Below are 56405 nucleotides of genomic sequence, written 5' to 3'. Positions count from 1 at the left end.
CCGGCTCACGCCCTCGACGAGGTCCTCGTCGCCCAGCGCGTACGACAGCCGCAGATAGCCCGGCGTGCCGAAGGCCTCACCCGGGACGACCGCGACCTCGGCCTCCTCCAGGATCAGCTCGGCCAGCTCCACGCTGCTCTGCGGGCGCTTGCCGCGGATCTCCTTGCCGAGCAGCGCCTTCACCGACGGGTACGCGTAGAACGCGCCCTCGGGCTCCGGGCACAGGACGCCGTCGATCTCGTTGAGCATCCGCACGATGGTCTTGCGGCGCCGGTCGAAGGCCTCCTTCATCTTCGCCACCGCCGACAGGTCACCGGAGACGGCGGCGATGGCGGCGACCTGCGCCACGTTCGAGACGTTCGAGGTGGCGTGCGACTGCAGGTTCGTCGCGGCCTTGACGACGTCCTTCGGGCCGATGATCCACCCGACCCGCCAGCCGGTCATCGCGTACGTCTTGGCGACCCCGTTGACGACGACGCACTTGTCGCGCAGCTCGGGCAGGATCGCCGGCAGCGAGGTGAAGGTCGCGTCGCCGTAGACCAGGTGCTCGTAGATCTCGTCCGTCAGCACCCACAGGCCGTGCTCGACGGCCCAGCGGCCGATCGCCTCGGCCTCGGCGGCGCTGTAGACCGCGCCGGTCGGGTTGGACGGCGAGACGAAGAGCACGACCTTCGTCTTCTCCGTGCGCGCCGCCTCCAGCTGCTCCACGGAGACCCGGTAGCCGGTCGTCTCGTCGGCCACGACCTCCACCGGGACACCGCCGGCGAGACGGATCGACTCCGGGTACGTCGTCCAGTACGGCGCAGGGACGATGACCTCGTCGCCCGGGTCGAGGATCGCGGCGAAGGCGTTGTAGATCGCCTGCTTGCCGCCGTTGGTGACCAGGATCTGCGAGGCGTCGACCTCGTAGCCGGAGTCGCGCAGGGTCTTCGCGGCGATCGCGGCCTTCAGCTCGGGCAGACCACCCGCCGGCGTGTACCGGTGGTACTTGGGGTTCTTGCAGGCCTCTACGGCCGCCTCGACGATGTAGTCCGGGGTCGGGAAGTCGGGTTCACCGGCGCCGAAGCCGATCACCGGACGCCCGGCGGCCTTCAGGGCCTTGGCCTTGGCGTCCACGGCGAGGGTGGCGGACTCGGAGATCGCGCCGACTCGGGCGGAGACCCGGCGCTCGGTGGGAGGGGTTGCAGCGCTCATACGACCCATGGTTTCAGACCGGAAACCGGCCGGGCACACGGGTTTCACGGACTGGGCACCGGACGGGTCAGCCGACAGAACATCAGACTGAATCCGCTCAAGAGCACTTTCCGTTCGACGGCACGCTCAGGACCACGTACACTCATCCGTCGTTGGCCTTCAACAGCCGTGCCCCACCCGGTGCACACACCGAGCACTCGGGCGGATGCGGTACGTTGGGGACACACAAAGGGTCGTAGCTCAATTGGTAGAGCACTGGTCTCCAAAACCAGCGGTTGGGGGTTCAAGTCCCTCCGGCCCTGCTACACACACCTTCGCCAGGATGTGTGCGCATGTACGTACAGCAATGCACCGCCGTGCGGCTCAGACCGGGCGCGGCACGGCCACGACCCGGGAACAGGTGAGGACGAATGGCGGATGCCGTGGGCTCCATCGACACGCCTGATGCCCAGGACGAGCTGCCTGAGGCGAAGAAGAAGGCCCGCAAGGGCGGCAAGAGGGCCAAGAAGGGCCCGCTGAAGCGCCTCGCGCTCTTCTACCGCCAGATCATCGCGGAGCTCCGCAAGGTCGTCTGGCCCACGCGAAGCCAGCTGACGACGTACACGACCGTAGTGATCGTCTTCGTCGTCCTCATGATCGGCCTTGTGACCGTGATTGACTATGGACTCAGCCACGCCGCCAAGTACGTCTTCGGCTGATCCGAGAGCGAAGGGCGCCGAGGTATCCGGCGCCCCTTTCGCATGTTCCACCCCTATGTATCCAGGAAGAAGCAGCCACCGTGTCTGACCAGAACCTGAACGACGCCATCGAGCCCGACGAGGTCGACGACGAGCTCGACATCGTCGAGGGCGCGGACGAGGTGGACGAGTTCGAGGCTGCCGACGCCGAGGCGGGCGAGGCCGCGGAGGAAGCCGCGCTCCACGTCGAGGACGAGGACGAGGCCGTCTCCGCGGAGGCCGAGGACGAAGGCGAGGCCGAGGAGGAAGAGCCGGCCGAGCCCGTCGACCCCGTCGCCGCCCTGCGTGAGGAACTGCGCACCCTCCCCGGCGAGTGGTACGTGATCCACACCTACGCCGGTTACGAGAACCGCGTGAAGACCAACCTGGAGCAGCGCGCCGTCTCGCTGAACGTCGAGGACTACATCTTCCAGGCCGAGGTGCCGCAGGAAGAGGTCGTCCAGATCAAGAACGGCGACCGCAAGACGATCCGCCAGAACAAGCTTCCCGGCTACGTCCTCGTCCGTATGGACCTGACGAACGAGTCCTGGGGCGTCGTCCGCAACACCCCCGGCGTCACCGGCTTCGTGGGCAACGCCTACGACCCGTACCCGCTGACCCTGGACGAGATCGTCAAGATGCTCGCCCCGGAGGCCGAGGAGAAGGCCGCCCGCGAGGCCGCCGAGGCCGAGGGCAAGCCCGCTCCGCAGCGCAAGGTCGAGGTCCAGGTGCTGGACTTCGAGGTCGGCGACTCGGTCACCGTCACCGACGGTCCGTTCGCCACGCTGCAGGCCACGATCAACGAGATCAACGCCGACTCGAAGAAGGTCAAGGGTCTCGTCGAGATCTTCGGCCGCGAGACGCCGGTCGAGCTGAGCTTCGACCAGATCACCAAGAACTAGGTCTCACTGCTTCCGACCAGGTCAGGCGGGCTGTCAAAGCCTGTCTGACCTGCTCGGTTTTTGGCCGCGCATGGATACCCGTTATCGTTGTGCGGTATGCCTCCATCCGGATCATCCGGACCGGACGGCTGAAAAAACTCTCACTAGGACCCGGAGAGAGCAATGCCTCCCAAGAAGAAGAAGGTCACGGGGCTCATCAAGCTCCAGATCAACGCCGGTGCGGCGAACCCGGCTCCGCCGGTCGGCCCCGCGCTGGGCCAGCACGGCGTCAACATCATGGAGTTCTGCAAGGCCTACAACGCCGCGACCGAGTCGCAGCGTGGCTGGGTCATCCCGGTGGAGATCACGGTCTACGAGGACCGCTCGTTCACCTTCGTCACCAAGACCCCGCCGGCCGCCAAGATGATCCTCAAGGCCGCGGGTGTCGAGAAGGGCTCCGGCGAGCCGCACAAGACCAAGGTCGCCAAGATCACCGAGGCGCAGGTCCGCGAGATCGCCCAGACCAAGCTGCCCGACCTCAACGCCAACGACCTGGACGCCGCGTCGAAGATCATCGCCGGCACCGCCCGTTCCATGGGCATCACGGTCGAGGGCTGACCTCCACCCCCGTACCACAGCAGAAGTGTGGAAGGGCCTGCTCGGCCCGTACCACGACTCCTCAGAATCACCAGGAGCAGTAGTGAGCAAGCGCAGCAAGTCCCTCCGCGCTGCGGACGCCAAGGTCGACCGGGAGAAGCTCTACGCCCCGCTCGAGGCCGTCCGTCTCGCCAAGGAGACCTCCACCAGCAAGTTCGACGGCACCGTCGAGGTCGCCTTCCGCCTGGGTGTCGACCCGCGCAAGGCCGACCAGATGGTCCGTGGCACCGTGAACCTGCCGCACGGCACCGGCAAGACCGCCCGGGTCCTGGTCTTCGCGACCGGTGACCGTGCTGCGGCCGCAGAGGCCGCGGGCGCCGACATCGTCGGCTCCGACGAACTGATCGACGAGGTCGCGAAGGGCCGTCTGGACTTCGACGCCGTCGTCGCCACCCCGGACCTCATGGGCAAGGTCGGCCGCCTCGGCCGCGTGCTCGGTCCCCGTGGTCTGATGCCGAACCCGAAGACCGGCACCGTCACCCCCGACGTGGCCAAGGCCGTCACCGACATCAAGGGCGGCAAGATCGAGTTCCGCGTCGACAAGCACGCGAACCTGCACTTCATCATCGGCAAGACGTCCTTCGACGACTCCAAGCTGGTGGAGAACTACGGCGCGGCCCTGGAGGAGATCCTCCGTCTGAAGCCGTCCGCCGCCAAGGGTCGCTACATCAAGAAGGCCGCGATCAGCACCACGATCGGCCCCGGCATCCTGGTCGACCCGAACCGCACCCGGAACCTCCTCGTCGAGGAGGACCCGGCCGCGGTCTGAACCTGACGGTTCCCTTTCGGTCGGCGACGAGCCCCGCAACCTTTCGAGGTGCGGGGCTCGTCCCTTTGGTCGTACGCCATTAATCCCGTACGGCTGTCAGTGTCGTGCGTTAGCGTGCATTCACAGGATTCTCATGGGGGTGGGGCGAAATGAAGCGCACGTTCGTGCGGACGGCGGGCCTTTCCATCGCGGCGATGAGCCTGCTGGCGGGGGTCACGGCCTGCAGCTCGGGAAGCTCCGGCGGGTCAGGCGGCTCCGGTGGCTCCGGCGGGGACTCGAGCCCCCGGTTCGACCCCATCGCCGCCCTGCGCAGCGCGGAGAAGTCCACGGACGGCGCCGATTCCGCGAAGGTCGAGTCCACCACCACCATGGGCTCGGTGATGTCGATGACCGCCGACGGCGCCCTCGCCTGGGGCGACGGTCTCACCGGCAACCTCACCATCACGTACACCGGCGGCACCATGGCCGACACCATGCGCCAGATGGGCAGCGCGTCGATGGAGGCCCGCTATCTGCCGGACGCCTACTACGCCCGGATGGGCGACACCTTCGCCGAGCAGTCCGGCGGCAAGCACTGGATCAAGTACGCGTACGACGACCTGGAGACCCTCGGGGGCAGCAGCGGGGCGTATCTGAAGGACCAGATGCAGAACACCACCCCGAACCAGTCGGTGAAGCTCCTGCTGGCCTCAGGGGACGTGCGCAAGGTCGGCGAGGAGAAGGTGCGGGGACAGCGGACCACGCACTACTCGGGGACGGTCGAGGTGGCCGACCTCGCGGAGAAGAACTCCAGCCTCAGCCAGAGCCAGCTCGACGACCTGAAGAAGCAGCTGGAGCAGGCCGGCGTCACCACCGAGACCGTCGACATCTGGGTCGACGACCAGGACCTGCTGGTCAAGAAGGTCGAGAAGGGCGACACGACGGCGGGCGCGTACAGCCAGACGGCGTACTACAGCGACTACGGCACCGAGGTCGCGGTCGAGGAGCCTCCCGCGAGCGACACGGCCGACTTCACCGAGCTGATGCAGCAGCAGTCGGCGGGCTGACCTTCCGACATCCACGGGGTCCGGGGGGACCCCTGTCCAAGGGGGACACATGAACAGACGTCGCAAGACCGCCGCGGCCGCCGCCACGGGGCTGCTGCTCACGGGCGCCGCGGCGTGCGGGAGCCAGGGCAGGGGCGCGTCGGACGGCGTGCGGCGGTCCGCCGCCCAGGTGCTCACGGCCGCCTACGAGAAGACGGCCGAGGCCAGGTCCGCCCGGGTCACCATGACGATGTCCGCACCCGCCGCCCTGGAGGACGGCGGGGACATGAAGATGTCCGGGATCATGGGCTGGGACCCCACCGTCATGGACGTCACGATGGAGGGCTCGGCCCTCGCGTCGGACGCCGACGCCCCCGAGCGCGTCCGGATGATCGTCCGCGACAACGTGATGTACACGGACATGGGCGCCGAGGCGTCGGCCGAGATGGACGGCAAGCGCTGGATGAAGCTGGACATGGCCGCCATGGCGAAGGCCGCCGGCGACGAGGCCCTGCGCAAGCAGATGACCTCCGGCCTGGAGAACATGAACCAGGACCCGGCCGAGCAGCTGGCCATGCTGCTCGACTCGCCCAACCTGAAGCAGGTGGGCAGCGAGAAGATCGGCGGCGTCGAGGCCCGGCACTACAAGGGCACGCTGACCGTGAAGGAGATGCTGGACTCGGGCGACTCGCTGGACGTCCTCGAGGCCGACGAGCGGGCCGAGGTCCTGAAGGAGATCGAGAAGGCCGGCGTCGAGGGCTACGACACCGACGTCTGGGTCAACGACGACGATCTGCCGGTGCGCATGGACGTCGCCATGGCGACCCCCGAGGGTGACGTCGAGATCAGCATGAGCTTCTCCGACTACGGCACCGAGGCCGAGGTCGAGGTGCCGCCGGCCGACGAGACCTTCGACATGGCCGAGATGTTCAAGGAGCTCCAGGACGGCGGCTTCGCCGAGGACGGCACCGGCGACCCGGCGCCGGCCGAGGAGCTCGCCGACCTGGGCGATCTCGACCTGGAGGGGCTGGAGACCGCCCCCGCCCTCTGAGGGGCCGGGCGGCCCCTACGGGCGGATTTGCCTGACGGCGCCGGGGTCCCGTACTCTCCTACCGAAGCCAAAGACCGCTGGTCGTTGCTGTGCGCTCGCGAGAGGGTGCGGCGGCCGAAGGATCCGCTTGATGAGCGGACGACCCGCGCAGGTGACAGTGGAAGTGCTCCCGGACCGGAATCCGCCCACGGAATTCGTTCGGTCGAGCTACGCCCCGTGCGCCTGCGCCGGGGCGTTTCGTTTGTCCCGCCCCTTCCGAGCGGTCCTCTATCACCCGGAAAGGAGGCCGACGCTCTATGGCAAGGCCCGACAAGGCTGCCGCGGTGGCCGAGCTCACGGAGCAGTTCCGTAGCTCGAACGCCGCCGTGCTGACCGAGTACCGGGGTCTCACCGTGGCGCAGCTCAAGACGCTGCGTCGTTCGCTCGGTGAGAACGCCCAGTACGCCGTGGTGAAGAACACGCTGACCAAGATTGCGGCCAACGAGGCCGGGATCTCCTCGCTCGACGACCTGTTCAACGGTCCGACGGCGGTCGCCTTCGTCACCGGTGACCCGGTGGAGTCGGCGAAGGGTCTTCGTGACTTCGCCAAGGACAACCCGAACCTCGTCATCAAGGGCGGTGTCCTTGACGGCAAGGCGATGTCCGCCGACGAGATCAAGAAGCTTGCGGACCTCGAGTCCCGCGAGGTTCTGCTCGCCAAGCTGGCGGGCGCCTTCAAGGGCAAGCAGACTCAGGCTGCTCAGGTCTTCCAGGCGCTCCCGTCGAAGCTCGTCCGCACCGTGGACGCGCTTCGCGCCAAGCAGGACGAGCAGGGCGGTGCCGAGTAACTCGGCTCGCGAAATGACCGCAGCCTGAGGCAGTCCGCCTGAGGCGAGGTCGTAGCGGGCCGAACGTACGCCCGCCAGACATGTACATCCGGCACCAGCCGAATTAGTGGAAGGATCGCCCACCATGGCGAAGCTCAGCCAGGAAGACCTGCTCGCGCAGTTCGAGGAGATGACCCTCATCGAGCTCTCCGAGTTCGTGAAGGCGTTCGAGGAGAAGTTCGACGTCACCGCCGCCGCGGCCGTCGCCGTCGCCGGTCCGGCCGTCCCGGGCGCCCCGGTCGACGCTGTCGAGGAGAAGGACGAGTTCGACGTCATCCTCACCGGCGCCGGCGACAAGAAGATCCAGGTCATCAAGGTCGTGCGTGAGCTGACCTCCCTGGGTCTGAAGGAGGCCAAGGACCTCGTGGACGGCGCCCCGAAGCCCGTTCTCGAGAAGGTCGCCAAGGACGCCGCCGAGAAGGCCGCCGAGTCCCTCAAGGGCGCCGGCGCCTCCGTCGAGGTCAAGTAACACCTTCGCGGCCGCCCACGGCCGCAGCGTTGGCTGAAACAGTTCCCTCGGGGCTGTAACGCCCGCGCACCGAAGAGCGATCATCCATCCGGGTGGTCGCTCTTCGTCGTTCTCGGGGGTGCGGCCGCGGTTGCCTTGCACCTGCGCAAGCGGGGGGTATGGTGATCTTCGTCGTGTCTCCGGGCTCCGAGTTCGGGCATGGGGGGCCTTGACGAACCGCACGCAGCGCGCAATTCTCAGGACGCGTCGTCACAACGATCCGAGTTCCGAGGCATGGATCGACGACGAAGAGGGCAGTATCACCGTGCGTTGAGGGCTAGCAGACCGAGGGCGTTGAGAACAACGAGGGTCGCGAAAAACCCGCACTGGACATCAGTGTGCCAAGTGGCTACACTGACCCTTTGCGCTGCCTGTTAGCTGTCCCCTGCCCGTCACCAGGGGCATGCCCTCGCCCTAGCATCGACGACAGAACCTCCCCACCTGGGATTTCTGTCTCCGTGCGTGGAAGAGGGGCCGGTACGCGCGTAGTGAGTCCGAGCCCTCGGAAGGACCCCCTCTTGGCCGCCTCGCGCAACGCCTCGACCGCGAATACGAACAACGGCGCCAGCACCGCCCCGCTGCGCATCTCCTTTGCAAAGATCAAGGAGCCTCTCGAGGTTCCGAACCTGCTCGCGCTGCAGACCGAGAGCTTTGACTGGCTGCTCGGCAACACCGCCTGGCAGAGTCGGGTCGAGGAGGCTCTGGAGAACGGTCAGGACGTCCCCACCAAGTCCGGCCTCGAGGAGATCTTCGAGGAGATCTCCCCGATCGAGGACTTCTCCGGGTCGATGTCGCTGACTTTCCGCGACCACCGTTTCGAGCCGCCCAAGAACAGCATCGACGAGTGCAAGGAACGCGACTTCACGTACGCGGCTCCGCTGTTCGTGACGGCCGAGTTCACCAACAACGAGACCGGCGAGATCAAGTCCCAGACCGTCTTCATGGGTGACTTCCCGCTCATGACGAACAAGGGCACCTTCGTCATCAACGGCACCGAGCGTGTCGTGGTGTCGCAGCTGGTCCGTTCGCCGGGTGTGTACTTCGACTCCTCGATCGACAAGACGTCCGACAAGGACATCTTCTCCGCCAAGATCATCCCGTCCCGGGGTGCCTGGCTGGAGATGGAGATCGACAAGCGCGACATGGTCGGTGTCCGCATCGACCGCAAGCGCAAGCAGTCGGTGACCGTCCTCCTGAAGGCGCTCGGCTGGACGACCGAGCAGATCCTCGAGGAGTTCGGCGAGTACGAGTCCATGCGCGCCACCCTGGAGAAGGACCACACCCAGGGCCAGGACGACGCGCTGCTCGACATCTACCGCAAGCTCCGTCCGGGCGAGCCCCCGACGCGTGAGGCCGCGCAGACGCTGCTCGAGAACCTCTACTTCAACCCCAAGCGCTACGACCTCGCCAAGGTCGGCCGCTACAAGGTCAACAAGAAGCTGGCCGCGGACGCGCCGCTGGACGCAGGCATCCTGACCGTCGAGGACATCATCGCGACGATCAAGTACCTGGTGAAGCTGCACGCCGGCGAGACCGAGACGGTCGGCGACAGCGGTGACACGATCGTCGTCGAGACCGACGACATCGACCACTTCGGCAACCGTCGTCTGCGCAGCGTCGGCGAGCTCATCCAGAACCAGGTCCGCACCGGTCTGGCTCGTATGGAGCGCGTCGTGCGTGAGCGCATGACGACCCAGGACGTCGAGGCGATCACGCCGCAGACCCTGATCAACATCCGGCCGGTCGTCGCCTCCATCAAGGAGTTCTTCGGCACCAGCCAGCTGTCGCAGTTCATGGACCAGAACAACCCGCTGTCGGGTCTCACCCACAAGCGCCGTCTGTCGGCTCTTGGCCCGGGTGGTCTCTCCCGTGAGCGGGCCGGCTTCGAGGTCCGTGACGTGCACCCCTCGCACTACGGCCGCATGTGCCCGATCGAGACGCCCGAAGGCCCGAACATCGGTCTGATCGGCTCGCTCGCCTCCTACGGCCGCGTCAACGCGTTCGGTTTCGTGGAGACGCCGTACCGCAAGGTCGTCGACGGCGTCGTCACCGACGAGGTCGACTACCTGACGGCCGACGAAGAGGACCGCTTCGTCATCGCGCAGGCCAACGCCACGCTCGACGACGAACTGCGCTTCACCGAGAACCGCGTCCTGGTCCGCCGCCGTGGCGGCGAGGTCGACTACGTCCCCGGTGACGACGTGGACTACATGGACGTCTCGCCGCGCCAGATGGTGTCGGTCGCGACCGCCATGATCCCGTTCCTCGAGCACGACGACGCCAACCGTGCCCTCATGGGCGCGAACATGATGCGCCAGGCCGTGCCGCTCATCAAGAGCGAGTCCCCGCTCGTCGGCACCGGCATGGAGTACCGCTCCGCCGTCGACGCCGGCGACGTGGTCAAGGCCGAGAAGGCGGGTGTGGTCCAGGAGGTCTCCGCGGACTACATCACCACGGCCAACGACGACGGCACCTACATCACCTACCGGCTGGCCAAGTTCGCCCGCTCCAACCAGGGCACCTCGGTCAACCAGAAGGTCATCGTCAACGAGGGCGACCGGATCATCGAGGGCCAGGTCCTCGCCGACGGTCCGGCCACCCAGAACGGCGAGATGGCCCTCGGCAAGAACCTGCTCGTGGCGTTCATGCCGTGGGAGGGTCACAACTACGAGGACGCGATCATCCTGTCGCAGCGCCTCGTGCAGGACGACGTCCTCTCCTCGATCCACATCGAGGAGCACGAGGTCGACGCCCGTGACACCAAGCTCGGCCCCGAGGAGATCACCCGGGACATCCCGAACGTCTCCGAGGAGGTCCTCGCCGACCTCGACGAGCGCGGCATCATCCGCATCGGTGCCGAGGTCATCGCCGGTGACATCCTCGTCGGCAAGGTCACCCCGAAGGGTGAGACCGAGCTGACGCCGGAGGAGCGCCTGCTGCGCGCGATCTTCGGTGAGAAGGCCCGTGAGGTCCGTGACACCTCGCTGAAGGTGCCGCACGGCGAGACCGGCAAGGTCATCGGTGTGCGCGTCTTCGACCGCGAGGAGGGCGACGAGCTGCCGCCCGGCGTCAACCAGCTGGTCCGTGTGTATGTTGCGCAGAAGCGCAAGATCACCGACGGTGACAAGCTCGCCGGCCGCCACGGCAACAAGGGTGTCATCTCCAAGATCCTGCCCATCGAGGACATGCCGTTCCTCGAGGACGGGACCCCGGTCGACATCATCCTCAACCCGCTCGGTGTGCCGTCCCGGATGAACCCGGGACAGGTCCTGGAGATCCACCTCGGCTGGCTCGCCAGCCGCGGCTGGGACGTCTCCGGCCTCGCCGACGAGTGGGCGCAGCGCCTCCAGGCCATCGGTGCCGACCAGGTCGCCCCGGGCACCAACGTCGCCACCCCGGTCTTCGACGGCGCCCGTGAGGACGAGCTCGCGGGTCTGCTGCAGCACACCATCCCGAACCGCGACGGCGAGCGCATGGTGCTCCCGTCCGGCAAGGCGCGGCTGTTCGACGGCCGTAGCGGTGAGCCGTTCCCGGACCCGATCTCGGTCGGCTACATGTACATCCTGAAGCTGCACCACCTGGTCGACGACAAGCTGCACGCCCGCTCGACCGGCCCGTACTCGATGATCACCCAGCAGCCGCTGGGTGGTAAGGCCCAGTTCGGTGGCCAGCGGTTCGGTGAGATGGAGGTGTGGGCCCTCGAGGCCTACGGCGCCGCGTACGCCCTCCAGGAGCTGCTGACCATCAAGTCCGACGACGTCACCGGCCGCGTGAAGGTCTACGAGGCCATCGTCAAGGGCGAGAACATCCCCGAGCCCGGCATCCCCGAGTCCTTCAAGGTGCTCATCAAGGAGATGCAGTCGCTCTGCCTGAACGTGGAGGTGCTGTCCAGCGACGGTATGTCCATCGAGATGCGTGACACCGACGAGGACGTCTTCCGCGCTGCGGAGGAGCTCGGCATCGACCTGTCCCGGCGCGAGCCGAGCAGCGTCGAAGAGGTCTGACGGGAGTCCGGCGGACCTTGACCCACCAAGGTCCGCCGGCCCCGGGACCCCCGTTTCAGACCCCAAGACTTACAACCCTGAGAGGGATTGACGCATAGTGCTCGACGTCAACTTCTTCGACGAGCTCCGGATCGGTCTGGCCACCGCTGACGACATCCGTCAGTGGAGCCACGGCGAGGTCAAGAAGCCCGAGACCATCAACTACCGCACCCTCAAGCCCGAGAAGGACGGACTCTTCTGCGAGAAGATCTTCGGTCCGACCCGGGACTGGGAGTGCTACTGCGGCAAGTACAAGCGCGTCCGCTTCAAGGGCATCATCTGCGAGCGCTGCGGCGTCGAGGTCACCCGTGCCAAGGTGCGCCGTGAGCGGATGGGCCACATCGAGCTCGCCGCGCCCGTCACGCACATCTGGTACTTCAAGGGTGTCCCGAGCCGGCTGGGCTACCTGCTGGACCTGGCTCCCAAGGACCTCGAGAAGGTCATCTACTTCGCGGCGTACATGATCACGTACGTCGACGAGGAGCGCCGTACGCGTGACCTGCCCTCCCTGGAGGCGCATGTCTCCGTCGAGCGGCAGCAGATCGAGAACCGCCGGGACGCCGACCTGGAGGCCCGCGCCAAGAAGCTCGAGGCCGACCTGGCCGAGCTCGAGGCCGAGGGCGCCAAGGCCGATGTGCGCCGCAAGGTGCGCGAAGGCGCCGAGCGCGAGATGAAGCAGCTGCGCGACCGCTCCCAGCGCGAGATCGACCGTCTCGACGAGGTGTGGACCCGCTTCAAGAACCTCAAGGTCCAGGACCTCGAGGGCGACGAACTGCTCTACCGCGAGCTGCGCGACCGCTTCGGCACGTACTTCGACGGTTCGATGGGTGCCGCGGCGCTGCAGAAGCGCCTGGAGTCCTTCGACCTCGACGAGGAGGCCGAGAAGCTCCGCGAGATCATCCGTACCGGCAAGGGCCAGAAGAAGACCCGTGCGCTCAAGCGCCTGAAGGTCGTCTCCGCGTTCCTGCAGACCAGCAACAGCCCCAAGGGCATGGTGCTCGACTGCGTGCCGGTCATCCCGCCGGACCTGCGTCCGATGGTGCAGCTGGACGGTGGCCGCTTCGCGACCTCCGACCTGAACGACCTGTACCGCCGTGTGATCAACCGCAACAACCGTCTGAAGAGGCTCCTCGACCTCGGCGCGCCCGAGATCATCGTCAACAACGAGAAGCGCATGCTTCAGGAGGCCGTTGACGCCCTCTTCGACAACGGTCGTCGCGGCCGCCCGGTGACGGGCCCCGGCAACCGTCCGCTGAAGTCCCTCAGCGACATGCTGAAGGGCAAGCAGGGCCGTTTCCGTCAGAACCTGCTCGGCAAGCGTGTCGACTACTCGGCGCGTTCCGTGATCGTCGTCGGTCCGCAGCTGAAGCTGCACCAGTGCGGTCTGCCGAAGGCGATGGCGCTGGAGCTCTTCAAGCCGTTCGTGATGAAGCGCCTGGTCGACCTGAACCACGCGCAGAACATCAAGAGCGCCAAGCGCATGGTCGAGCGCGGCCGCACCGTGGTGTACGACGTCCTCGAAGAGGTCATCGCCGAGCACCCGGTGCTGCTGAACCGTGCGCCCACCCTGCACCGCCTCGGCATCCAGGCCTTCGAGCCGCAGCTGGTCGAGGGCAAGGCCATCCAGATCCACCCGCTCGTCTGCACCGCGTTCAACGCGGACTTCGACGGTGACCAGATGGCCGTGCACCTGCCGCTCTCCGCGGAGGCGCAGGCCGAGGCCCGCATCCTGATGCTGTCCTCGAACAACATCCTCAAGCCCGCCGACGGCCGTCCGGTGACGATGCCGACCCAGGACATGGTCCTCGGTCTGTTCTTCCTCACCACCGACGGCGAGCTGCGCGACACCAAGGGCGAGGGCCGTTCCTTCGGCTCCACGGCCGAGGCGATCATGGCGTTCGACGCCGGCGAGCTGGCGCTGCAGTCGACGATCGACATCCGCTTCCCGGTGGGCACCATCCCGCCGCGCGGCTGGACCCCGCCGGCGCAGGAGGAGGGCGAGCCCGAGTGGCAGCAGGGGGACACGTTCCGCCTGCGCACCACTCTGGGCCGTGCGCTCTTCAACGAGCTGCTGCCCGAGGACTACCCGTTCGTCGACTACTCGGTGGGCAAGAAGCAGCTCTCCGAGATCGTCAACGACCTGGCCGAGCGCTACCCCAAGGTCATCGTGGCGGCGACGCTCGACAACCTGAAGGCGGCCGGCTTCTACTGGGCGACCCGTTCCGGTGTCACCGTGGCCATCTCCGACGTCGTCGTTCCCGAGGCGAAGAAGGAGATCGTCCGCGGCTACGAGGCGCAGGACGAGAAGGTCCAGAAGCAGTACGAGCGCGGTCTGATCACCAAGGAAGAGCGCACGCAGGAGCTCATCGCGATCTGGACCAAGGCGACCAACGAGGTCGCCGAGGCGATGAACGAGAACTTCCCCAAGACGAACCCCATCTTCATGATGGTTGACTCGGGTGCCCGAGGAAACATGATGCAGATGCGGCAGATCGCCGGTATGCGTGGTCTGGTGTCGAACGCGAAGAACGAGACCATCCCGCGTCCGATCAAGGCGTCCTTCCGTGAGGGCCTCTCCGTGCTGGAGTACTTCATCTCCACGCACGGTGCCCGTAAGGGTCTGGCGGACACCGCCCTGCGTACCGCCGACTCGGGTTACCTGACCCGTCGTCTGGTGGACGTCTCGCAGGACGTCATCATCCGCGAGGAGGACTGCGGCACCGAGCGCGGCCTCAAGCTGGCGATCGCCGAGCGCGGCGACGACGGCGTGCTGCGCAAGACGGGCAACGTCGAGACGTCCGTGTACGCGCGCTGCCTCGCCGAGGACATCGTGGTCGACGGCAAGGTGCTGGCCCCGGCCGGTACCGACCTCGGCGACGTGCTCATCGACGAGCTCGTCAAGCACGGCGTCGAGACGGTCAAGACCCGCTCGGTCCTGACCTGCGAGTCCGCCGTCGGCACCTGCGCCATGTGCTACGGCCGCTCGCTGGCCACCGGCAAGCTGGTCGACATCGGTGAGGCGGTCGGCATCATCGCCGCCCAGTCCATCGGTGAGCCCGGTACCCAGCTGACGATGCGTACCTTCCACACCGGTGGTGTGGCCGGTGACGACATCACCCAGGGTCTGCCGCGTGTCGTCGAGCTCTTCGAGGCCCGTACCCCGAAGGGTGTCGCCCCGATCTCCGAGGCCTCCGGCCGCGTGCGGATCGAGGAGACCGAGAAGACCAAGAAGATCGTCATCACGCCGGACGACGGCAGCGACGAGACGGCGTACCCGATCTCGAAGCGTGCCCGGCTCCTGGTCAGCGAGGGCGAGCACGTCGAGGTGGGCCAGAAGCTCACCGTGGGTGCCACCAACCCGCACGACGTGCTGCGCATCCTGGGCCAGCGTGCCGTCCAGGTCCACCTGGTCGGCGAGGTCCAGAAGGTCTACAACTCGCAGGGTGTGTCGATCCACGACAAGCACATCGAGATCATCATCCGGCAGATGCTGCGCCGTGTGACGATCATCGAGTCCGGCGACGCCGAGCTGCTGCCCGGCGAGCTGGTCGAGCGCTCGAAGTTCGAGACCGAGAACCGTCGTGTGGTCCAGGAGGGCGGTCACCCGGCCTCCGGTCGTCCGCAGCTCATGGGTATCACCAAGGCCTCGCTGGCCACGGAGTCCTGGCTGTCGGCGGCGTCCTTCCAGGAGACGACCAGGGTCCTCACGGACGCGGCGATCAACGCCAAGTCCGACTCCCTGATCGGCCTCAAGGAGAACGTCATCATCGGTAAGCTCATCCCGGCCGGTACGGGTCTGTCCCGCTACCGCAACATCCGGGTCGAGCCGACCGAGGAGGCGAAGGCCGCGATGTACTCGGCTGTCGGCTACGACGACATCGACTACTCGCCGTTCGGCACGGGCTCCGGCCAGGCCGTCCCGCTGGAGGACTACGACTACGGTCCGTACAACCAGTAACCGACCGAAAGGGCGGTCACCCCGTTGCACACGGGGTGACCGCCTTTCGGCATGCCCGGCGGGCGTCCGCCCGTCTGACCGATGACCTCATGTCCGGCTGAGAACCGTGACCCGCGCCGGCCGGGGAACCGTGGGCAGCCACGGCGCGTTGATGGATGATGGAGACATTCAGCCGTCCGGGGGGAGGTGCCCGTGTCCTATCCGTCACCATGGCAGCCGCAGGGGCAGGTGCCGAGCGGAGCCTCGATGCTCGCGTCCCATGCCGACCGCGAGCGCGCCGTGGACGTGCTCAGGGCCGGCTTCAGTGAGGGACGCCTGCAGCAGGACGAGTTCACCAAGCGCGTCGAGCGCGCGTACCAGGCCCGTACGGTCGGCGAGCTGCAACTCGTCGTGTCCGATCTGCCGCAGGGGCCCATGGCCGTCCAGCCGGCCCTCGGCCCGCCCCCGGGTTTCGGCCCGCCCGTCCCGCGTACGTTCCTGCCCGCCCCGCCGCCGCCCACGAACGGCAAGGCGGTCGGCTCCATGGTCTGCGGGGTGCTCACCACGATGACCGCCGGGCTCACCGGCCTGCCCGCCGTGATCCTCGGCCACAAGGCCCGCGCCGAGATCCGCCGCACCGGCGAGGGTGGCGACGGGTTCGCCATCGCGGGCCTCGTCCTGGGCTGGCTCTCCGTGGCGGGCTGGGCGTTCTTCGTGATGGTCCTCGTCCTGGCGGGGATCTCCTCCTCCGGCTGACCGCCCCGCACCCGCCGCCGGGCCGCGCGCCGCCCCGCACCCGCCGCCGGGCCGCGCGCCGCCCCGCACCCGCCGCCGGGCCGCGCGCCGCCCCGCACCCGCCGCCCGGCCGCGCGATGCCCGGCCGTGCGATGCCCCGCACCCGCCGCCCGGCACCCGCCGCCCGGCCGCGCGCCGCCCCGCACCCGCCGCCCCGCTGCGCGATGCCCGGCCGCGCGATGCCCGGCACCCGCCGCCCGGCCGTGCGATGCCCGGCACCCGCCGCCCGGCCGCGCGTCGCCCGGCTGCGCGCCGCCCGGCCGCGCGTCGCCCGGCCGCGCGATGCCCGGCCGGGCCGCGCTACGGAATGCCCAGTTCGAAGATCACGTAGTGCGCGTACCAGCCGGACGCGATCGACGCCGTGGCGAAGAACACGGCCAGGCTCGGCCACTTCAGCCGGCTCATCGCCGCCGCGGGGGCCAGCAGGAGCGGGAACACGGGAAGCAGGTACCGCCCCGTGTTGCCGAACATCTGCTGCGTCCCCAGCACGGTGACGATCGACGCCAGCGCGTACGCGACCAGCACCAGCGGCGGCTTCCTGCGCAGCATCAGCGCCACCAGGAAGGGCAGTGCCAGCACGATCTGGACGCCCAGCAGATCGGGCACGGCGAAGGCGAACAGGTACTGGTTGTGGCCGACCGCCGTGTTGCCGAGGACGTCCAGCGTGTACGCGCCGAAGTCGAAGTAGTGCGCCCACCCCTCGCGCTGGAGCGTGAAGTAGGCGGTGAGGTCGCCCATGCTCAGCCCCACCCAGGCGATGTAGGTGAGCAGCCCCAGCGGTGCGGCGAGCATCGCGTACACCGGGCCTGCGACGCCGTGCTCACGCCTGCTCTCCCGCCGCGCCAGCGTCACGATCGCGGCGAGCCCCACGGCCCCTATGAGCGCGGCGGACGTCGGCCGGTTCAGTCCCGCCAGGAAGGCGAGCATCCCGGCCGCCACCCACCGCCGCCTCATCACGCAGTAGCAGCACCAGGAAGCGATCGCGACGAACACCGACTCCGAGTAGACCGCCCACTCCACGCCGGCGCCCGGCACCACGGCCCACAGCCCGGCCGCGATCGTGCCCGCCCGCACCCCCGCGAGCGTCGAGATCACGGCGTAGATCCCGGCCGCCGCCACGAAGGAGGCCAGGACGGACACCAGGATCGCGGACCCGTACAGGCCGAGGCCGGTGACCTCGGACACTCCCCTGATCAGCCCGGGGTAGAGGGGGAAGAACGCCACCGAGTTCTGCTTGACGGTGAAGAGACCGCCGGGCGCGAGCCGCTCCAGCGGCCGGGGGTCGTACCCCTTCTCCGCGACCTGGAGGTACCACCAGCCGTCCCAGGTGGCGAGGACGTCCCACCAGTGGGTGCCGCCGCCGAAGCGGGGGTTCTTCTTCTGGTAGTCGTCGGCCCACTCCAGCAGCCAGGCGAAGACGGTCAGACCGACCAGCTTCGTCACGCCGTACAGGAGCAGCGGAGAGAGGTACGGTCGTAGACCGTCCGGCAGAGCGAGCCGGCGGCCCTGCTGCGGCCGGTCCCGGTCTTCGGGTATGGCGGAGTCCGTCGCCGCGTCGCTGCGGGCCGTGCTCATGACTGGGGTCCCCCCTGGGTCGATCGCCGGACCCCGGGCGCAGCCGCTGTCCGGTTGATCGTGAAGCGTGGTCATAAGATCGCACCAGCGTCGCACATGTGCGCCACAGGTGAGGGGAGGGCGCGTGACGGAGACGTCGAACACCGTGGCCGGGGCGGCCGTCCTGTCGGTCGTCATACCCATGTACAACGAGGAAGAGGTCCTTCCGGCGCTGGTCAGCAGACTGCGCCCGGTCCTCGCCGGTCTCGGCGCGGCGTACGAGGTCGTCGCCGTCGACGACGGGTCCACCGACCGCACCGCCGAGCTGCTCGCCGCCTTCCGTCTGGGCTGGCCGGAACTGCGGATCATCGGCCTGCGCCGCAACTCCGGCCACCAGGCCGCCCTCACCGCCGGCCTGGACCGCGCCCGCGGCGCCTACGTCGTCAGCATCGACGCCGACCTCCAGGACCCGCCCGAGAAGATCCCCGAGATGCTGGAGCTGGCCCGCGCCGAGCACCTCGACATCGTCTACGGCATCCGCGCCGACCGCGCCAGCGACACCGGCTTCAAGCGGTGGACGGCGGGGCTGTACTACCGGCTCGTGCGGCGGCTGGCCGGACCGTCCGTGCCCGCCCAGGCCGGCGACTTCCGGTTGCTCAGCAGGGCCGCCGTGGACGCCCTCAAGGCGCTTCCCGACCAGCAGCGCGTCTACCGGCTCCTGGTGCCCTGGCTCGGCTTCCCCAGCGGGCAGGTGAGGTACGAGCGCGCCCCGCGTCCGGCCGGGCAGAGCAAGTACCCGCTGGGCCGCATGATCCGCCTGGCCGTCGACAGCGTCACAGGATTCTCCGCCGCCCCGCTGCGCATCGCCACCTGGCTCGGCGGTTTCGCCTTCCTGGTCTGTCTGGCGCTGATGGCGTACACCCTGAGCGCCCACGCCTTCGACCACACGGTCCCGGGCTGGACCTCGCTCTTCACCGGCGTGCTGTTCATCGGCGCGGTCCAGCTGATCTGCGTGGGCCTGCTCGGCGAATACGTCGGCCGTATCTACACGGCCGTGCAGAACCGTCCGACGTACTTCGTCGGCCACGACACCGCGGCCGGGCATCAGGAGGCGGCGGCGGGGGACCCGGGAACCCCGGAGGCGAAGGGCGCGGAAACCCCCGTACCACACCAGCGGTCGGGTTCGCGAACGTAACCGCCGCATGTCGGACGTACTGCTTCTGTTTTGACCGGAGTGATTGCGCTGGGTACGCTCAGACCTTGTGCCTGGGGTGTGCCCTGGCCCTCGTGCGTGCCATCACACCGCACCGGGGCAAAGAGCGGCCACCGTGATCCGTGCTTTCTTTCTGCCTCGCGGCGGAAGTCCGCGGGATCCGACACACCCGACCGCGTGGGTCGGCGATGTTCCAGGTTAGCTGTACCCATCGGCACACAGAAACCGGAGAAGTAGTGCCTACGATCCAGCAGCTGGTCCGTAAGGGCCGGCAGGACAAGGTCGAGAAGAACAAGACGCCCGCACTCGAGGGTTCCCCTCAGCGTCGTGGCGTCTGCACGCGTGTGTTCACGACCACCCCGAAGAAGCCGAACTCGGCCCTGCGTAAGGTCGCGCGTGTGCGTCTGACCAGCGGGATCGAGGTCACCGCTTACATTCCGGGTGAGGGACACAACCTGCAGGAGCACTCCATCGTGCTCGTGCGCGGCGGCCGTGTGAAGGACCTGCCGGGTGTTCGCTACAAGATCATCCGCGGTTCGCTCGACACCCAGGGTGTCAAGAACCGCAAGCAGGCTCGCAGCCGTTACGGCGCCAAGAAGGAGAAGTAAGAATGCCTCGTAAGGGCCCCGCCCCGAAGCGCCCGGTCATCATCGACCCGGTTTACGGCTCCCCTCTGGTGACCTCCCTGATCAACAAGGTGCTGCTGAACGGCAAGCGCTCGACTGCCGAGCGGATCGTTTACGGCGCCATGGAGGGCCTGCGCGACAAGACCGGCAACGACCCGGTCATCACGCTGAAGCGCGCTCTCGAGAACATCAAGCCGACCATCGAGGTCAAGTCCCGCCGTGTCGGTGGCGCCACCTACCAGGTCCCGGTCGAGGTCAAGCCCGGCCGTGCCAACACCCTGGCGCTGCGCTGGCTCGTCGGTTACTCCCGCGCCCGTCGCGAGAAGACCATGACCGAGCGTCTGCTGAACGAGCTCCTCGACGCGTCCAACGGCCTCGGTGCCGCTGTGAAGAAGCGCGAGGACACGCACAAGATGGCCGAGTCCAACAAGGCCTTCGCGCACTACCGCTGGTAGTCGCAGTCCACATCGAGACCGAGAGAAGACTGAAGCCTTATGGCTACCACTTCGCTTGACCTGGCCAAGGTGCGCAACATCGGCATCATGGCCCACATCGACGCGGGCAAGACGACCACCACCGAGCGGATCCTGTTCTACACCGGCGTTTCGTACAAGATCGGTGAGGTCCACGACGGCGCTGCCACCATGGACTGGATGGAGCAGGAGCAGGAGCGTGGCATCACGATCACCTCTGCTGCCACCACCTGTCACTGGCCGCTGGAAGACGTCGACCACACCATCAACATCATCGACACGCCGGGCCACGTCGACTTCACCGTCGAGGTGGAGCGGTCGCTGCGCGTGCTCGACGGTGCCGTGACGGTGTTCGACGGCGTCGCCGGCGTCGAGCCCCAGTCCGAGACGGTGTGGCGTCAGGCGGACCGCTACGGCGTTCCGCGCATCTGCTTCGTCAACAAGCTCGACCGCACCGGTGCCGAGTTCCACCGCTGCGTCGACATGATCGTCGACCGCCTGGGCGCGCAGCCGATCGTGATGCAGCTCCCCATCGGTGCCGAGGCCGACTTCCAGGGTGTCGTGGACCTGGTCCGCATGAAGGCCCTGGTCTGGTCCGCCGAGGCGACCAAGGGCGAGATGTACGACGTCGTCGACATCCCGGCCACCCACACCGAGGCGGCCGAGGAGTGGCGCGGCAAGCTGCTCGAGGCCGTCGCGGAGAACGACGAGGAGCTCATGGAGCTGTACCTCGAGGGCACCGAGCCCACCGAGGAGCAGCTCTACGCGGCGATCCGTCGGATCACCATCGCGTCCGGCAAGGGCGGCGGCACCACCGTCACCCCCGTGTTCTGCGGTACCGCGTTCAAGAACAAGGGCGTTCAGCCCCTGCTCGACGCGGTCGTGCGCTACCTGCCGTCGCCGGTCGACATCGAGGCCATCGAGGGCCACGACGTCAAGGACCCGGAGACGGTCGTCAAGCGCAAGCCGTCCGACGACGAGCCGCTGTCGGCGCTGGCGTTCAAGATCATGAGCGACCCGCACCTCGGCAAGCTCACCTTCGTGCGCGTGTACTCCGGCCGCCTCGAGTCCGGCACCGCCGTGCTCAACTCGGTCAAGGGCCGCAAGGAGCGCATCGGCAAGATCTACCGTATGCACGCCAACAAGCGTGAGGAGATCGAGTCGGTGGGCGCCGGCGACATCGTCGCCGTCATGGGCCTGAAGCAGACCACCACCGGTGAGACGCTCTGCGACGACAAGAACCCGGTGATCCTGGAGTCCATGGACTTCCCGGCCCCGGTCATCCAGGTCGCCATCGAGCCCAAGTCGAAGGGCGACCAGGAGAAGCTGGGCATCGCGATCCAGCGCCTGGCCGAGGAGGACCCGTCCTTCCAGGTCCACTCGGACGAGGAGACCGGCCAGACCATCATCGGCGGCATGGGCGAGCTGCACCTCGAGGTGCTGGTCGACCGTATGCGCCGTGAGTTCAAGGTCGAGGCCAACGTCGGCAAGCCGCAGGTCGCGTACCGCGAGACGATCCGCAAGGCCGTCGAGAAGGTCGAGTACACCCACAAGAAGCAGACGGGTGGTACCGGCCAGTTCGCGCGCGTCATCATCGGCATCGAGCCGATCGAGGGCGGCGACACGTCGTACGAGTTCGTCAACAAGGTCACTGGTGGCCGTGTGCCGAAGGAGTACATCCCCTCGGTCGACGCCGGTGCGCAGGAGGCCATGCAGTTCGGCATCCTCGCCGGTTACGAGATGACCGGTGTGCGTGTGACGCTGATCGACGGCGCCTACCACGAGGTCGACTCCTCCGAGCTCGCCTTCAAGATCGCCGGCTCGCAGGCCTTCAAGGAGGCCGCGCGCAAGGCCAGCCCCGTGCTGCTCGAGCCGATGATGGCCGTCGAGGTCACCACGCCCGAGGACTACATGGGCGAGGTCATCGGCGACATCAACTCCCGCCGTGGCCAGATCCAGGCCATGGAGGAGCGGGCCGGTGCCCGCGTCGTCAAGGGTCTTGTGCCCCTGTCGGAGATGTTCGGCTACGTCGGAGACCTCCGCAGCAAGACCTCGGGTCGCGCAAGCTACTCGATGCAGTTCGACTCCTACGCCGAGGTTCCGCGGAACGTCGCCGAGGAGATCATCGCGAAGGCCAAGGGCGAGTAACACACTCCGTTCACACGCCGTAGGCTTGACTCCGGAGCCTCCAGGGGCATTCATCCGCGTTCGTTCTCGTTCGCGGGGTTTGCCCCGGGGCCCGGGACTTAACAGCAAAGATCACCTGGCGCCGATGAAGTAAGGCGTACAGAACCACTCCACAGGAGGACCCCAGTGGCGAAGGCGAAGTTCGAGCGGACTAAGCCGCACGTCAACATCGGCACCATCGGTCACATCGACCACGGTAAGACGACCCTCACGGCCGCCATTACCAAGGTGCTGCACGACGCGTACCCGGACCTGAACGAGGCCACCCCGTTCGACAACATCGACAAGGCGCCCGAGGAGCGTCAGCGCGGTATCACCATCTCCATCGCGCACGTCGAGTACCAGACCGAGGCGCGTCACTACGCCCACGTCGACTGCCCGGGTCACGCGGACTACATCAAGAACATGATCACCGGTGCCGCGCAGATGGACGGCGCGATCCTGGTGGTCGCCGCCACCGACGGCCCGATGCCGCAGACCAAGGAGCACGTGCTCCTGGCCCGCCAGGTCGGCGTTCCGTACATCGTCGTCGCCCTGAACAAGGCCGACATGGTGGACGACGAGGAGATCCTGGAGCTCGTCGAGCTCGAGGTCCGTGAGCTCCTCTCCGAGTACGAGTTCCCGGGCGACGACCTGCCGGTCGTGCGCGTCTCGGCGCTGAAGGCGCTCGAGGGCGACGCCCAGTGGACCCAGTCGGTCCTGGACCTCATGAACGCTGTCGACACCTCCATCCCGGAGCCCGAGCGTGACGTCGACAAGCCGTTCCTGATGCCGATCGAGGACGTCTTCACCATCACCGGTCGCGGTACGGTCGTCACCGGCCGTATCGAGCGTGGTGTCCTCAAGGTCAACGAGACCGTCGACATCATCGGCATCAAGACCGAGAAGACCACCACCACGGTCACCGGCATCGAGATGTTCCGCAAGCTGCTCGACGAGGGCCAGGCCGGTGAGAACGTCGGTCTGCTGCTCCGCGGCATCAAGCGCGAGGACGTCGAGCGCGGCCAGGTCATCATCAAGCCGGGCTCGGTCACCCCGCACACCGAGTTCGAGGCCCAGGCCTACATCCTGTCGAAGGACGAGGGTGGTCGCCACACCCCGTTCTTCAACAACTACCGTCCGCAGTTCTACTTCCGTACGACGGACGTGACCGGCGTCGTGACCCTCCCCGAGGGCACCGAGATGGTCATGCCGGGTGACAACACCGAGATGAAGGTGGAGCTCATCCAGCCCGTCGCCATGGAAGAGGGCCTGAAGTTCGCCATCCGTGAGGGTGGCCGGACGGTCGGCGCCGGCCAGGTCACCAAGATCACGAAGTGATCCTGCGCCTGACTGGTGGCACAGCCTGAGCTGAGCACCTGAGAGAGGGCCCGTACGACTCCGGTCGTACGGGCCCTCTCGCCTGTCCGGGTCGCACGGATGTGCGGCGGGTGAACCCTTGACGAACGTTGCCCCGCGTTCCCCGTGAGGCAGCTGTGACCCGCCTAGCCTGGCCGGAATGTCTGGCCTGCCTCTCATACGCACCGCACAGCCGCTGCGCGCACCGCTCACGGTGCCCCCGCCGCCGGCCCGCCGCGAGCGGCGCCCCCGCCTGTACGCCCTCGACGGCATCCGGCTCCTCGCCGCCCTCATGGTCGCGGTCCACCACTACGCCGGCACCCGCCGAGTGAACCGGCCGGGCAACCCGGTCTGGGACCGCCCGACGTCGGACATCATGCCGACGGTCTTCCACGTCGCCGCCTACGGCTGGATCGGCGTCGAGATCTTCTTCGTGATCAGCGGGTTCGTGATCTGCATGTCGTGCTGGGGGCGGACACCGCGCCAGTTCTTCGTCTCGCGGGTCATCAGGCTCTACCCCGCCTACTGGTTCGCGGTGCTGTTCACGACGGGCGTGCTGGTGGCGCTGCCGGGGGTCTGGGAGCGGCTGCGGCCGCGGGACGTTCTGCTGAACCTGACGATGCTGCAGTCGGGTTCGGGCGTGCGGAACGTGGACGGCGTCTACTGGACCCTGTGGTCCGAACTGCGCTTCTACCTGCTGTTCCTGGTCGTGGTGTGGATGGGCCTGACCTACCGCCGGGTGGTGCTGTTCTGCTGCGTCTGGGGCACGGCGGCCATGCTCGCGCCGGTCGCGCGGCTGCCCCTGCTGGAACTGGTCGCCGACCCGGAGGCCGCCTGGTACTTCATCGCCGGCCTCGCCCTGTACCTGATGCACCGCTTCGGTCAGGACCTGCTCCTGTGGGGCATCCTCGCGATGGCCTGGCTCATGGGCCAGAGGGAACTGGGCCAGCGGATCGACGAGGTCGAGCACGTGGGCAGCTGGCGGGGCGCGCTGGCCGTCTTCACGGTGTTCCTGCTGGTCATGCTCGCCGTGGCGCTCGGCCTCACGGACCGCGTCCGCCGGCGCTGGCTGGTGACGGCGGGAAGCCTGACGTACCCCCTCTATCTGATGCACTACGCGGCGGGCACAGCCGTCATCAGCCGCCTGCGCGACACCATGGACGCCCGGCTCCTCCTGGCCTCGCTCCTGGCCGGCTTCCTGGTCCTGAGCTGGGCGGTACACCGCTTCGTGGAGCGCCCGGCGGCCGGAGCGGTGAAGCGGGGGCTGGAGAGGTCGTTCGCCCGGGTGCGGGGTGCGTGACAGGCGGTGGCCCGGGAGGCGCGGCGGCCCTGCCCGGGCCGGCTGTGAAGCGACGACGAGGTCTGACGTCCGAACGTCCGGACGCGGAATGCGGGGGGTGTCACCCAGGGGCGTTTGACCTACGTCACGCTGCGGGTATTCTCTCCGGCTCGATTGGCGGAGGTGCTGCCCCGTATGGCAGACTAGCGGGGTTGCTCGGTCGAGTGTTGATGCTGCGCGCCTCCCGTCGGGAGGACCGGAAGCGAGTCCCACAGTACTCGTCGCCCTAACTGCCGCGAGGCAGCGCTGGGGCGGACGTACGGGAATCTTTCGGGAAGTGCGGTGCTGCACCGGCCAGGCACCCGGTGGACCTTCGTCCCCGGCTTGCGGTTCCGGAAGGGCCGTGTGCATTCCCTGCAGGGATGTTCGAACAAGGGGCATCTGTGTCAGCGGGAGCGCGACACGCCCGACCGCGTGGGTCGGAGAAACGAGACAGGAACACCGGGTTCCAGAGCGTTACGAGAGACAGGACTACTGAGTAGCCATGGCGGGACAGAAGATCCGCATCCGGCTCAAGGCCTACGACCACGAGGTCATCGACTCCTCGGCGAAGAAGATCGTCGAGACGGTGACCCGCACTGGTGCGTCGGTCGCGGGCCCGGTGCCGCTGCCCACTGAGAAGAACGTGTACTGCGTCATCAAGTCGCCGCACAAGTACAAGGACTCGCGCGAGCACTTCGAGATGCGCACGCACAAGCGCCTGATCGACATCCTCGACCCGACGCCCAAGACCGTTGACTCTCTGATGCGACTCGACCTCCCGGCCGGTGTCGACATCGAGATCAAGCTCTGAGGGTCGGTGATCTGAGAATGGCTAAGCAGATCAAGGGCATCCTGGGCGAGAAGCTCGGCATGACGCAGGTGTGGGACGAGAACAACCGCGTTGTTCCGGTCACCGTCGTCAAGGCCGGCCCCAACGTCGTGACCCAGGTCCGTACGAACGACGTCGACGGCTACGAGTCCGTCCAGATCGCGTTCGGCGAGATCGACCCGCGCAAGGTGAACAAGCCCCTCAAGGGCCACTTCGCCAAGGCCGACGTCACTCCCCGCCGCCACCTCGTCGAGATCCGTACCGCTGACGCCAGCGAGTACACCCTCGGCCAGGAGATCACCGCCGAGGTGTTCGAGGCCGGCATCAAGGTCGACGTGACCGGCAAGAGCAAGGGCAAGGGCTTCGCCGGTGTCATGAAGCGTCACAACTTCAAGGGCCTCGGCGCCGGTCACGGCACCCAGCGCAAGCACCGCTCGCCCGGTTCCATCGGTGGCTGCGCCACCCCGGGCCGCGTGTTCAAGGGCCTCCGCATGGCGGGTCGCATGGGCAACGAGCGTGTCACCACCCAGAACCTGACCGTCCACGCCGTTGACGCGGAGAAGGGTCTGCTGCTCATCAAGGGCGCGGTTCCCGGTCCGAACGGCGGCCTCGTCCTGGTCCGCACCGCGGCCAAGGGGGCCTGAGGTAACCGATGAGCACTGTTGACATCCTTTCGCCTGCCGGCGAGAAGACCGGTAGCGTCGAGCTCCCCGCGGAGATCTTCGGCGTGGAGAAGGTCAGCATCCCGCTGATCCACCAGGTCGTCGTCGCGCAGAACGCGGCTGCCCGTCAGGGCACGCACAAGACCAAGACCCGTGGCGAGGTCCGTGGTGGTGGCAAGAAGCCTTACCGCCAGAAGGGCACCGGCCGCGCCCGTCAGGGCTCGACCCGCGCGCCGCAGTTCGCCGGTGGTGGCGTCGTGCACGGTCCCGTGCCGCGCGACTACTCGCAGCGGACCCCGAAGAAGATGAAGGCTGCCGCCCTGCGTCACGCCCTCACCGACCGGGCCCGCCACAACCGCATCCACGTCGTCACCGGCGTGATCGAGGGCGAGACCCCCTCCACCAAGGCCGCTCGCACGCTGTTCGGCAAGATCTCGGAGCGCAAGAACCTGCTCCTGGTCGTCGAGCGCGCCGACGAGGCCGCGTGGCTGTCCGCCCGCAACCTGCCCCAGGTCCACATCCTGGAGCCGGGCCAGCTGAACACGTACGACGTGATCGTCTCGGACGACGTGGTCTTCACCCAGGCCGCTCTCGAGTCCTTCGTCGCCGGCCCGAAGGCCAACGACACCGAAGGGAGCGAGGCCTGATGGCTACGCGTCACCCGAGCATCGCCTCCAAGGCGGCCAAGGCCGCCAAGGCCGCGCGCGTCGCCAAGGCGAAGCGCCACGCCACCGAGGGCAAGAACACCGTCGAGACCCCGCTGAGCAAGGCGTACACGGACCCCCGTGACGTGCTGCTCAAGCCGGTCGTCTCGGAGAAGAGCTACGCGCTCCTCGACGAGAACAAGTACACGTTCATCGTCGACCCGAACGCCAACAAGACCCAGATCAAGCAGGCCGTCCAGGCGGTCTTCTCGGTCAAGGTCACCGGGGTCAACACGATCAACCGCCAGGGCAAGCGCAAGCGGACCCGCACGGGCTTCGGCCAGCGCGCCGCCACCAAGCGCGCGATCGTGACCCTCGCCGAGGGCGACCGTATCGACATCTTCGGCGGTCCGACCGCGTAAGCGGGTCGGATCGTCCGGTATCGGACGAGGACTGAGAAATGGGAATCCGCAAGTACAAGCCGACTACGCCGGGCCGCCGTGGCTCCAGCGTCGCCGACTTCGTCGAGGTCACGCGGTCCACGCCGGAGAAGTCGCTGGTCCGCCCCCTGCACAGCAAGGGCGGCCGTAACAATTCCGGTCGTGTGACCGTTCGCCACCAGGGTGGCGGACACAAGCGCGCCTACCGCGTGATCGACTTCCGTCGTCACGACAAGGACGGCGTGCCGGCGAAGGTCGCGCACATCGAGTACGACCCCAACCGCACCGCGCGCATCGCGCTGCTGCACTACGCCGACGGCGAGAAGCGCTACATCCTCGCCCCGCGCAACCTGCAGCAGGGTGACCGCGTCGAGAACGGTCCCGGGGCCGACATCAAGCCGGGCAACAACCTGGCCCTCCGCAACATCCCGGTCGGTACCACGATCCACGCGATCGAGCTCCGTCCCGGTGGCGGTGCCAAGTTCGCCCGCTCCGCCGGTGCCTCCGTGCAGCTGCTCGCGAAGGAGGGCTCGATGGCCCACCTCCGCATGCCCTCCGGTGAGATCCGCCTGGTCGACCAGCGCTGCCGCGCCACGGTCGGCGAGGTCGGCAACGCCGAGCAGAGCAACATCAACTGGGGCAAGGCCGGCCGCAAGCGCTGGCTGGGCGTTCGCCCGACCGTCCGTGGTGTCGCGATGAACCCGGTCGACCACCCGCACGGTGGTGGTGAGGGCAAGACCTCCGGTGGTCGCCACCCGGTCTCCCCGTGGGGTCAGAAGGAAGGTCGTACTCGTTCGCCGAAGAAGGCTTCGAACAAGTACATCGTCCGCCGCCGCAAGACGAACAAGAAGCGCTAGGAGCGGGTTTAGATGCCGCGCAGTCTCAAGAAGGGGCCCTTCGTCGACGACCACCTGATCAAGAAGGTGGACGCCCAGAACGAAGCCGGCACCAAGAACGTCATCAAGACCTGGTCCCGTCGCTCCATGATCGTGCCGGCCATGCTCGGCCACACGCTCGCGGTGCACAACGGCAAGACCCACATCCCGGTGTTCGTCACCGAGTCGATGGTCGGTCACAAGCTCGGCGAGTTCTCGCCGACGCGCACCTTCCGGGGTCACGTCAAGGAAGACCGGAAGTCGAAGCGCCGCTAGCAGCGGATCGCATTCAGACACGTAAGTAACTCTGAAGGGACAACCATGGAAGCCAGGGCCCAGGCGCGGTACATCCGCGTCACGCCCATGAAGGCCCGCCGTGTGGTGGACCTCATCCGTGGCATGGACGCCACGGAGGCCCAGGCTGTTCTGCGATTCGCTCCGCAGGCAGCCTCCGTGCCCGTCGGCAAGGTGCTCGACAGCGCCATCGCCAACGCCGCGCACAACTACGACCACACGGACGCCAGCTCGCTGTTCATCAGCGAGGCGTACGTCGACGAGGGTCCGACCCTGAAGCGGTTCCGTCCGCGCGCCCAGGGCCGTGCCTACCGGATCCGCAAGCGGACCAGCCACATCACCGTGGTCGTCGCCAGCAAGGAAGGAACCCGGTAATGGGCCAGAAGGTTAACCCGCATGGGTTCCGGCTCGGCATCACCACCGACTTCAAGTCGCGTTGGTACGCCGACAAGTCGTACAAGGACTACGTCAAGGAAGACGTCGCCATCCGTCGGATGATGACGTCCGGCATGGAGCGCGCCGGCATCTCCAAGGTGGAGATCGAGCGCACCCGTGACCGTGTCCGCGTGGACATCCACACCGCGCGTCCGGGCATCGTCATCGGCCGCCGCGGCGCCGAGGCCGACCGTATCCGCGGCGACCTGGAGAAGCTGACCAAGAAGCAGGTCCAGCTCAACATCCTCGAGGTCAAGAACCCGGAGACGGACGCTCAGCTGGTGGCCCAGGCCGTCGCCGAGCAGCTCTCCTCCCGCGTCTCCTTCCGTCGGGCCATGCGCAAGAGCATGCAGTCCGCCATGAAGGCCGGCGCCAAGGGCATCAAGATCCAGTGCGGTGGCCGCCTCGGCGGCGCCGAGATGTCCCGCTCGGAGTTCTACCGCGAGGGCCGCGTGCCCCTGCACACGCTCCGCGCGAACGTGGACTACGGCTTCTTCGAGGCCAAGACGACCTTCGGCCGCATCGGTGTGAAGGTCTGGATCTACAAGGGCGACGTCAAGAACATCGCCGAGGTCCGCGCCGAGAACGCCGCTGCCCGCGCCGGCAACCGCCCGGCCCGTGGTGGCGCCGACCGCCCGGCCCGTGGTGGCCGCGGTGGCGAGCGTGGCGGTCGCGGTCGTAAGCCGCAGCAGGCTGCTGCCGAGGCCCCCAAGGCCGAGGCTCCCGCCGCTCCGGCTGAGAGCACCGGAACGGAGGCCTGACCGACATGCTGATCCCCCGTAGGGTCAAGCACCGCAAGCAGCACCACCCGAAGCGTCGCGGTGAGGCCAAGGGCGGTACGACGGTCGCGTTCGGCGAGTACGGCATCCAGGCCCTCACGCCGGCGTACGTGACCAACCGCCAGATCGAGGCGGCCCGTATCGCGATGACCCGCCACATCAAGCGTGGCGGCAAGGTCTGGATCAACATCTACCCGGACCGCCCCCTCACCAAGAAGCCTGCCGAGACCCGCATGGGTTCCGGTAAGGGTTCGCCGGAGTGGTGGATCGCGAACGTGCACCCGGGCCGGGTCATGTTCGAGCTGTCCTACCCGAACGAGAAGATCGCCCGTGAGGCCCTCACTCGCGCCGCTCACAAGCTGCCGATGAAGTGCCGGATCGTCAAGCGCGAGGCAGGTGAAGCGTGATGTCGGCCGGTACCAAGGCGTCCGAGCTGCGCGAGCTGGGCAACGAGGAGCTTCTGGCGAAGCTCCGCGAGGCCAAGGAAGAGCTGTTCAACCTCCGCTTCCAGGCGGCGACCGGACAGCTTGAGAACCACGGCCGTCTGAAGGCGGTCCGCAAGGACATCGCGCGGATCTACACCCTGATGCGCGAGCGTGAGCTGGGCATCGAGACGGTGGAGAACGCCTGATGAGCGAGAACAACGTGACTGAGAACGCAGAGGCGCGCGGCTTCCGCAAGACCCGTGAGGGTCTCGTCGTCAGCGACAAGATGGACAAGACCGTCGTCGTCGCCGTCGAGGACCGCGTCAAGCACGCGCTGTACGGCAAGGTCATCCGCCGTACGAACAAGCTCAAGGCGCACGACGAGCAGAACGCCGCGGGTGTCGGCGACCGCGTCCTCCTGATGGAGACCCGGCCGCTGTCCGCGACGAAGCGCTGGCGCGTCGTCGAGATCCTCGAGAAGGCCAAGTAGGTAATTCCCGCAAGGGAATTCCAAAAAGTACGTTCCTGCGGGGCATTCCTCGCAGGACAGTTCCGCCAGGCTCCGGGAGCCGCTCCGCTGAGCGGCTCCCGGGGAACCGGCAGACAAACAGGAGATAGACGTGATCCAGCAGGAGTCGCGACTGCGTGTCGCCGACAACACTGGTGCGAAGGAGATCCTTTGCATCCGTGTGCTCGGTGGCTCCGGTCGCCGCTACGCGGGCATCGGTGACGTCATCGTCGCCACCGTCAAGGACGCGATCCCCGGTGGCAACGTGAAGAAGGGTGACGTCGTCAAGGCGGTCATCGTTCGCACCGTCAAGGAGCGCCGCCGTCCGGACGGCTCGTACATCCGCTTCGACGAGAACGCCGCCGTCATTCTGAAGAACGACGGCGACCCTCGCGGCACCCGCATCTTCGGCCCGGTCGGCCGTGAGCTGCGCGAGAAGAAGTTCATGAAGATCATCTCGCTCGCGCCGGAGGTGCTGTAAGCATGAAGATCAAGAAGGGCGACCTGGTCCAGGTCATCACCGGTAAGGACAAGGGCAAGCAGGGCAAGGTCATCGCGGCCTTCCCCCGCGAGGACCGCGTCCTGGTCGAGGGTGTCAACCGGGTCAAGAAGCACACCAAGGCCGGCCCGACCGCCAGCGGTTCCCAGGCCGGCGGCATCGTGACCACCGAGGCCCCGATCCACGTGTCCAACGTTCAGCTGGTCGTGGAGAAGGACGGTCAGAAGGTCGTCACGCGTGTCGGTTACCGCTTCGACGACGAGGGCAACAAGATCCGCGTTGCCAAGCGGACGGGTGAGGACATCTGATGGCTACCACCACCACTCCGCGTCTCAAGACGAAGTACCGCGAGGAGATCGCGGGCAAGCTGCGTGACGAGTTCAAGTACGAGAACGTCATGCAGATCCCCGGCCTCGTCAAGATCGTGGTCAACATGGGTGTCGGCGACGCCGCCCGTGACTCGAAGCTGATCGAGGGCGCCATCCGCGACCTCACCACGATCACCGGTCAGAAGCCGGCCGTCACCAAGGCCCGCAAGTCCATCGCGCAGTTCAAGCTGCGTGAGGGTCAGCCGATCGGTGCTCACGTCACGCTCCGTGGCGACCGCATGTGGGAGTTCCTGGACCGCACCCTGTCGCTCGCGCTGCCGCGCATCCGCGACTTCCGCGGCCTGTCCCCCAAGCAGTTCGACGGCCGTGGCAACTACACCTTCGGTCTCACGGAGCAGGTCATGTTCCACGAGATCGACCAGGACAAGATCGACCGCGTCCGGGGTATGGACATCACCGTGGTCACCACGGCGACCAACGACGAAGAGGGCCGTGCCCTTCTGCGTCACCTCGGCTTCCCGTTCAAGGAGGCGTGAGCGAGATGGCGAAGAAGGCTCTCATCGCGAAGGCTGCTCGCAAGCCCAAGTTCGGCGTGCGCGCGTACACCCGCTGCCAGCGCTGCGGTCGTCCGCACTCCGTGTACCGCAAGTTCGGCCTGTGCCGCGTGTGCCTTCGTGAGATGGCTCACCGTGGCGAGCTGCCGGGCGTGACCAAGAGCTCCTGGTAATCCCGCTAGTTCAGGGTTACCCGGGCTCTCGGTAAGCATCTGGGTGGGCAGGGCCCATCTCCGCATGCCTTAGGCTTGTGGGGTTGGGCGCCTGTCGCGCCCGTACGACTTACTACGCCGTAGGTCCACCGCGCCGCACCCGTCCCGTCTCGGATCGGGGAGAGGGATGGCGCACCAGGAAACCCCGGCGAGAGAGGCCACAGGCCAATTCATGACCATGACTGATCCGATCGCAGACATGCTGACGCGTCTGCGGAACGCGAACTCGGCGTACCACGACTCCGTGACGATGCCGGCGTCCAAGATCAAGTCGCACATCGCGGAGATCCTCCAGCAGGAGGGCTTCATCACGGGCTGGCGAGTCGAGGACGCCGAGGTCGGCAAGAACCTCACCCTCGAGCTCAAGTTCGGCCCGAACCGTGAGCGCTCCATCGCGGGCATCAAGCGGATCTCCAAGCCCGGTCTCCGGGTGTACGCGAAGTCCACCAACCTGCCGAAGGTGCTCGGCGGCCTGGGCGTGGCGATCATCTCCACGTCCCACGGGCTCCTCACCGACAAGCAGGCCGGCAAGAAGGGCGTGGGTGGGGAAGTCCTCGCCTACGTCTGGTAGCAGAAGGGAACGGAGGAAACAGCTATGTCGCGCATCGGCAAGCTCCCCATCGCGGTTCCCGCCGGCGTGGACGTCACCATCGACGGCCGCACGGTCGAGGTCAAGGGCCCGAAGGGCACGCTGACCCACACCGTTGCTGCTCCGATCGACATCGCCAAGGGCGAGGACGGCACTCTCCAGGTGACCCGCCCCAACGACGAGCGTCAGAGCAAGGCCCTGCACGGCCTGTCCCGCACGCTGGTGGCGAACATGATCACCGGCGTGACCCAGGGTTACGTGAAGAAGCTCGAGATCAGCGGTGTCGGTTACCGCGTGACCGCCAAGGGTTCGAACCTCGAGTTCGCGCTCGGTTACAGCCACCCGATCCTGGTCGAGGCCCCGGAGGGCATCACCTTCAAGGTGGAGACCCCGACCCGGTTCCAGGTCGAGGGCATCGACAAGCAGAAGGTCGGCGAGGTTGCGGCCAACATCCGCAAGCTGCGCAAGCCTGACCCGTACAAGGCCAAGGGCGTCAAGTACGAGGGCGAAGTCATCCGCCGCAAGGTCGGAAAGGCGGGTAAGTAAGCCATGGCATACGGGCAGAAGATCCTGAAGGGCGACGCCTACAAGCGCGCCGCGATCAAGCGCCGTCACATCCGGATCCGCAAGCGGATCTCCGGTACGGCGGAGCGCCCCCGTCTCGTCGTGACCCGCTCGAACCGCCACATCGTGGCGCAGGTGATCGACGACCTCAAGGGCCACACCCTGGCTTCGGCGTCCACGCTGGACACGTCGATCCGCGGTGGCGAGGGCGACAAGTCCGCGCAGGCCAAGCAGGTCGGCGCCCTGGTCGCCGAGCGTGCCAAGGCCGCCGGTGTCGAGGCCGTCGTGTTCGACCGTGGTGGCAACCAGTACGCCGGGCGCATCGCCGCCCTGGCGGACGCCGCCCGCGAAGCCGGGCTCAAGTTCTGAGCCGCTTGTAGCTAGCGGAAAGAGAGAGGTAATCCAATGGCTGGACCCCAGCGCCGCGGAAGCGGTGCCGGTGGCGGCGAGCGGCGGGACCGGAAGGGCCGTGACGGCGGCGCTGCTGCCGCCGAGAAGACCGCGTACGTTGAGCGCGTTGTCGCGATCAACCGCGTCGCCAAGGTTGTGAAGGGTGGTCGTCGCTTCAGCTTCACCGCGCTGGTCGTGGTGGGCGACGGTGACGGCACCGTGGGTGTCGGTTACGGCAAGGCCAAGGAGGTGCCGGCCGCCATCGCCAAGGGCGTTGAGGAGGCCAAGAAGCACTTCTTCAAGGTCCCCCGTATCCAGGGCACCATCCCGCACCCCATCCAGGGTGAGAAGGCTGCCGGCGTCGTGCTGCTCAAGCCCGCGTCCCCGGGTACCGGCGTGATCGCCGGTGGTCCGGTGCGTGCCGTGCTCGAGTGCGCCGGTATCCACGACGTGCTGTCGAAGTCGCTCGGCTCCGACAACGCCATCAACATCGTGCACGCGACCGTGGAGGCCCTGAAGGGCCTGCAGCGTCCCGAGGAGATCGCGGCCCGCCGTGGTCTGCCGCTCGAGGACGTCGCCCCCGCGGCTCTGCTGCGTGCGCGTGCCGGGGCGGGTGTGTGATCATGGCGCAGCTCAAGATCACGCAGACGAAGTCCTACATCGGCAGCAAGCAGAACCACCGTGACACCCTGCGTTCCCTGGGCCTCAAGCGCCTGGGTGACGTGGTCGTCAAGGAGGACCGCCCCGAGTTCCGCGGCATGGTGCACACCGTCCGCCACCTCGTGACGGTCGAGGAGGTCGACTGATCATGGCGGAGAACAACCCGCTCAAGATCCACAACCTCCGTCCCGCCCCGGGCGCCAAGACCGCCAAGACCCGTGTGGGTCGTGGTGAGGCGTCGAAGGGTAAGACGGCCGGTCGTGGTACCAAGGGCACGAAGGCCCGCTACCAGGTTCCGGAGCGCTTCGAGGGTGGGCAGATGCCCCTCCACATGCGTCTTCCGAAGCTGAAGGGCTTCAAGAACCCGTTCAAGACCGAGTTCCAGGTCGTGAACCTCGACAAGCTGGCCGCGCTGTACCCGGAGGGTGGCGAGGTCACCGTCGAGGGGCTCGTCGCCAAGGGTGCCGTTCGCAAGAACAGCCTCGTCAAGGTTCTCGGCCAGGGCGAGATCTCCGTGGCGCTGCAGGTGACGGTCGACGCCGTCTCCGGCTCCGCCAAGGAGAAGATCACCGCCGCCGGCGGTACCGTCACCGAGCTCGTCTGACCGCATCAGGCGTCTCGATGACTTGAGCGATCCCGACCGGGGATACCCCACAAATGGGGTATCCCCGGTTGGTCGTTCCTAGGGGAGCTGTGTCGCGGGTAAGGTGACCAGCACTGCCTACTTTTCACAAGGTTCTCCCCAGCGGGCACCTTGAGCGGCAGTCCGCCGTTACTCATGTCGTTGTTCTTATTGGACCTTCAAGACCGTCACCCTTGACGCAGATGCGCGGGGGTCGCAGGAGGCACCGTGCTCACCGCGTTCGCCCGGGCGTTCAGGACGCCCGACCTGCGCAAGAAGCTGCTCTTCACGCTCGGGATCATCGTGGTCTACCGGGTCGGTACGCACATTCCGATCCCCGGCGTCGACTACACGTCCGTTCAGCGCTGCGTCGACGAGGCGTCCGGCAACCAAGGCCTCTTCGGTCTGGTGAACATGTTCAGCGGCGGCGCGCTGCTGCAGATCACGGTCTTCGCGCTGGGCATCATGCCGTACATCACGGCGAGCATCATCCTTCAGCTGCTGACCGTGGTCATCCCGCGCCTGGAAGCCCTCAAGAAGGAGGGCTCGGCCGGTACGGCGAAGATCACGCAGTACACGCGTTACCTGACCGTGGCGCTGGCCATCCTCCAGGGCACCGGCCTGGTGGCCACCGCCCGCAGCGGCGCCCTGTTCTCCGGCTGCACCGTCGCCAGCCAGATCGTCCCGGACCGCGCGATCTTCACCACCATCGTGATGGTCATCTGCATGACCGCCGGTACGGCCGTCGTCATGTGGCTCGGTGAGCTCATCACCGACCGCGGCATCGGCAACGGCATGTCGATCCTGATGTTCATCTCGATCGCCGCGACCTTCCCGTCGGCGCTGTGGGCCATCAAGAAGTCGGGCACCCTGGCGGACGGCTGGATCGAGTTCGGCACGGTCATCGCGGTCGGTCTGGTCATGGTGGCCCTGGTGGTCTTCGTCGAGCAGGCCCAGCGCCGGATCCCCGTGCAGTACGCGAAGCGCATGATCGGCCGCCGTTCCTACGGCGGTACCTCGACGTACATCCCCCTCAAGGTGAACCAGGCCGGTGTGATCCCGGTCATCTTCGCCTCGTCGCTGCTCTACATCCCGGCTCTCGTGGCCCAGTTCTCCAGCGGGACCTCCAGCTGGAAGACCTGGATCGAGGCCAACCTGACCAAGGGTGACCACCCGATCTACATCAGCCTGTACTTCCTGCTGATCGTTTTCTTCGCCTTCTTCTACGTCGCCATCTCCTTCAACCCCGAGGAAGTGGCCGACAACATGAAGAAGTATGGTGGCTTCATCCCGGGCATCCGGGCTGGCCGACCGACCGCTGAGTACCTTTCCTACGTGCTCAACCGGATCACCTGGCCGGGTTCGCTGTACTTGGGTCTGATCGCTCTCGTCCCGACGATGGCGTTGGTTGGCTTCGGGGCAAGCCAGAACTTCCCGTTCGGCGGGACCAGCATCCTGATCATCGTGGGTGTGGGTCTCGAGACGGTGAAGCAGATCGAGAGCCAGCTCCAGCAGCGCAATTACGAAGGGTTCCTCCGCTGATGCGAATCGTCCTCGTCGGGCCGCCGGGTGCCGGAAAGGGTACGCAGGCCACTCGCCTGGCCGAGAAACTGCGCGTTCCGCACATCTCCACGGGCGACCTGTTCCGCGCCAACATCAGCCAGCAGACCGAGCTCGGGAAACTCGCGAAGTCCTACATGGACGCCGGCAACCTCGTCCCCGACGAGGTGACCATCGCCATGGCCAAGGACCGCATGGAGCAGCCGGACGCCGAGCGCGGCTTCCTGCTGGACGGCTTCCCGCGCAACGTCTCGCAGGCCGAGGCGCTGGACGAGCTCCTCACCACCGAGGGCATCAAGCTGGACGCGGTACTGGACCTGGAGGCCCCCGAGGAGGAGGTCGTCAAGCGGATCGCCGGCCGGCGCATCTGCCGCAACGACTCGGCCCACGTCTTCCACGTGACGTACAAGAAGCCTGCCAAGGAGGGCGTCTGCGACGTCTGCGGCGGCGAGCTGTACCAGCGGGACGACGACTCCGAGGAGACCGTCCGGACGCGGCTCGAGGTCTACCACACGCAGACCGAGCCGATCATCGACTACTACAAGGCCCAGGGCCTCGTGGTGACCATCGAGGCCATGGGCCCGGTGGAGGACGTCACCGGCCGCGCGCTGGCGGCGCTGAAGCGTGAGGGCGACGACCAGTAGTCGTCGGCCTGGTACGGCCGTGGAGTCCGCCCGGACACCACGGCCGTACTGTTGTGTACGTAACCCACAGACCTGAGTGACGGAGAGCGCAGGCCCCCCATGGTGCAGATCAAGAGCCCCGAGCAGATCGCCAGGATGCGCGCGGCGGGGCTGGTCGTCGCCGCCATCCACGCGGCGACGCGGGAAGCGGCGGTGCCCGGGGCGACGACCAAGGACCTGGACGAGGTCGCGCGCAAGGTCCTCGCGGAGCACGGAGCCAAGTCGAACTTCCTGGGCTACGGCGGCTTCCCGGCGACGATCTGCACCTCGGTGAACGACGTGGTCGTCCACGGCATCCCGTCCGACGAGGTCGTCCTCAAGGACGGCGACATCATCTCCATCGACTGCGGCGCGATCGTGGACGGCTGGCACGGCGACGCGGCGTACACGGCGTTCGTGGGCTCCGGTCACGCCCCGGAGCTGATCGAGCTCTCGCGGGTGACGGAAGAGTCCATGTGGGCCGGTATCGCCGCGATGAAGCAGGGCAACCGTCTGGTGGACGTCTCCCGGGCCATCGAGACGTACATCCGCCGCCAGCCCAAGCCCGGCGGCGGCCGGTACGGGATCATCGAGGACTACGGCGGCCACGGCATCGGCACCGAGATGCACATGGACCCGCACCTGCTGAACTACGTCGACCGCAGGCGGGGCAAGGGCCCCAAGCTGGTCCCCGGCTTCTGCCTGGCGATCGAGCCGATGGTCTCCCTGGGCACTCCCCGCACCGAGGTCCTGGACGACGACTGGACGGTCATCACCACCGACGGCACCTGGTCCTCGCACTGGGAGCACTCCGTCGCCCTGACGGAGGAGGGTCCGCTGGTGCTGACGGCGCCCGACGGCGGCAGGGCGAAGCTGGCCGAGCACGGGGTCACGGCCGCGCCGGATCCGCTGGCGTAATGATCTCCTCCTCGGGGCAGACTGCCTCGATTCGTGTTTCCGGGTGCGCTGACGTAGACTGACTCGTCGGCTCTTGTGCACCCGCATGCCTGCATGCTCGCGGAGAGTCGATCAAGGTAGTCGATTCGAAGGGCGAAGCGTGGCCAAGAAGCAAGGTGCCATCGAGATCGAGGGCACTGTCGTCGAGTCTCTTCCGAACGCCATGTTCAAGGTCGAGCTCCAGAACGGCCACCAGGTCCTGGCACACATCAGCGGCAAGATGCGCATGCACTACATCCGCATCCTCCCTGACGACCGGGTCGTGGTGGAGCTGTCTCCGTACGACCTGACGCGTGGCCGGATCGTCTACCGGTACAAGTAGATCTTGCCCCTGCCCCGTGCGCCGTCCGGCGTGCGGGGTTGCCGGCAACTGACCCGGAGAACCTCACATCCCATGAAGGTCAAGCCGAGCGTCAAGAAGATCTGCGACAAGTGCAGGGTGATCCGCCGTCACGGTCGGGTCATGATCATTTGCGAGAACCCGCGCCACAAGCAGCGCCAGGGCTGATCGCACACGGATCACACCCTCTGCATCGATATCGCAGAGACTTCGCGCGACGCGAGCTGAAATGTTCATACGCAGGACCCAGGCGGGGGTTTTTCCTTGCCTGACACCCCCGGTTCGGAGGCCGGGGACCCAGTTCGTACCTGGTACGGCGGCTGGGATCCGGTTCTGTGGAAGACCTCCGAAGATCACCAGGAGCCATTGAATGGCACGCGTTTCCGGTGTTGACATCCCGCGCGACAAGCGCGTGGAGGTCGCCCTCACCTACGTGTTCGGCATCGGCCGGACCCTCTCGCAGGAGACGCTGGCTGCGACCGGCGTCGACCCGAACACCCGCGTTCGCGACCTCTCCGAGGAGCAGCTCGTCGCGATCCGCGAGTACGTCGACAACAACATCAAGACCGAGGGTGACCTCCGTCGCGAGATCCAGGCCGACATCCGCCGCAAGGTCGAGATCGGCTGCTACCAGGGTCTCCGTCACCGTCGCGGTCTGCCCGTCCGCGGTCAGCGCACCAGCACCAACGCCCGCACCCGCAAGGGCCCGCGTCGCGCCATCGCCGGCAAGAAGAAGCCGGGCAAGAAGTAGTCCGCAGCGGACTCGCCGTCCAGCGGTCTTCGCTGTAGGACCGACCACCTCCCGTAGGAGTAATAGATGCCCCCCAAGGGTCGTCAGGGCGCTGCCAAGAAGGTGCGCCGCAAGGAAAAGAAGAACGTCGCGCACGGCCAGGCGCACATCAAGAGCACGTTCAACAACACGATCGTGTCCATCACGGACCCGGCCGGAAACGTGATCTCCTGGGCCTCCGCCGGCCACGTCGGCTTCAAGGGCTCGCGCAAGTCCACGCCGTTCGCCGCGCAGATGGCCGCCGAGTCGGCCGCCCGTCGCGCGCAGGAGCACGGCATGCGCAAGGTCGACGTCTTCGTCAAGGGCCCGGGCGCCGGTCGTGAGACCGCGATCCGTTCCCTGCAGGCCACGGGCCTCGAGGTCGGCTCCATCCAGGACGTCACCCCGACCCCGCACAACGGCTGCCGTCCGCCGAAGCGTCGTCGCGTCTGACGCACGGCCGACAGGTCTCGGGCTTCTGGGCGGTACGACCCCGTAAAAGGGCCGTATCGCCCGTACCCTTGCAGTACCCGCACTTTTCACCGGGTGCGGTTTCCGTCGGGCGTCAAATAGCGGGCGTCCACGAAAGAAGGATCTGATCACCTCATGCTGATCGCTCAGCGTCCCTCGTTGACCGAAGAGGTCGTCGACGAGTTCCGCTCCCGGTTCGTGATCGAGCCGCTGGAGCCGGGCTTCGGCTACACCCTCGGCAACTCCCTGCGCCGTACGCTCCTGTCGTCGATCCCGGGTGCGGCGGTCACGTCCATCCGCGTCGACGGTGTCCTGCACGAGTTCACCACCGTGCCGGGCGTCAAGGAGGACGTCACCGACCTGATCCTGAACATCAAGCAGCTGGTCGTCTCCTCGGAGCACGACGAGCCGGTCGTGATGTACCTGCGCAAGCAGGGCCCGGGTCTGGTCACCGCCGCCGACATCGCGCCCCCGGCCGGTGTCGAGGTGCACAACCCCGACCTCGTCCTCGCCACGCTCAACGGCAAGGGCAAGCTGGAGATGGAGCTCACGGTCGAGCGCGGCCGCGGTTACGTCTCCGCCGTGCAGAACAAGCAGGTGGGCCAGGAGATCGGCCGTATCCCGGTCGACTCCATCTACTCGCCGGTTCTGAAGGTCACGTACAAGGTCGAGGCCACCCGTGTCGAGCAGCGCACCGACTTCGACAAGCTGATCGTCGACGTCGAGACCAAGCAGGCGATGCGTCCGCGTGACGCCATGGCGTCGGCCGGCAAGACGCTGGTCGAGCTGTTCGGTCTCGCCCGCGAGCTCAACATCGACGCCGAGGGCATCGACATGGGCCCGTCCCCCACGGACGCCGCCCTGGCCGCCGACCTGGCGCTGCCGATCGAGGAGCTGGAGCTCACCGTTCGGTCGTACAACTGCCTCAAGCGCGAGGGCATCCACTCCGTGGGTGAGCTCGTCGCCCGTTCCGAGGCCGACCTCCTGGACATCCGCAACTTCGGTGCGAAGTCCATCGACGAGGTCAAGGCGAAGCTGGCCGGCATGGGCCTGGCCCTGAAGGACAGCCCGCCCGGATTCGACCCCACGGCCGCCGCCGACGCCTTCGGCGCCGACGACGACGCGGACGCGGGTTTCGTGGAGACCGAGCAGTACTGATCGGTCGTTGCCGGTGAGCATCCGCTCATCGGGTTCCTGACCCCGGTACCTGATACGGCCGGGGCAGACACACAGGAGAAGAACCATGCCGAAGCCCACCAAGGGTGCCCGTCTGGGCGGCAGTGCCGCGCACGAGAAGCTGCTCCTCGCGAACCTCGCGAAGTCGCTGTTCGAGCACGGCCGCATCACCACCACCGAGGCGAAGGCCCGCCGTCTGCGGCCGTACGCCGAGCGTCTGATCACCAAGGCGAAGAAGGGCGACCTTCACAACCGCCGTCAGGTGCTCCAGGTCATCACGGACAAGGGCGTCGTCCACACGCTCTTCACCGAGATCGGCCCGCGCTACGAGAACCGTCCGGGTGGCTACACCCGCATCACCAAGATCGGTAACCGCCGTGGCGACAACGCGCCCATGGCTGTCATCGAGCTGGTCGAGGCGCTGACGGTGGCGCAGCAGGCGACCGGTGAGGCCGAGGCCGCGACCAAGCGCGCGGTCAAGGAGGCCGAGGAGACCAAGGCCGAGGAGACCAAGGTCGAGGACGCGGCTCCGGCCGCGGACGAGGCCGCGGAGGCTCCGGCCGAGGAGGCCAAGGACGCGTAAGCGTTCTGCCGGGGGCTGTCCGTCGTCGGCTGCGGCGCCGTCGCGGCCGGTCGCGCAGTTCCCCGCGCCCCTTCAGGGCGTTGGCGGGCCCGTTCCTTATCAGGAGCGGGCCCGCCTTTGTGTTCTTGAGAGGATCTCTGTGTGAGTGACGAAGTTCAGCCCGGTCATGTCCGTGTCCGCCTCGACCTGTCCTACGACGGGACCGACTTCTCCGGGTGGGCCAAGCAGGCCGGGGGCCGGCGGACGGTGCAGGGGGAGATCGAGGACGCCCTGCGGACCGTCACGCGGTCGGGGGGGACCACGTACGAGCTGACGGTGGCCGGGCGGACCGACGCGGGGGTGCACGCGCGGGGCCAGGTCGCCCATGTCGACCTGCCGGAACACGTCTGGCGTGAGCATCACGAGAAGCTGCTGAAGCGGCTCGCCGGGCGGCTGCCCCGGGACGTACGGGTGTGGGCCCTGCGGGAGGCCCCCAGCGGCTTCAACGCCCGTTTCTCGGCGGTCTGGCGGCGCTATGCCTACCGGGTCACCGACAATCCCGGCGGGGTCGATCCGCTGCTGCGCAACCACGTCCTGTGGCACGACTGGCCGCTCGACGTCGACGCCATGAACGAGGCCGCCCGGCGGCTCCTCGGGGAACACGACTTCGCCGCCTACTGCAAGCGGCGGGAGGGCGCCACCACGATCCGTACGCTGCAGGAGCTGAGCCTGGTCAAGGGCGAGGACGGGATCATCACCGCGACCGTGCGCGCCGACGCCTTCTGCCACAACATGGTGCGCTCGCTGATCGGGGCGCTGCTGTTCGTGGGGGACGGGCACCGGGGGCCGGAGTGGCCGGGGAAGGTGCTGGCCGCCGGCGTACGCGACTCGGCCGTGCATGTCGTACGGCCGCACGGGCTGACGCTGGAGGAGGTCGGCTACCCGGCCGACGAGCTCCTGGCCGCCCGTAACAAGGAGGCCAGGAACAGGCGGACGCTGCCGGGCACGGCCGCGGGCTGCTGCGGGTAGGCCCTGCCCGGCCGCGTCGGGGTCAGCTGTTCGCGGCCGCCGACGCCTGGGCCTGGCCGCGGCGGTTGATCTGCTGGAAGGTGAACTCGGCGAGGTCGTCACCCATGGTGAAGGCCGCCGTGTCCTTCGTGGTGACGTCCTTGCCGCCGGTGAAGCCGGTGATCGTGAAGTAGGCGTAGCGGCCGTAGGAGTTGGTCGTCGAGCGGCAGATCGCGCCGTTGCAGAAGGCCTTCACGCCGCCGCCGGTGAGGGCCTTGACGATGCTCTTGCTGTCGGCCTGGCTCTTGACCTTCAGGGCCTGCGCCTCGGTGTCGAAGACGGCCACCCCGACCGTCACCGCCAGGTTGCCCTTGGTGTACGTGACGCGCATCAGGCGCGTGCAGCCGTTGGCGGTGAGGACCTTCGGCAGGGTGCCCTGGACCGCCGTGGTGCAGGTCTTGGCGTCGGCGGTCGGGCCCTTCTTGTAGACGTTCGACCCCATGGTCAGCTGGGTGCCGGGGAACATCAGGTCCGGGCTGTTGGCCGCCTTGTCCTTGGCCTTGCTGGAGACGAACTCCTTCGGGTCCAGCGGCGGCGGGGCGCTGGTCGGGGCGAAGGACGGGGTGCCGGACGCGCTGGGCAGGTCGGCGGTCGGGGGCAGCGAGGACGTCGGCCGGTTGGCCTCGTCACCGCCGTCCGCGTTCACCACGCCCATGGCGACGGCGGCGCCTATGCCGATCGTGGCCAGCGCGCCCCCGCCGATGAAGAGCAGCCGGCGGCGCTTGTTCCGCGTCTCGGACGCCTCGGCCAGTGCGGCCCAGTCCGGGCTCGCTCCGTCGCTGCCGCTCCACGGCTGCTGGGAGTTCGGTTTCCACGGATCCCACTGGGACTGAGGTCCCCCCTGCCCATAGCTCATGGGGCGCATCTTAGACGGGAGGCGAGGGGTGCCGGTGTGTCCGCGGCCCGGCCGCCCGGGACCTTTCCGGCACGGGCGCACAACTCGGTCGTCCGGGCGGTGGGGCGGGCTCGTTTTGACCCGGTCGTGGAAACCCGGGTATCCTGCATCTTCGTTGTGTATTGGCTTGCTCATTCTCACGGGACGGGCCCTTACACCGGTCCACCGGGCCGATGACCAGCGACCAGCACGCGGTTTGCGTCACCGCAGTGCGGTCAGGGCTGTCGTGATCGTCTTCGGTGACCTTGTCAGGACCACTCACTCGAAGCGAAGGCTACGAACCGTGCGTACGTACAGCCCCAAGCCCGGCGATGTGACGCGCCAGTGGCACGTCATCGACGCTCAGGACGTTGTCCTGGGCCGTCTCGCCAGCACCGCCGCCTCCATTCTGCGCGGCAAGCACAAGCCGATCTACGCCCCCCACGTCGACACCGGTGACTTCGTCATCATCATCAACGCCGACAAGGTGCACCTGTCCGGCAACAAGCGGACCCAGAAGATGGCGTACCGCCACTCCGGCTACCCGGGTGGTCTGCGCTCCGTCCGCTACGACGAGCTGCTGGACAAGAACCCGGAGAAGGCCATCGAGAAGGCCGTCAAGGGCATGCTCCCGAAGAACTCGCTGGGCCGTCAGATGCTCTCGAAGCTGAAGGTCTACAAGGGTGACCAGCACCCGCACGGCGCGCAGCAGCCGCAGCCGTTCGAGATCACCCAGGTCGCGCAGTAACACCGGCCAGACCAAACCGAGCCAAGAGAATCTGAGGAATCACCGTGGCCGAGACCACTGCCGAGCAGCCGCTCGAAGAGCTTGACATCGACAGCTACACCACCGAGTCCGAGGTCCCCGTCGAGGGCGAGTACACCTCGGAGTCGCTGGCCTCCCGCTTCGGCGACCCGCAGCCGGCCGCCGGCCTGGGCCGTCGCAAGAACGCCATCGCCCGCGTCCGGATCGTTCCGGGCACCGGCAAGTGGAAGATCAACGGTCGCACCCTCGAGGACTACTTCCCGAACAAGGTGCACCAGCAGGAAGTCAACGAGCCGTTCAAGGTTCTCGAGCTCGAGGGCCGCTACGACGTCGTCGCCCGCATCGCCGGTGGCGGTGTCTCCGGTCAGGCCGGTGCGCTCCGTCTCGGTGTCGCCCGTGCGCTGAACGAGGCGGACGTCGACAACAACCGCGGCGCGCTGAAGAAGGCCGGCTTCCTCCGCCGCGACGACCGCGCGGTCGAGCGGAAGAAGGCCGGTCTGAAGAAGGCCCGCAAGGCTCCGCAGTACAGCAAGCGCTAAGCTTCGCTGCCTGCTCGTACGTGTACGGAGCGAGCTCCGGCTCGCTCCCTGCGTACTCCGAACGCCCCGGCGGCACGCCACAGTGCCGTCGGGGCGTTCGTTTTCTCACCATCGTGGGCGTATAACGGCACAAGGTGCTCAAAGGCTTGTGTGATCGGATGTTCAAGGCATCAAATGCCTGAATGCGGGAGCCGCCGCAGCTCATTCGACGCCCCCGCACGGCTTTTGAAACTGATGCTTCCTCAGGAGGACAAGTGGGACGACTCTTCGGCACGGACGGCGTGCGCGGTGTCGCCAACGCGGATCTGACGGCCGAGATGGCGCTCGGTCTGTCCGTCGCGGCCGCGCACGTGCTGGCCGAGGCGGGCACCTTCGAGGGTCACCGGCCGGTGGCTGTCGTGGGACGGGACCCGCGCGCGTCCGGGGAGTTCCTGGAGGCCGCCGTCGTGGCCGGCCTCGCCAGCGCCGGCGTGGACGTGCTGAAGGTCGGCGTGCTGCCGACGCCCGCCGTGGCCTATCTCACCGGGGTGCTCGGCGCCGACCTCGGCGTGATGCTCTCCGCCAGCCACAACGCCATGCCCGACAACGGCGTCAAGTTCTTCGCGCGCGGCGGCCACAAGCTCGCCGACGAGCTCGAGGACAAGATCGAGAACGTGTACGAGGAGCACCGGCGCGGTGAGCCGTGGGAGCGGCCGACCGGCGCCGGGGTCGGCCGGGTGCGGACGTACGACGAGGGGTTCGACCGGTACGTCGCCCACCTGGTCGCCGTACTGCCGAACCGGCTCGACGGGCTGAAGATCGTGCTCGACGAGGCGCACGGCGCTGCCGCCCGGGTGTCGCCCGAGGCGTTCACGCGGGCGGGCGCGGAGATCGTGACGATAGGTGCCGCGCCGGACGGGCTCAACATCAACGACGGGTGCGGATCGACGCATCTGGAGAAGCTGAAGGCCGCCGTCGTCGAGCACGGCGCGGACTTCGGCGTCGCCCACGACGGGGACGCGGACCGGTGCCTCGCCGTGGACCACACCGGCGCGGAGATCGACGGCGACCAGATCCTCTCCGTGCTGGCGCTGGCCATGCGGGAGCGGGGGGCGCTGCGGTCGGACACCGTCGTCGCCACCGTCATGTCCAACCTCGGCTTCAAGCTCGCCATGGAGCGGGAGGGCATCCACCTCGTCCAGGCGGCGGTCGGGGACCGGTATGTGCTGGAGGAGATGAAGGAGCACGGGTACGCGCTGGGCGGCGAGCAGTCCGGGCACGTGATCATCCTCGATCACGCGACCACCGGGGACGGGACGCTGACCGGGCTCATGCTCGCCGCCCGGGTCGCGGAGACCGGGCGGTCGCTGCGGGACCTGGCCTCCGTGATGGAGCGGCTGCCCCAGGTGCTGATCAACGTGCCCGACGTCGACAAGTCCCGGGTGTCCTCCTCCACGGAGCTCGCCGCGGCCGTCGCCGACGCGGAAGGGGAGCTCGGCTCCACCGGGCGGGTGCTGCTGCGGCCGTCGGGTACCGAGCCGCTCGTACGCGTCATGGTCGAGGCCGCGGACATCGACCAGGCCCGCTCGGTCGCCGCCCGACTGGCCGACGCGGTGAAGTCCGCGCTGGGCTGAGTACGCGGCTGAACGCGGATCCGCGTGGGGGACCGGCGTCCTGGCGGCGCCGGTCGCTCACGGCTCGGGTGACGTCTGCGCGTTCAGCCCTGAGCCTGCGCCTCGGCCTCTGCGACCGCGATCGTGATGCCGAGTGCTCTGGCGATGTTGCCCGCTGCCGTCATGACGCGGGCCGTGCCCACGATGGGGGCGATGGCGACCAGGACATCCTGCAGTTTCTCGGCGGTGAGGCCGGCCTGGACGGCCGGGTCGAGGTTGGCGACGTAGGAGATCGGCGGGGCGTCCGAAGCGGCGAGGGCCGCGATCCGGGTGAGCATGAACGTGTCCTGGGTCAGCCCGCACCGCTCGATCGAGTCGACCGTCATCGCGGCGAGGGTGTCCAGCACGGGGGTTTCGGATGCTGTGGCCATGGTGAAGCGCCTCCTGTTGGTGTCGCGAGGGGGGAGATCATCCGGCGGCAGCACACAAAGGCTCTCCACTCGGTGCAGCGCCTACCACTCGACCGTAAGACCGTTTCCCGCGGCTCGCCTGCCGAGGGACGGCCGGGCGCTCCGGGGACGTGTCGCGTCGTCCGCACCCTCGGTCGTGGTCTCCGAAGCGTCGGACACGGCCTACGACCCCTTCGGCGCGGCGGGATCCGCCTGATGCGGACTGCCGGGTCCGCCGTGACCGGTGGCGCGGTGTCCCGCGCCGCCGTGGCGTCGCAGCGCCCACAACGCGACGGGGGCTGCCGCCCCGACCATCGCGGAGGCCAGGCACAGGCCGGCCTGGTAGCCGGAGAGGAAGGCGTCCGCGGTGCCGGAGCCCGCGGCGGTCGCGGCGTGCTCGACGAACGACACCATCGCGCCCACGAAGGCGATCCCGACGACTCCGGACGCCTCGCGGATGGCGCTGAACAATCCGGCGGCGATACCGGAAAGGTGATCGGGCGAGGATTCCAGCGCGCGGGTGGTCAGTGGAACGGCCAGCGCTGAGCCGAGGCCGATGGTCGAAAGTCCCGGAAGAATAGGGATGAGGCTTCCCCGGGAGCTGCCGAGGGCGACCATCAGCAGCCCGAGGCCCACCATGAGCAGGCCCACGGCGGAGATTCGTCCGTCTCCCCAGCGGCGTGCCGTCCTGGCAATGAAGGGGGCGGCGACGAGCAGCGAAAAAGCGACGGGGACAAACGCCAGTCCGGCCGACGTCGGGGCCAGACCGAGACCGTTCTGCAGGAATTGGGACGTGAAGAAATAGACCCCGCTCACGCTCAGCCCCCACAGCAACTGCGTGATGATTCCGCCGACGAAGGGCCGTTGCCGAAAGAGAAGCCGCAGCGCGGTGTTCCGGCCCAGCGTCACCTCGTACGACAGGCCGACGGCCGAGGCGACGAAAATGACCCCCGACATGGCCACGGGAACGCTGACGAAGCCCCTTTCGGGCCCTTCGATCAGACAGTGCGCGAGGGCCGCCAGCGCGCAACAGGCCAGGGCGACCACGCGAAGGGAAAGGGGGGCCGGCGGCGCGGCCGAGGAGCGGGCCGCGGGGGCGCGCCGGGGGACGACGCAGCCGACGAGCAGACTCACGCATCCGAAGGGCACGTTCATGGCGAACACGGACTCCCAGCCCAGGTGCTGCGTCATGACACCGGAGACCACGGGTCCCAGGGCCAGCGCCGAGGCCAGCGTGGCGGTCATCGCGCTGAAGGCCGCGTTGCGCACGCGGGGCGGCAGATCGTGCGACAGCACCGCCAGTGAGGCCGGCAGGATCAGTGCCGCGCCCGCTCCCTGAAGCCCCCGGCAGGCGATCAGGACCACCCCGGAGACCGCCGTGCCGCACCCGGCCGAGGCGAGGGTGAAGACGGCGACGCCGAGCAGCAGCGTCGCCCGCCGCCCGGCCGTGTCGGCCAGATGTCCGCCCAGCAGGAGAAAGCTGGCGAGGACGAGCTGATAAATGGCCGCCACCCACTTCAAGTCGGCCTCGCTCAATGCGAGTTCGGCTTGGATTTGAGGCAGTGCCACATTGACGATGGTGTTGTCCAGGGCCGTCATGAACGACGGCAAAAGGACTGCCACAAAAAGGGCGATGACACGCGGTCGAGTCACGGAACCTGCCTCGGGCAGCGGGGGAGAGGTCGGAGGGGCAGTCACGTTCTTCGGGCCCCTCCTGCATACGCCGCACTCCGGTGATATCGAGCGCGACTCGCGGGGGTCCTGACGACGGACGGCGGCCGGACAGCCGCCTCGGCGTGTCACTGGAAGCCCGGCATATATCCGTGTTTGGCTGATCGCTCGCCACTATGACTATGAGCGGAAAGCGGTGATGGGTGGCGACGGCTGTCATCAGTTCCGCCCCATAACCTGACGGCCGCGGAGTCCATTCCTTGCCCAGAACGAAGGTTCGGTGACTCAGTGCTGGAAACCGTGAGAGACACGATCAGCCACCATCTCGCTCGGGCCGCAGCACGAACACCCGACGAAACAGCGTTCACTTTCGTGGACTTCGGCAGCGACCGCGACGGCGTCCCGTCCCGTCTGACATGGCGCCGGCTGGAGACGCGGGTACGCACCCTCGCGGCGGCGCTGCGCCACCAGGGCGCGGCAGGCGAGCGCGTGGCCGTCGTGGGACCGCAGAACCTGGACTACGTCGTCGGCTTCCTCGCGGCCACGTGCGCCGGCGCGCTCGCCGTGCCCCTCTTCCCCCCGGACCTGCCCGGCCACGCGGAGAAGCTCGCCGCCGTCCTCGCCGACGCCGATCCGGTGCTCGCCCTCACCAGCGCCGACGCGCAGCAGGCCGCGGAGAAGTTCTGCGCCAACCAGGACGGCCTGCGTCTGCGCGTGGTCACCGAGCAGGACCTGGTCTCGGGGCCCGCGCCCGGGGACGTACCGACCGGTGCGGGGACGTTTCATCCCCGACCCGAGGACTGCGCCTATCTGCAGTACACCTCGGGCTCCACCCGTGTGCCCTCCGGTGTGGAGATCACCCACGCCAACGTCTGCGCCAACGCGCGCCAGGCGCTGGAGGCCTACGACATCCGCGCCGGGCGCAACTGCACTGTCGGCTGGCTGCCGCTCTACCACGACATGGGGCTCGTTCTGGCGATCGTGCTGCCCGTGGTGGGCCACGTCCACTCCGTGCTGATGGATCCACTGGCCTTCGTCCAACAGCCCGTCAGATGGCTGAGGTTGCTGACCCGGCATCCGGGAGCGCTCACCGCCGCCCCCAACTTCGCCTACGACTACTGCGTGCGCCGCGTCACCGAGGAGGAGCGCGGCGAACTGGCGCTGGGACCGGTCGCCGCCATGGTCAACGGCAGCGAACCCATCGCCGAGCAGACGCTCCGCCGGTTCCAGCAGGCGTTCGCCCCGGCCGGCGCGGTCCCCACCGCCATGCGCCCGTCCTACGGGCTGGCCGAGGCGACCGTCTTCGTCTCCGCCTCACCGGCGGGGGAGGAACCGACCGTCACCTGCTTCGACCGTGACGCGCTGGCGGCCGGCACCGCCCGGGTGGCAGACGCCCCCGACGGGCGGGCGGTGACCCGCCTGGTCGGCTGCGGACGGCCCACCCGCCAGGAGGCCGCCATCGTCGACCCGGCCACCCACGTCCGTCTGGAGGACGGGCACGTCGGCGAGATCTGGCTTCGCGGCCCCAACATCGGGCGCGGGTACTGGGGACGCCCCGAACAGAGCGACGCCACCTTCCGCGCCACCCTCCACGGCGACGATCCGGCCGACGCCACCGGGCACTGGCTGCGCACCGGCGATCTGGGACTGCGTCACGACGGCCAGCTCTACATCACCGGCCGCATCAAGGACCTCGTGATCATCGACGGCACCAACCACTATCCGCAGGACATCGAGCAGACCGTCGAGAGCGCCCACCCGGCCGTCCGGCGCCATCACACCGCGGCGTTCTCCGTCCTCACCGACGACGGGGAACGCCTGGTCGTCGTCGCCGAGCACGCCCGTGATCTCGCGGCGCCGCACAGCGTCCTGGAGGAGGCGACCCGGGCCGTCCGCGCCGCGGTCTCCACCGCTCACGCCGTCGCCGTCCACGACTTCGTCCTGGCCGGGCCCGGCACCGTACCGCACACCACCAGTGGCAAGGTCGCCCGTGGCGCCTGCCGTGAGCGCTACCTCCAGGGCGCCTGGAGTTCCGACACGCGAGCACAGACGGAGGCCGGCACCGCATGAAGCGACCAGGCGGACACCAGGAGCCGGCCGAGGACGCCCGGACCACCGGCTCCACCAGGGACAGGGATTCCGGATCGGGCGTCACCGAACTGCGGAACGCGCTGGTGCGGCTGGTCTCGGACATCAGTGGCATCTCCCCGGAACAACTCGACGACGCCCGCCCGCTGGCGGAGTACGGCCTCACCTCCCGCGACGCCGTCGGACTGACCGGTGAGCTGGAGAAGATGCTCGACCGGTCGCTGTCCGCCACGTTGCTGTGGGAGCACCCCACCATCGGCCAGCTGGTCAGCACCCTGGCGGCCGCCGACGACACCGGCACCGCGGAAGCGGACGAGCAGCCCCGTACGGCCGGCGCAGCGGCGGCCGGCGCTCCCGACGACGACGGCGCCGTCGCCATCGTCGGCATCGGATGCCGGCTGCCCGGCAACGTCCACGGGCCGGACGCGTTCTGGGAGCGGCTGCTGGCGGGAACGGACGCGGTCGGCCAGGTGCCCGAAGCGCGCTGGACGAACTTCGCCGGCACGGCGCCCGACGTCACCGCGCTGATGGAGTCCACCACGCGGTGGGGCGCCTTCCTCGACGACATCGAGGGATTCGACGCGAGGTTCTTCGGCGTCACGCCCCACGAGGCCGAGGTCATGGATCCCCAGCAGCGGCTGGTGCTCGAAGTCGGCTGCGAGGCGCTGGACCACGCGGGAGTACCCGCCCACGCCCTCCAGGCCACCTCCACCGGCGTGTTCGTGGGCCTGAGCGCCCTCGAGTACGGGCATCTGACCACCTCGGACCCCACCCGCCTGACACCGTGGACGAGCACCGGCGCCGCCGGCAGCATCGTCGCCAACCGCGTGTCCTACCTGCTCGACCTCCGCGGCCCCAGCATCACCACCGACTCGGCCTGCTCGTCGTCCCTCGTGGCCGTGCACCTGGCCTGCCGCAGCCTGCGCAGCCGGGAGTGCGACACGGCGCTGGCCGCGGGGGTGAACGTGCTGCTGTCCCCGGCGGTCACCGCCTCGTTCGAACAGGCCGGGGCGCTGGCCGCGGACGGCAGGTGCAAGCCGTTCGACGCCGCCGCGGACGGCATCACCCGCGGTGAGGGCTGCGGCGTCGTCGTGCTCAAGCGGCTCGCCGACGCCCGGCGCGACGGCGACCGGATCATCGCCGTCATCCGGGGCACAGCCGTGAACCAGGACGGCCGGTCGGCGGGCCTGATGGCTCCCAACCCGACGGCGCAGGAGGCGCTGTTGCGCGCGGCGCTGCGGGACGCGCGGATCGACGCCGCCGACGTCGACTACGTCGAGGCGCACGGCACGGGCACCCTGCTGGGCGACCCCATCGAGGCGTCGGCCCTCGGCGCGGTCGTCGGACGTGACAGACGGCCCGACCGGCCGCTGCTGATCGGATCGGTCAAGAGCAACCTGGGCCACCTGGAGGGCGCGGCCGGCATCATCGGCCTGATCAAGACCGCGCTGGCCCTGCACCACGGCCGTATCCCGCCCAGCCTGCACTTCCACACCCCCAATCCGCACATCGACTTCACCGAGCTGGGCCTGCGCGTGGTCACCGAACCGACCGCGTGGCCCGCCCCCGACGACCGCCCCGGCCGCGCCGGTGTGTCCGCCTTCGGGTTCGGCGGTACGAACGCCCACGCCGTCCTGGAGCAGGCGCCGCCCACCGTTCCCGGGCCCGCGCGGGACGCGCGGGACGACGACGAAGCGGGAGTGCCCCCGCACATCCTGGTGGTGTCCGCCCGTTCCCCGGACCGGCTGCCCGACGTGGCCGTGAGCCTGTCGCGGTGGCTGGCCGCCGACGGCGCTCCCGCCCTCACCGACGCCGCCCACACGCTCGCCGCGCACCGCCGTGGCCCGTCCTGCGCCGCGGTCGTCGCGCGGACCCGCCCCGAGGCGGTCGCCAAGCTCGCCGCGCTGGCCCGGGGTGAGACCGTGCCCGGCGTGGTCCCCCCGTGCGCCGACGCCCGGGCGGAGCAGCCGTCCACGGCGCGCCGGCCGGTCTTCGTCTTCTCCGGATACGGCTCGCAGTGGGAGGGCATGGGGCGTCGCCTGCTGACCGAGGACGCCCTCTTCGCCGCCCAGGTGTCCGCGCTCGACCCGGCCTTCCGCGCGGAGACCGGCTCCTCGCTGACCGACCTGCTCACCTCCGGTTCCGGCCGGACCGTGGACCGGGCCCAGCCGCTGCTCTTCGGACTCCAGCTGGCCCTGGCGCGGACCGTGCAGGCGTACGGCGTGGAACCCGCCGCCGTCATCGGTCACTCGATGGGCGAGGTCACGGCCGCCGTGGTCGCCGGCGCTCTCGACGCCGACGACGCAGTCCGTGTCATCGTCCGCCGCTCGGCCCGCCTCGCCACCATCGACGCCGAACAGGCCGGGGCGATGGCCGCGATCGAGCTGCCCGCGGAGTCCCGCACGGACGTCCTCGGCCGCTACCCCGGGGTCGAGGTCGCCGTCCACTCCTCGCCCCAGCGCTGCACGGTGGCCGGGCCCGCCCAGGCGGTGCGCGATCTGGTGGACGAGCTGACCGAGCAGGGACATCTCGCCCGGCTCCTGGAGGTCGGCGGAGCCGGTCACTCGGCCGCCGTCGATCCCATCCTCACGCCCCTGCGCGACGACCTCGCCGGCCTGCGCCCGCGCATCCCCACCACGCCCTGGTACAGCACGGCCCTCGACGACGCCCGCACGGAACCGGGCGCGGACGCGGACTACTGGTGCGCCAACGTCCGCCGCCCGGTGCGCCTGCAGCACGCGGTGGCCGCGGCCGTCGAGGACGGGCACACCCTGTTCCTGGAGATCTCGCCCCACCCCATCGCCGTCGTCCCGCTCACCGAGACCCTCGACGCGACCCCTGGCGGCGACCAGGCCCTGGTCGTCCCGACCCTGCACAAGAACGCCGACGACACCGTCGACGTACGCGCCGCCCTGGCCAGGCTGCACTTCGCCGGTGTCACGATGACCGGCGACCTGTGGCCCGCCGGTGCGCGGACCCCGCTGCCCACCCCCGCCTGGCGGCACGAACGGTTCTGGTTCCCCCGGCCCGCCCCCTCGGCCGACGCCGCGGGCCACCCCCTGCTGGGCGTGCGCACCGACGACCCGAGGACCGGCGCCGCGCTGTGGCAGGGCGACGTCGGCATCCGCCGGCACGGCCCCCGGGGCACGGTCCACGACCGAGCGGTGCTGACCCTGGCCGAGGCCGCGGAACTGATGATCGAGGCCGGCCTGGACCTGTGGGCCCGCGAGGGCATCACCCACCTCGGCATCGAGGACCTGCGGATTCACCAGTGGCTCGCCCTCTCCAGCAGCACCCCCCTGACCGTGGTGTGGGAACCGGCCTCCCGCACCCACGGCTCCCTGTCCCTGCACGCCCGCGACACCGGCGCGGCCTGGCGCTGCTACGCCTCGGCCCGTATCACCAGCGATCCCGACCCCCTGGGCGGGCACCACCCCGACGCGGAGCCGGCACCGGCCCTCGTCCGGCACTTCGCGCCCGAGGAACTCCAGCGCCCGCACCGGCCGTCCTACGCCCACCTGCTGACCGCCCTGCTGGAAGCACCCGGCGCCGCCCACACGCCGCCGGGCGCCGACCGCGCGGGCCGGGCCACGGAGCACACCGTCCCGGTCGCCGTGCGCTCCCTGCACATCAAGGGGCCGGGCATCTTCGACACCGGCTACGACATCCACTGCGCGCCCGCCGACGGGGCCGACGCGGCGGACGCCGAAGGCGGGCGGTGGCATGTCAGCGCCCAGGGCGCCACGAGCGGCATCGTGGCCCGGTTCGTGCAGATGCGTCCCATCGAGCGGCACGAAGTGCCCCGGCCGCTGGAGTCGTGCGCCTACGACATCCGGTGGGAGAAGTCCACCGCCCCGCTGCCGCCGGGCCGCCTGCACCGTGCCCTCCTCGTCAGCGACGAGCCGGACCCCGCCGACGGCACCACGGCCGCACTCGCGTCGGCACTGGAAGCCTGCGGTGTCGAGGTCACGCCCGCCGGTGCCGGGGAGGACGCCTGCGACGCCGCGCTCGACGCCTGGCTGGACACCCCGCGGGACGGCCCCAGCGCCGTCGTCCTGTTCCTCCCGCAGCAGGACCGCGACGACGACATGCGGCCCCTGCGCACGGCGGCACGGCTGGCCCGCCGCCTGGCCGACGCCACCGGCCGGCAACCACCGCGCCTGTGGATGGCCACCGTGCTGGCGCAGGCCACGGCACCCGGCGAACCCGGCACGCCGCACCTGGCCTGCCTGCGGGGACTGGTCCGGGTCCTGGCCCTCGAACACCCCCAGCTGCGGGCCTCGCTGGTGGACGTCGACAAACAGCCCGGCGCGCTCGACGACCTCGTCCAGGAACTGCTCGCGAGCGGCGACGCCGACGAGATCGCCTGGCGGACCGGAACCCGGCTCACCGCCCGCCTCGCCCGCGCCGACCTCACCTCACAGCGCGACGAGCAGGTGGCGTTCGCCCGTCCCGACGGCGCCTACGTCATCACCGGTGGCCTGACCGGACTCGGCCTGGCGACAGCGGGCCGGCTCGCCGAACAGGGCGCCGGCCGCATCGTGCTCAACGGCCGCCGGGCCCCCGGGGCCGAGGCCCTGGCCGTGCTGGACGAGTTGCGGGCCCGGGGAACCTCCGTCGAGGTGGTCCAGGGGGACATCGCGGAACCGGAGGTCGCCCCGAGCCTGGTGCGGGCCGCCCTCGCCGAGGGCCACACCCTGCGCGGCGTCGCGCACTGCGCCGGTGTCCTGCACGACCGCATGATCACGGACCTCGAACCGGCGGACGTCGACACGGTGCTGCGGCCGAAGACCGTCGGGGCCCGCCACCTGGAGGCGGCCATCGCCGGGCACGACCTGGACTGGTGGGTGATCTACAGCTCCGCCGCCGCCCTCCTCGGCTCACCGGGACAGTCCGCGTACGCGGCCGCCAACGCCTGGCTCGACGCCGTGGCCCACCACCGCAGAGCCGCGGGCCTGCCCGCCACCTCCCTCGCCTGGGGCCCCTGGGAGAACATCGGGGCGGAGGCCGCCAACCCGGCGCTGGCCCTGGAGCCCATCCGGCTGGGCGAGGGAATGGACGCCCTGCAGGCTCTCGTCACCCTCAACCGCACCCACGTCGGCGTCGTCCACCTCGACACGGAGCGCGTGCTGGCGGCGTTCCCCGGCCTGTCGGCGATCCCCTTCTTCACCGACGTGCTGGAGGACGGCGCGGTCGGCGGCGACGACTGGGCCGGCCCCGCCGGCATCACGGCCCTCGGCGGCTCCGCCCCGGACGCGGTGTACGCCCGCCTGGTCAGGAGGACGGCCGCCATCATGGGGTTCGGCACCCACGAACTCAGCGAGACGACCGCGCTGACCGAACTGGGACTGGACTCCCTGATGGCGGTGCGGATCCGCAACTCGGTCCGCCAGGACT

General features: G+C 68.5%; 58 protein-coding genes and 1 tRNA gene (2 of these 59 cut by a window edge). 54 read left to right on the top strand and 5 right to left on the bottom strand.

Features of this window, described 5'->3' with window-relative positions:
- On the bottom strand, window positions 1-1194 hold the 5' portion of the coding sequence (locus ACFY30_RS03660; RefSeq protein ID WP_390658109.1) for a pyridoxal phosphate-dependent aminotransferase. 33 nt of this gene lie to the left of the window's left edge; 1194 of the gene's 1227 nt are visible here — the first part of the coding sequence; it begins with the start codon at window positions 1192-1194; the stop codon falls past the left edge of the window.
- A gap of 229 nt (window positions 1195-1423) precedes the next feature.
- Here ACFY30_RS03660 and ACFY30_RS03655 point away from each other — a divergent pair.
- From ACFY30_RS03655 to ACFY30_RS03600, 12 genes are all read left to right on the top strand, one after another.
- A tRNA-Trp gene (locus tag ACFY30_RS03655) sits at window positions 1424-1496 on the top strand.
- Window positions 1497-1604: 108 nt separating this feature from the next.
- Window positions 1605-1892: a preprotein translocase subunit SecE gene (secE, locus tag ACFY30_RS03650; RefSeq protein WP_390658110.1), complete on the top strand. Its 288-nt coding sequence runs from the start codon at window positions 1605-1607 to the stop codon at window positions 1890-1892.
- Window positions 1893-1972: 80 nt separating this feature from the next.
- Complete coding sequence (nusG, locus tag ACFY30_RS03645; protein ID WP_390843500.1) at window positions 1973-2812, top strand: transcription termination/antitermination protein NusG; 840 nt, start codon at window positions 1973-1975, stop codon at window positions 2810-2812.
- 162 nt (window positions 2813-2974) lie between these two features.
- Window positions 2975-3409, top strand: a complete 435-nt coding sequence (gene rplK / locus ACFY30_RS03640; protein ID WP_037858373.1) for a 50S ribosomal protein L11 — start codon at window positions 2975-2977, stop codon at window positions 3407-3409.
- An 82-nt stretch (window positions 3410-3491) separates the two neighbouring features.
- Entirely contained in the window at window positions 3492-4217 is a 726-nt protein-coding gene (gene rplA, locus ACFY30_RS03635) for a 50S ribosomal protein L1 (RefSeq protein WP_390843499.1), read from the top strand.
- A gap of 149 nt (window positions 4218-4366) precedes the next feature.
- Window positions 4367-5263, top strand: a complete 897-nt coding sequence (locus ACFY30_RS03630; RefSeq protein ID WP_390843498.1) for a hypothetical protein — start codon at window positions 4367-4369, stop codon at window positions 5261-5263.
- A 49-nt stretch (window positions 5264-5312) separates the two neighbouring features.
- Entirely contained in the window at window positions 5313-6293 is a 981-nt protein-coding gene (locus ACFY30_RS03625; RefSeq protein ID WP_390843497.1) for a hypothetical protein, read from the top strand.
- A gap of 296 nt (window positions 6294-6589) precedes the next feature.
- The gene (gene rplJ, locus ACFY30_RS03620; protein WP_390843496.1) at window positions 6590-7120 is read left to right on the top strand and encodes a 50S ribosomal protein L10; all 531 of its coding nucleotides are present in this window, start codon (window positions 6590-6592) and stop codon (window positions 7118-7120) included.
- Between the two features lie 124 nt (window positions 7121-7244).
- The gene (gene rplL / locus ACFY30_RS03615) at window positions 7245-7628 is read left to right on the top strand and encodes a 50S ribosomal protein L7/L12 (RefSeq protein ID WP_390843495.1); all 384 of its coding nucleotides are present in this window, start codon (window positions 7245-7247) and stop codon (window positions 7626-7628) included.
- A gap of 557 nt (window positions 7629-8185) precedes the next feature.
- A complete protein-coding gene (gene rpoB / locus ACFY30_RS03610) occupies window positions 8186-11671 on the top strand; it encodes a DNA-directed RNA polymerase subunit beta (protein WP_390843494.1) in 3486 nt (1161 codons plus the stop codon).
- Window positions 11672-11768: 97 nt separating this feature from the next.
- Window positions 11769-15668 carry a DNA-directed RNA polymerase subunit beta' gene (locus ACFY30_RS03605; RefSeq protein ID WP_390843493.1) on the top strand — a complete coding sequence of 1300 codons (3900 nt, stop codon included), beginning with the start codon at window positions 11769-11771 and terminating at the stop codon, window positions 15666-15668.
- A gap of 246 nt (window positions 15669-15914) precedes the next feature.
- Window positions 15915-16403 (top strand): DUF1707 and DUF4190 domain-containing protein, encoded by a 489-nt coding sequence (locus ACFY30_RS03600; protein WP_390843492.1) that lies wholly within the window; start codon window positions 15915-15917, stop codon window positions 16401-16403.
- Between the two features lie 339 nt (window positions 16404-16742).
- Here ACFY30_RS03600 and ACFY30_RS03595 read toward each other — a convergent pair whose 3' ends face one another.
- Window positions 16743-18017: a hypothetical protein gene (locus tag ACFY30_RS03595; protein WP_390843491.1), complete on the bottom strand. Its 1275-nt coding sequence runs from the start codon at window positions 18015-18017 to the stop codon at window positions 16743-16745.
- 124 nt (window positions 18018-18141) lie between these two features.
- Here ACFY30_RS03595 and ACFY30_RS03590 point away from each other — a divergent pair, with 124 nt between their 5' ends.
- The 37 genes from ACFY30_RS03590 (at window position 18142) to truA (ending at window position 42990) form a co-directional block, all read left to right on the top strand.
- On the top strand, window positions 18142-19191 hold the full coding sequence (locus ACFY30_RS03590) for a glycosyltransferase family 2 protein (protein ID WP_390843490.1): 1050 nt from the start codon (window positions 18142-18144) through the stop codon (window positions 19189-19191).
- A 254-nt stretch (window positions 19192-19445) separates the two neighbouring features.
- Window positions 19446-19817, top strand: coding sequence for a 30S ribosomal protein S12 (gene rpsL / locus ACFY30_RS03585; RefSeq protein WP_003948652.1), 372 nt, complete (start codon window positions 19446-19448; stop codon window positions 19815-19817).
- 2 nt (window positions 19818-19819) lie between these two features.
- Window positions 19820-20290: a 30S ribosomal protein S7 gene (gene rpsG, locus ACFY30_RS03580; protein WP_168371942.1), complete on the top strand. Its 471-nt coding sequence runs from the start codon at window positions 19820-19822 to the stop codon at window positions 20288-20290.
- Between the two features lie 39 nt (window positions 20291-20329).
- Window positions 20330-22456, top strand: coding sequence for an elongation factor G (gene fusA / locus ACFY30_RS03575; RefSeq protein ID WP_390843489.1), 2127 nt, complete (start codon window positions 20330-20332; stop codon window positions 22454-22456).
- 165 nt (window positions 22457-22621) lie between these two features.
- Window positions 22622-23815, top strand: a complete 1194-nt coding sequence (gene tuf / locus ACFY30_RS03570; RefSeq protein ID WP_390658122.1) for an elongation factor Tu — start codon at window positions 22622-22624, stop codon at window positions 23813-23815.
- A 178-nt stretch (window positions 23816-23993) separates the two neighbouring features.
- Complete coding sequence (locus tag ACFY30_RS03565; RefSeq protein ID WP_390843488.1) at window positions 23994-25133, top strand: acyltransferase family protein; 1140 nt, start codon at window positions 23994-23996, stop codon at window positions 25131-25133.
- Between the two features lie 523 nt (window positions 25134-25656).
- On the top strand, window positions 25657-25965 hold the full coding sequence (rpsJ, locus tag ACFY30_RS03560; protein ID WP_003948644.1) for a 30S ribosomal protein S10: 309 nt from the start codon (window positions 25657-25659) through the stop codon (window positions 25963-25965).
- Between the two features lie 17 nt (window positions 25966-25982).
- Window positions 25983-26627 carry a 50S ribosomal protein L3 gene (gene rplC, locus ACFY30_RS03555; RefSeq protein ID WP_020135811.1) on the top strand — a complete coding sequence of 215 codons (645 nt, stop codon included), beginning with the start codon at window positions 25983-25985 and terminating at the stop codon, window positions 26625-26627.
- Window positions 26628-26635: 8 nt separating this feature from the next.
- A complete protein-coding gene (gene rplD, locus ACFY30_RS03550; protein ID WP_390658125.1) occupies window positions 26636-27292 on the top strand; it encodes a 50S ribosomal protein L4 in 657 nt (218 codons plus the stop codon).
- Window positions 27292-27711, top strand: coding sequence for a 50S ribosomal protein L23 (gene rplW, locus ACFY30_RS03545; protein WP_390658127.1), 420 nt, complete (start codon window positions 27292-27294; stop codon window positions 27709-27711). The genes rplD and rplW overlap by 1 nt, the downstream gene beginning before the upstream one ends.
- Window positions 27712-27749: 38 nt before the next feature.
- Window positions 27750-28586 (top strand): 50S ribosomal protein L2, encoded by an 837-nt coding sequence (gene rplB, locus ACFY30_RS03540; protein ID WP_030788280.1) that lies wholly within the window; start codon window positions 27750-27752, stop codon window positions 28584-28586.
- Window positions 28587-28598: 12 nt separating this feature from the next.
- Window positions 28599-28880: a 30S ribosomal protein S19 gene (gene rpsS / locus ACFY30_RS03535; protein WP_023547380.1), complete on the top strand. Its 282-nt coding sequence runs from the start codon at window positions 28599-28601 to the stop codon at window positions 28878-28880.
- Between the two features lie 45 nt (window positions 28881-28925).
- Entirely contained in the window at window positions 28926-29273 is a 348-nt protein-coding gene (gene rplV, locus ACFY30_RS03530) for a 50S ribosomal protein L22 (RefSeq protein ID WP_003998827.1), read from the top strand.
- A complete protein-coding gene (gene rpsC, locus ACFY30_RS03525) occupies window positions 29273-30094 on the top strand; it encodes a 30S ribosomal protein S3 (protein WP_390658130.1) in 822 nt (273 codons plus the stop codon). Before rplV ends, rpsC begins: the two co-directional genes overlap by 1 nt.
- A 5-nt stretch (window positions 30095-30099) precedes the next feature.
- A complete protein-coding gene (rplP, locus tag ACFY30_RS03520; protein WP_030788270.1) occupies window positions 30100-30519 on the top strand; it encodes a 50S ribosomal protein L16 in 420 nt (139 codons plus the stop codon).
- A complete protein-coding gene (gene rpmC, locus ACFY30_RS03515) occupies window positions 30519-30743 on the top strand; it encodes a 50S ribosomal protein L29 (RefSeq protein WP_007494763.1) in 225 nt (74 codons plus the stop codon). Before rplP ends, rpmC begins: the two co-directional genes overlap by 1 nt.
- Window positions 30743-31027 (top strand): 30S ribosomal protein S17, encoded by a 285-nt coding sequence (gene rpsQ / locus ACFY30_RS03510; RefSeq protein ID WP_067249205.1) that lies wholly within the window; start codon window positions 30743-30745, stop codon window positions 31025-31027. Before rpmC ends, rpsQ begins: the two co-directional genes overlap by 1 nt.
- A 130-nt stretch (window positions 31028-31157) precedes the next feature.
- Entirely contained in the window at window positions 31158-31526 is a 369-nt protein-coding gene (rplN, locus tag ACFY30_RS03505; RefSeq protein ID WP_003998823.1) for a 50S ribosomal protein L14, read from the top strand.
- A 2-nt stretch (window positions 31527-31528) separates the two neighbouring features.
- Window positions 31529-31852 (top strand): 50S ribosomal protein L24, encoded by a 324-nt coding sequence (gene rplX / locus ACFY30_RS03500; protein WP_020941676.1) that lies wholly within the window; start codon window positions 31529-31531, stop codon window positions 31850-31852.
- Complete coding sequence (rplE, locus tag ACFY30_RS03495) at window positions 31852-32409, top strand: 50S ribosomal protein L5 (RefSeq protein WP_360741260.1); 558 nt, start codon at window positions 31852-31854, stop codon at window positions 32407-32409. Before rplX ends, rplE begins: the two co-directional genes overlap by 1 nt.
- Before the next feature lie 5 nt (window positions 32410-32414).
- On the top strand, window positions 32415-32600 hold the full coding sequence (locus ACFY30_RS03490) for a type Z 30S ribosomal protein S14 (RefSeq protein WP_003956452.1): 186 nt from the start codon (window positions 32415-32417) through the stop codon (window positions 32598-32600).
- Between the two features lie 211 nt (window positions 32601-32811).
- Window positions 32812-33210, top strand: a complete 399-nt coding sequence (gene rpsH, locus ACFY30_RS03485; RefSeq protein ID WP_116148541.1) for a 30S ribosomal protein S8 — start codon at window positions 32812-32814, stop codon at window positions 33208-33210.
- Between the two features lie 24 nt (window positions 33211-33234).
- Window positions 33235-33774 carry a 50S ribosomal protein L6 gene (gene rplF / locus ACFY30_RS03480; RefSeq protein ID WP_390658132.1) on the top strand — a complete coding sequence of 180 codons (540 nt, stop codon included), beginning with the start codon at window positions 33235-33237 and terminating at the stop codon, window positions 33772-33774.
- 3 nt (window positions 33775-33777) lie between these two features.
- Complete coding sequence (gene rplR / locus ACFY30_RS03475; protein ID WP_019980869.1) at window positions 33778-34161, top strand: 50S ribosomal protein L18; 384 nt, start codon at window positions 33778-33780, stop codon at window positions 34159-34161.
- Between the two features lie 36 nt (window positions 34162-34197).
- On the top strand, window positions 34198-34803 hold the full coding sequence (gene rpsE, locus ACFY30_RS03470) for a 30S ribosomal protein S5 (RefSeq protein ID WP_058923758.1): 606 nt from the start codon (window positions 34198-34200) through the stop codon (window positions 34801-34803).
- A 2-nt stretch (window positions 34804-34805) separates the two neighbouring features.
- Window positions 34806-34988 (top strand): 50S ribosomal protein L30, encoded by a 183-nt coding sequence (gene rpmD, locus ACFY30_RS03465; protein ID WP_009190145.1) that lies wholly within the window; start codon window positions 34806-34808, stop codon window positions 34986-34988.
- Between the two features lie 2 nt (window positions 34989-34990).
- Window positions 34991-35446 (top strand): 50S ribosomal protein L15, encoded by a 456-nt coding sequence (gene rplO / locus ACFY30_RS03460; RefSeq protein ID WP_003974249.1) that lies wholly within the window; start codon window positions 34991-34993, stop codon window positions 35444-35446.
- Window positions 35447-35692: 246 nt separating this feature from the next.
- Window positions 35693-37006: a preprotein translocase subunit SecY gene (gene secY / locus ACFY30_RS03455; protein WP_390658133.1), complete on the top strand. Its 1314-nt coding sequence runs from the start codon at window positions 35693-35695 to the stop codon at window positions 37004-37006.
- Window positions 37006-37668 (top strand): adenylate kinase, encoded by a 663-nt coding sequence (locus ACFY30_RS03450; RefSeq protein ID WP_390843487.1) that lies wholly within the window; start codon window positions 37006-37008, stop codon window positions 37666-37668. Before secY ends, ACFY30_RS03450 begins: the two co-directional genes overlap by 1 nt.
- A 99-nt stretch (window positions 37669-37767) precedes the next feature.
- Window positions 37768-38604 (top strand): type I methionyl aminopeptidase, encoded by an 837-nt coding sequence (map, locus tag ACFY30_RS03445; RefSeq protein ID WP_390843486.1) that lies wholly within the window; start codon window positions 37768-37770, stop codon window positions 38602-38604.
- A 139-nt stretch (window positions 38605-38743) separates the two neighbouring features.
- Entirely contained in the window at window positions 38744-38965 is a 222-nt protein-coding gene (gene infA, locus ACFY30_RS03440; protein ID WP_003948620.1) for a translation initiation factor IF-1, read from the top strand.
- Between the two features lie 72 nt (window positions 38966-39037).
- Window positions 39038-39151: a 50S ribosomal protein L36 gene (rpmJ, locus tag ACFY30_RS03435; protein ID WP_004984509.1), complete on the top strand. Its 114-nt coding sequence runs from the start codon at window positions 39038-39040 to the stop codon at window positions 39149-39151.
- A 202-nt stretch (window positions 39152-39353) separates the two neighbouring features.
- The gene (rpsM, locus tag ACFY30_RS03430) at window positions 39354-39734 is read left to right on the top strand and encodes a 30S ribosomal protein S13 (protein ID WP_030788235.1); all 381 of its coding nucleotides are present in this window, start codon (window positions 39354-39356) and stop codon (window positions 39732-39734) included.
- Window positions 39735-39800: 66 nt separating this feature from the next.
- Window positions 39801-40205 (top strand): 30S ribosomal protein S11, encoded by a 405-nt coding sequence (gene rpsK / locus ACFY30_RS03425; RefSeq protein WP_010354218.1) that lies wholly within the window; start codon window positions 39801-39803, stop codon window positions 40203-40205.
- 153 nt (window positions 40206-40358) lie between these two features.
- Window positions 40359-41381, top strand: a complete 1023-nt coding sequence (locus tag ACFY30_RS03420; RefSeq protein WP_053661878.1) for a DNA-directed RNA polymerase subunit alpha — start codon at window positions 40359-40361, stop codon at window positions 41379-41381.
- Window positions 41382-41466: 85 nt separating this feature from the next.
- Window positions 41467-41982, top strand: coding sequence for a 50S ribosomal protein L17 (gene rplQ, locus ACFY30_RS03415; RefSeq protein WP_390843485.1), 516 nt, complete (start codon window positions 41467-41469; stop codon window positions 41980-41982).
- A 141-nt stretch (window positions 41983-42123) separates the two neighbouring features.
- Window positions 42124-42990, top strand: a complete 867-nt coding sequence (truA, locus tag ACFY30_RS03410) for a tRNA pseudouridine(38-40) synthase TruA (RefSeq protein ID WP_390843484.1) — start codon at window positions 42124-42126, stop codon at window positions 42988-42990.
- Between the two features lie 22 nt (window positions 42991-43012).
- Here truA and ACFY30_RS03405 read toward each other — a convergent pair whose 3' ends face one another.
- On the bottom strand, window positions 43013-43885 hold the full coding sequence (locus ACFY30_RS03405; RefSeq protein WP_390843483.1) for a hypothetical protein: 873 nt from the start codon (window positions 43883-43885) through the stop codon (window positions 43013-43015).
- 322 nt (window positions 43886-44207) lie between these two features.
- On the opposite strand from ACFY30_RS03405, the gene rplM reads away from it, so the two are divergent.
- The 3 genes from rplM to glmM all read left to right on the top strand — a co-directional run bounded on the left by rplM (window position 44208) and on the right by glmM (window position 46821).
- Window positions 44208-44651: a 50S ribosomal protein L13 gene (rplM, locus tag ACFY30_RS03400; protein ID WP_137303147.1), complete on the top strand. Its 444-nt coding sequence runs from the start codon at window positions 44208-44210 to the stop codon at window positions 44649-44651.
- A gap of 44 nt (window positions 44652-44695) precedes the next feature.
- Window positions 44696-45208 carry a 30S ribosomal protein S9 gene (gene rpsI / locus ACFY30_RS03395; RefSeq protein WP_390658139.1) on the top strand — a complete coding sequence of 171 codons (513 nt, stop codon included), beginning with the start codon at window positions 44696-44698 and terminating at the stop codon, window positions 45206-45208.
- A gap of 254 nt (window positions 45209-45462) precedes the next feature.
- A complete protein-coding gene (gene glmM / locus ACFY30_RS03390; RefSeq protein ID WP_390843482.1) occupies window positions 45463-46821 on the top strand; it encodes a phosphoglucosamine mutase in 1359 nt (452 codons plus the stop codon).
- An 83-nt stretch (window positions 46822-46904) separates the two neighbouring features.
- Here the strand turns inward: glmM and ACFY30_RS03385 are convergent, their stop codons facing one another.
- Window positions 46905-47231 carry a carboxymuconolactone decarboxylase family protein gene (locus ACFY30_RS03385; RefSeq protein WP_390843481.1) on the bottom strand — a complete coding sequence of 109 codons (327 nt, stop codon included), beginning with the start codon at window positions 47229-47231 and terminating at the stop codon, window positions 46905-46907.
- Between the two features lie 201 nt (window positions 47232-47432).
- Window positions 47433-48848, bottom strand: coding sequence for an MFS transporter (locus ACFY30_RS03380; protein WP_390843480.1), 1416 nt, complete (start codon window positions 48846-48848; stop codon window positions 47433-47435).
- Window positions 48849-49208: 360 nt separating this feature from the next.
- On the opposite strand from ACFY30_RS03380, the gene ACFY30_RS03375 reads away from it, so the two are divergent.
- Both ACFY30_RS03375 and ACFY30_RS03370 read left to right on the top strand, forming a co-directional pair.
- A complete protein-coding gene (locus tag ACFY30_RS03375) occupies window positions 49209-50990 on the top strand; it encodes a fatty acyl-AMP ligase (protein ID WP_390843479.1) in 1782 nt (593 codons plus the stop codon).
- On the top strand, window positions 50987-56405 hold the 5' portion of the coding sequence (locus ACFY30_RS03370) for an SDR family NAD(P)-dependent oxidoreductase (RefSeq protein WP_390843478.1). It continues 1253 nt past the right edge of the window; only the first 5419 of its 6672 coding nucleotides appear in the window; its start codon is at window positions 50987-50989; the stop codon falls past the right edge of the window. Before ACFY30_RS03375 ends, ACFY30_RS03370 begins: the two co-directional genes overlap by 4 nt.

The sequence above is a fragment of the Streptomyces sp. NPDC000345 genome (assembly GCF_042898825.1).
Taxonomy (GTDB): domain Bacteria; phylum Actinomycetota; class Actinomycetes; order Streptomycetales; family Streptomycetaceae; genus Streptomyces.
The sequence above is the reverse complement of the archived record's forward strand: the minus strand, read 5'-3'. Positions and strand labels throughout refer to the sequence as shown.

Coding starts and splice junctions, on each gene's coding strand:
- rplV (WP_003998827.1), top strand. CDS start 28,926: ATGGAAGCCAGGGCCCAGGCGCGGTACATCCGCGTCACGCCCATGAAG.
- rpsQ (WP_067249205.1), top strand. CDS start 30,743: ATGAGCGAGAACAACGTGACTGAGAACGCAGAGGCGCGCGGCTTCCGC.
- rpmC (WP_007494763.1), top strand. CDS start 30,519: ATGTCGGCCGGTACCAAGGCGTCCGAGCTGCGCGAGCTGGGCAACGAG.
- ACFY30_RS03420 (WP_053661878.1), top strand. CDS start 40,359: ATGCTGATCGCTCAGCGTCCCTCGTTGACCGAAGAGGTCGTCGACGAG.
- rplB (WP_030788280.1), top strand. CDS start 27,750: ATGGGAATCCGCAAGTACAAGCCGACTACGCCGGGCCGCCGTGGCTCC.
- ACFY30_RS03600 (WP_390843492.1), top strand. CDS start 15,915: ATGCTCGCGTCCCATGCCGACCGCGAGCGCGCCGTGGACGTGCTCAGG.
- rplQ (WP_390843485.1), top strand. CDS start 41,467: ATGCCGAAGCCCACCAAGGGTGCCCGTCTGGGCGGCAGTGCCGCGCAC.
- rplF (WP_390658132.1), top strand. CDS start 33,235: ATGTCGCGCATCGGCAAGCTCCCCATCGCGGTTCCCGCCGGCGTGGAC.
- rplE (WP_360741260.1), top strand. CDS start 31,852: ATGGCTACCACCACCACTCCGCGTCTCAAGACGAAGTACCGCGAGGAG.
- rpsC (WP_390658130.1), top strand. CDS start 29,273: ATGGGCCAGAAGGTTAACCCGCATGGGTTCCGGCTCGGCATCACCACC.
- secE (WP_390658110.1), top strand. CDS start 1,605: ATGGCGGATGCCGTGGGCTCCATCGACACGCCTGATGCCCAGGACGAG.
- ACFY30_RS03625 (WP_390843497.1), top strand. CDS start 5,313: ATGAACAGACGTCGCAAGACCGCCGCGGCCGCCGCCACGGGGCTGCTG.
- ACFY30_RS03490 (WP_003956452.1), top strand. CDS start 32,415: ATGGCGAAGAAGGCTCTCATCGCGAAGGCTGCTCGCAAGCCCAAGTTC.
- rpsM (WP_030788235.1), top strand. CDS start 39,354: ATGGCACGCGTTTCCGGTGTTGACATCCCGCGCGACAAGCGCGTGGAG.
- map (WP_390843486.1), top strand. CDS start 37,768: ATGGTGCAGATCAAGAGCCCCGAGCAGATCGCCAGGATGCGCGCGGCG.
- rplD (WP_390658125.1), top strand. CDS start 26,636: ATGAGCACTGTTGACATCCTTTCGCCTGCCGGCGAGAAGACCGGTAGC.
- ACFY30_RS03565 (WP_390843488.1), top strand. CDS start 23,994: ATGTCTGGCCTGCCTCTCATACGCACCGCACAGCCGCTGCGCGCACCG.
- fusA (WP_390843489.1), top strand. CDS start 20,330: ATGGCTACCACTTCGCTTGACCTGGCCAAGGTGCGCAACATCGGCATC.
- ACFY30_RS03385 (WP_390843481.1), bottom strand. CDS start 47,231: ATGGCCACAGCATCCGAAACCCCCGTGCTGGACACCCTCGCCGCGATG.
- rpmJ (WP_004984509.1), top strand. CDS start 39,038: ATGAAGGTCAAGCCGAGCGTCAAGAAGATCTGCGACAAGTGCAGGGTG.
- ACFY30_RS03405 (WP_390843483.1), bottom strand. CDS start 43,885: ATGAGCTATGGGCAGGGGGGACCTCAGTCCCAGTGGGATCCGTGGAAA.
- rplR (WP_019980869.1), top strand. CDS start 33,778: ATGGCATACGGGCAGAAGATCCTGAAGGGCGACGCCTACAAGCGCGCC.
- rplL (WP_390843495.1), top strand. CDS start 7,245: ATGGCGAAGCTCAGCCAGGAAGACCTGCTCGCGCAGTTCGAGGAGATG.
- rpmD (WP_009190145.1), top strand. CDS start 34,806: ATGGCGCAGCTCAAGATCACGCAGACGAAGTCCTACATCGGCAGCAAG.
- rplO (WP_003974249.1), top strand. CDS start 34,991: ATGGCGGAGAACAACCCGCTCAAGATCCACAACCTCCGTCCCGCCCCG.
- rpsH (WP_116148541.1), top strand. CDS start 32,812: ATGACCATGACTGATCCGATCGCAGACATGCTGACGCGTCTGCGGAAC.
- rpsS (WP_023547380.1), top strand. CDS start 28,599: ATGCCGCGCAGTCTCAAGAAGGGGCCCTTCGTCGACGACCACCTGATC.
- rpsE (WP_058923758.1), top strand. CDS start 34,198: ATGGCTGGACCCCAGCGCCGCGGAAGCGGTGCCGGTGGCGGCGAGCGG.
- rpsK (WP_010354218.1), top strand. CDS start 39,801: ATGCCCCCCAAGGGTCGTCAGGGCGCTGCCAAGAAGGTGCGCCGCAAG.
- rplK (WP_037858373.1), top strand. CDS start 2,975: ATGCCTCCCAAGAAGAAGAAGGTCACGGGGCTCATCAAGCTCCAGATC.
- rplC (WP_020135811.1), top strand. CDS start 25,983: ATGGCTAAGCAGATCAAGGGCATCCTGGGCGAGAAGCTCGGCATGACG.
- rpsG (WP_168371942.1), top strand. CDS start 19,820: ATGCCTCGTAAGGGCCCCGCCCCGAAGCGCCCGGTCATCATCGACCCG.
- rplJ (WP_390843496.1), top strand. CDS start 6,590: ATGGCAAGGCCCGACAAGGCTGCCGCGGTGGCCGAGCTCACGGAGCAG.
- ACFY30_RS03630 (WP_390843498.1), top strand. CDS start 4,367: ATGAAGCGCACGTTCGTGCGGACGGCGGGCCTTTCCATCGCGGCGATG.
- rplW (WP_390658127.1), top strand. CDS start 27,292: ATGGCTACGCGTCACCCGAGCATCGCCTCCAAGGCGGCCAAGGCCGCC.
- ACFY30_RS03450 (WP_390843487.1), top strand. CDS start 37,006: ATGCGAATCGTCCTCGTCGGGCCGCCGGGTGCCGGAAAGGGTACGCAG.
- ACFY30_RS03595 (WP_390843491.1), bottom strand. CDS start 18,017: ATGAGCACGGCCCGCAGCGACGCGGCGACGGACTCCGCCATACCCGAA.
- rplP (WP_030788270.1), top strand. CDS start 30,100: ATGCTGATCCCCCGTAGGGTCAAGCACCGCAAGCAGCACCACCCGAAG.
- rpsJ (WP_003948644.1), top strand. CDS start 25,657: ATGGCGGGACAGAAGATCCGCATCCGGCTCAAGGCCTACGACCACGAG.
- ACFY30_RS03380 (WP_390843480.1), bottom strand. CDS start 48,848: ATGACGGCCCTGGACAACACCATCGTCAATGTGGCACTGCCTCAAATC.
- rplX (WP_020941676.1), top strand. CDS start 31,529: ATGAAGATCAAGAAGGGCGACCTGGTCCAGGTCATCACCGGTAAGGAC.